The sequence below is a fragment of the Kinneretia sp. DJ1R-11 genome (genome assembly GCF_025717595.1).
Classification (GTDB): domain Bacteria; phylum Pseudomonadota; class Gammaproteobacteria; order Burkholderiales; family Burkholderiaceae_C; genus Paucibacter_A.
The window spans coordinates 1-56,715 of record NZ_JAJIRR010000020.1 but is presented as its reverse complement, the minus strand read 5'-3'; the positions used below and the strand labels follow the sequence as shown (position 1 = coordinate 56,715).

Genomic DNA, 56,715 nt, shown 5'->3' with positions numbered 1-56,715 from the left:
AAGGGCTTGCACGACTGAGTGGCCCCGGTTTCGCGTGCTATATTGCAAGCCATGTTGAAGACGACTGCGTTCGCGCTGCTACTAGCCATCGAGCCTCGGGCCCGCTGATCGCGCACGTCTTCACAGAACAGTTTTCGCACATCACACCGGCCCGCCAAGCTTCTGCTTCGCGGGCCGTTTTGTTTTCGCAGTTCGTTTGTTTCATCAACCCAAGCCACATGGAGACCCTCATGGCTGACCAGCTGATCATCTTCGACACCACCCTGCGCGACGGCGAGCAATCGCCCGGCGCTTCGATGACGAAGGACGAGAAGCTACGCATTGCGCGTCAGCTTGAGCGTCTGCGGGTGGACGTGATCGAGGCCGGGTTTGCGGCTTCGTCCAATGGCGATTTCGAGGCCGTCAAGGCCATTGCAGATGCCGTGCGTGAAAGCACCATCTGCTCCCTGGCTCGCGCCAATGACCGCGACATCGCTCGCGCCGCCGAGGCGCTCAAGGGTGCGGCGCGCTCACGCATTCACACCTTCATCGCTACCAGCGAGCTCCATATGGAGAAGAAGCTGCGAATGACGCGCGAGCAGGTGCTGGAGCAGGCGATTCAGGCGGTGCGTTTCGCTCGCAATGTTACCGATGACGTCGAGTTCTCGCCGGAAGATGGCTACCGTTCCGACCCTGACTTCTTGGCTCGGGTGGTCGAGGCGGTCATCAAGGAAGGCGCGCGCACCATCAACATCCCGGACACCGTGGGCTACGCCATTCCCGAGCTCTACGGCAACTTCATCAAGACTCTGCGCGAGCGCGTGTCCAACTCGGATCAGGCGATCTGGTCCGTGCATTGCCACAACGACTTGGGCATGGCGGTGGCCAACTCCTTGGCTGGCGTGAAGATCGGTGGCGCGCGCCAGATCGAGTGCACCATCAATGGCCTGGGCGAACGGGCCGGCAATTGCTCTCTCGAAGAGGTGGTGATGGCAGTCAAGACCCGCCGTGACTATTTCGGGCTGGACTGCAATATCGACGCCAGCCATATCGTCGCCGCCTCGCGCCTGGTCTCGCAAACCACTGGTTTCGTGGTCCAGCCCAACAAGGCCGTGGTCGGTGCCAATGCCTTCGCCCATGCGTCCGGCATCCATCAGGACGGCGTGCTCAAGGCGCGCGACACCTATGAAATCATGCGCGCCGAAGACGTGGGCTGGAGTGCCAACAAGATCGTGCTGGGCAAGCTCAGCGGCCGCAATGCCTTCAAGCAGCGCCTGCAAGAGTTGGGCATTGCTCTGGAGTCCGAGGCGGAAGTCAATGCCGCCTTCGTGCGCTTCAAGGATCTGGCCGACCGCAAGAATGAAATCTTCGACGAAGACATCATCGCCCTGGTGATGGACGAGTCGGTCACCTCCGAGCACGAGCATTTCCGACTGGTGGCCATGTCCCAGCGCTCGGAGATGGGCGAGAAGCCGCACGCCAGCGTGGTGTTCGCTGCCGGCTCACAAGAGCATCGCGCCGAGAGTGATGGCAATGGGCCGGTCGACGCGGTGTTGCGCGCCATCGAATCCCAGGTTCAAAGTGGCGCCGAGATGGTGCTCTATTCGGTCAATGCGATCACCAGCGGCAGCACAGAATCGCAGGGCGAGGTGACTGTGCGCCTGCAACATGCCGGGCGGGTGGTCAATGGTGTCGGGGCTGATCCCGATATCGTCGTGGCCTCGGCCAAGGCATATTTGAGTGCGCTGAACAAGCTGCAGAGCAAGACCGAGCGGGTGGCCGCGCAGGGTTGAGCGGGCGCACCAGGCCCGTGGCCCCGGGCCTGGTACCTGCATTTCGAGGGCATCCAAGTTCAGCTTGAAGAGTCAGCGCTAAGCGATTGATCTTGCGTGTATTTTTCCTTTCACCTAAACTGCAAGACAGTTGTTGGGGGCCCGGTTTGAACAATAGATTCTCGAAGCAGTTGACGCATTTTTCCGCCAGCCTGGCCTTGGTCGTGGCGGGTTTCCTGGGTAGCGCCCCGCTGACCAGCGCTGCCGCGGCACAAAAAGCACCGGTGGCCAAGAATGCGCGCGCCGCCAAGCCGGCTGCGCGCAGCACCTATCTGAACAAGGCGGCTAAGGCGGCCCAGCTTAAGTCTGGCGGCAAGGCTCAGCCCAAAGCGGCCCTGCGCGTTCGTACGGGCAAGGCCCCGGTGGCTGCTCGCGCTGCCGTCGCTGAAGTGGCGGCCAAACCCACATTCGGCCAGCTCTACGGTCTGCACAGCGTGGAAGATGCGCTGAAGCTCAAATCCAGCGTGGCCCTGGTTCTGGATCAAGACACCAATGAAGTCTTGTTCGCCAAGAACTCCCAGGCCGTGCTGCCGATCGCTTCCATCACCAAGCTGATGACGGCGCTGTTGGTGGTTGAAGCCGGGCAGCCACTGGATGAAAAGTTGACGATCAGTGATGAGGACGTCGACTCTGAAAAGTACACGCGCTCGCGCCTGACGGTCGGCGCTACGCTGACTCGCGGCGAGATGCTGCATCTGGCCCTGATGTCTTCTGAGAACCGCGCGGCCAATGCGCTGGGTCGGTACTACCCCGGCGGTCTGGCGACCTTTGTCACCGCCATGAATGCCAAGGCACAGGCTTTGGGCATGACCGACACTCACTATGTGGAGCCGACTGGCTTGTCCAGCCGCAATCAGTCAAGCGCCAAGGATCTGGCGGCGCTGGTCAAAGTGGCGCACGAGGTGCCTTTGCTGCGTGAGCTGTCCACTTCCAAGGAATATCAAGTGGCCTTGGGTCGCCGTCAGCTGCAATATCACAGCACCAATGCTTTGGTCAGCAACCCTGCCTGGGACATCGGTTTGCAGAAGACCGGTTTTATCAATGAGGCCGGCCGTTGCTTGGTTATGCAGGCGCGCATGGCTGGCCGCAAGCTGATCATGGTCTTCCTCGATTCCACCGGCAAATACACGCGAATTGCCGATGCCGAGCGCGTGCGCAAGTGGATCAATAGCAATCCGAGCGCTGCGGCGGTGAACGTCAAGCCGACGATCTGAGTCAGGCACTTGCGTGGCTGTCTGGTCACCGAAAGAAAAAACGCGCTCAAGGAGCGCGTTTTTTCATGTCTTTTCGATAGTCGCTAGGTGGCTGAATCAGCCGCGAAAACCCAGTGACGCGGAGATCTGCGCTGCCGTTTCCTTGAGGCGTGCCAGCCAGCTTTCTTCCAGGCGGTCGGCTGGGGCTGAGATGGACAGGCCGGCGACCAGCTTGGCCTGGTCGTCATAGATCCCCGCGGCCATGCAGCGCACGCCGAGCTCCAGTTCTTCGTCGTCGCGTGACAGGCCGCGCTGACGGATCAGCGCCAACTCGCGCTCCAGCGCGCCGATTTCCGTGAGGCTGTTGCGCGTGTGGCCGGCCAGGCCCGTGCGGGTAGCATAGGCACGCACGCGCGTGGGGTCGTCGCTGGCCAGAAAGAGCTTGCCCACCGAGGTCAGGTGCAGCGGAGCGCGGCCACCCACCGCTCGCACCACCTGCATGCCCGAGCGTTCGCTGTAAGTGCGTTCTATGTAGACAATTTCGTCGCCCTGGCGCACCGAAAGATTGACTGGTTGGTGGGTGAACTTGTGCAGTTCGCGCATGGGTCCGAGCGCCGCATCGCGCACATCGAGTCGGGCCTTGACCAAGTTGCCCAGTTCCAACATGCGCATGCCGAGGCGGTAGCTGCCGGCCTCGGGGCGGTCGACGAAGCGCCCGATGGCGAGGTCGTTCAGAATCCGGTGCGCGGTGGACGGGTGCAGACCGGTGGTTTCGGCGATCTCTTTCAATGAAACCGGATCTTGGTGGCTGGCCAGAACATCGAGCAGCGCGAAGGTGCGCTCCAGCACCTGGATGGCAGGCGTTTGAGCTTCTTTATTCTTCATGCGGTGATTGTGCGGGGTTTCACTTTGTTTTGCATTGCGAAAAGTAGATTCAGCTCACGAGATGGTTTCGCTTGCGCAACAGCGCCGGCAGTTCGCATCGTGCAATGGCTGGGCGTGGCGCTTGCAAGCCTGTCGCTCGCGCTGGCGGTACAGGCCCAAACGGTGGCGCCCTCTTCGGAGCTGATGAATGCGCCGCCCGCAGCCGGGCCGCAGCAGCCGCCCGCCAGCTCGGCAGGGAGTTCCCCAGCTCATTCAAGCGTCAATTCGGCCACCAGCGCGCCGGCCCGGGTGGCTCCGGTGTCAAGCTGGTTGCGCCTGCCCAAGCTGCAGGGCCGCCTGACCGCGGCCGACCTGGGCCTGCTGATCAACACCAACGATCCGTACTCCGTGGCCGTGGGCCAGTACTACGCTCGCCGACGCGGCATTCCCGATGCTCATATCTTGCGCGTGCAGCTGCCCTTGCGTGCGAGTTTGAGTCTGGCCGAGTTCGAGAGTCTGCAGGCCAGCGTGCGCCAGCGCATGGGTCCACAGGTGCAGGCGCTGGCGATGGCATGGAGCCAACCTTACGCTGTGGAGTGCAACTCCATCACCTCGGCCTTGGCGCTGGGCTTTCAGCCTGAAATCTGCAAGCAGAGCTGCGCCCCGAGCCGGCCTTCGCCGTATTTCAACTACCAGGGCCGCAAGCCTTTCACCGACCTGGGCCTGCGCCCGTCCATGCTCTTGGCCGCACGCTCGGTCGAGAGCGCCCAGGCCTTGATAGAGCGCGGCATCGCCGCCGACCACAGCCTGCCATCCTTCGTGCCAGCGAATGCCTATTTCGTCAGCACCCCCGATGCGGCGCGCAGCGTGCGTTCGGTCTTGTTCCCCCCGGCCAGCACCATCCGGGCCTTGGGACTGGAAGCGCGCCGGGAGTCCAGCGAGGCCTTGCCCGCCCTCCTGCCGCGTGCCTTGTTGATGGCGACCGGTTTGGCGCGCGTGGAAGGCCTGGATCGGATCGACTGGTTGCCCGGTGCTCTGGCCGACCATCTCACCTCCTTCGGCGGCCTGCTGGAGCGCAACAGCCCGCAGGAGCAAATGAGTGCGCTGGATTGGCTGGAGTCCGGCGCTACCGCCAGCTATGGCACGGTCAGCGAGCCTTGCAACCACCTGCAGAAGTTCCCGCATCCGCAGATTCTGTTGCTCAGCTATGCCCAGGGCTTGAGTGCGCTGGAAGCCTATTGGCATAGCGTGGCTTGGCCAGGGCAGGGGGTGTTTGTGGGGGAGCCTCTGGCGGCGCCTTTTGCGCCGCCGTTCTAGCCCTGCAGCGCCCTTTGCGCCACCGTTCTGAAGCTTTGAAGAAGGCAGTCGGCTACAGATTTGCCGCTGCGAACTCACCCGCCAGCACAGCCCCTTCGAGGGTGGCTGGATAGGGCCCCGCGACATAGTCCCCGGCCGCCCACAGGCCAGGGGCAATCGCTGCGGGCGGGCGCTGCAGGCCCGGGCTGCAGGCAAAGGTTGCGCGTTTCTCAGCCAGCACGCGGATCAGCTCGGGGGGCTGGGCCCAGTCCAGCTCTCGCTGGGCTTGTCTCCTTACGGCTTCAGCGGCGGCTTCCAGGCCGCGCTCAACCCAGGGTGCGGCGCCGCTGATCACCCAGGCCGAGCGGCCAGCGGCTTCGGCGCATAGCTGCCCCAAGTCAAACGCAAACTGGGCCGGCGCTTGCGGCCCTTCCTGCAGGGCCAACATGGGGGAAGGCCAGGCGGGGCCGGGGTGCTGGAGGTAGACCGTGATGATGGGCTCATACTTCAGCGCCGCCACCTGCGCGCTCCAGCCCGGTGCGAGCGGGGCGGTCAAACGGGCGGCTTCGGCCGCGCTGCAGGCGAGGATGACGCGGTCGAAGGCCGCACCCTCCACGAGCCAGCCGCCTTTGGCTCCCGGTACCAGGGACTGCACCCGGTGGCCGAGCCGCAGCTCCGCACCGTGGGTCTGCAACCAAGTTTGCGCCGGCTCGGCCAGCAGTTCGCTCAGCGGCCGTCGCGGCAGCAGCAGGTCGGAGCTGCCGGGGCCGCTGAACAGGGCATCGTGCAGCACACGCAGGAACACGCTGGCGCTGGCCTGCGCGGCCGGCGTGTTCAGGGCCGCGACGCAGAGTGGATCGATCAGTTCGTCCTTGATTTGCTGAGGCAGGCCCCGGCACAGCTGGGCCACGCTGAGCTCGGGGGCGCAGCGAAACCCTCGCAGCATCCAGCCTGTCGCGGCGCTCAGCAGACCCAGCCGTGCTCGCCAGGACCAGCGCTGGCAGGCCAGCACACCGCGCACAAAGGCCGGCATGGCCGCGCCGGGCGGCAGGCGCAGGCCTTCATGCTGGGGGTAGCGCAGGCGCAGGGGCAGGCGCAGCAAGGCGGCCTCGGGCGCCACGCCCAGCTGGAGCATCAGAGCCAGGCTGCGCCGGTAGGCGCCGATCAGGATGTGCTGGCCGTTGTCCAGGCGCAGACCGGCGTCGTCTGGCGGCAGGCTGCGGGCTCGGCCACCGAGCTGGCTGGCCATGTCAAAGAGTTGAACCCGGTGGCCCGCTTCGCAGGCGCGCACGCCGGCCGCCAGTCCGGCCCAGCCGCCGCCCACCACGGCCACGCGCAGCCCGAATGGCTGCGCGGGCATCAGCGGCCCAGCCAATTGGTCCGCATGGCCAGCCAAAGCTTGCGCAGCGGCGTCAGCGAGATGCGTTGCTCCAGCACGCGGAAGTTCTCGGCTTCGATCTCGCGCAGCAAGGCGCGGTAGATATTGGCCATCATGAGGCCGGTCTTCTGTGCCTTGCGGTCCACGTCAGGCAGCAGGGCAAAGGCTTCGTCGTACAGGCGGTGCGCGCGCTCGGCCTGGAATTTCATCAAGGCCGTGAAGCGATCGCTGTAGCCCCAGGGGCTTTTGCGCAGCAGGATCTCATGGGCCTTGACGTCAAACTGCTGCAGCTCCGAGATCGGCAGGTAGATGCGGCCACGCCGGGCATCATCGCCGACGTCGCGAATGATGTTGGTCAGCTGCATGGCCTGGCCCAGTTTGTGGGCATAGGCGATGGTCTCGGGCTGGCTGCGGCCGAAGATCCCCGAGGCGACTTCGCCGACGACGCCGGCCACCAAATGGCAGTAGCGCTGTAGGCCGGGGTAGTCGAGATAGCGGGTCTGTTCCAGGTCCATCTGGCAGCCTTCGATGACGGCGTTCAGGTGTTCCAGGCGAATATCGAAGGCCGCGCAATGCGGCATCAAGGCCTTCATCACCGGATGCTGGGGCTGGCCGGCGAAGGCGCTGGCGGTTTCCTTGCGCCACCAAGCCAGCTTGGTCGATGCCACGCCCAGATCCTCGATTTCGTCCACCACATCGTCCACCTCGCGGCAGAAGGCATAGAAGGCGGTGATGGCGGCGCGACGCTCTGGGGGCAGAAACAGGAAGGCGTAATAGAAACTGGAGCCGCTCTTGGCGGCCTTGTCCTGCACGTATTGCTCGGGGTTCACAGGCGGACCTCGCGCTCGGTCTGGGCCGTGGCGGCCAGGTTCAAAGTGCGGCTGCGGCCCATGCGCAGGCAGGCCCAGAGCAGAGCGGGGGCGTCGAGCGGGCCCAATGCGGGGCGTTGAAGAAGGCTGGCGTGATGCATGGCGCGGATTTTCGCAAGAATGCGCAGGCCGCCTTGTACCACCGCGCGCAACTCCCAGCCGGCGCGCCCGGGTATCTGGTGCACCAGGGGCGCGCCCTGCAGCATCAGGGCCTCGGCCCAGTCGCAGAGCTCGGCGATCAACTGCCGGGCGGCGCTGCTGTCGTGGCAGGCCAGGATGTCGGCGCCGCTCAGACCATGGCGACGCAAGTCGCTCGCGGGCACATAAAGCCTGCCTCGTGGGCCGTCGCGGCTGAAGTCCTGCCAGAAGTTGATCAGTTGCAGGCTGCTGCAAATGGCGTCAGAGCGCTGCAGCGCGAGCGGGTCGGCGATGCCGTACAGGTGCAGCAGCAGCCGTCCGATCGGGTTGGCCGAGCGGCTGCAGTAGTCCATCAGTTCGGGGCGGTCGGCATACGAAGTCTTGACCAGATCCTGCTCAAAGGCGGAGATCAAATCATTCAGCAGCGGCGCCGGCAGCCGATATTGAGGCATGACGCGCGCCAGCCCGGCGAACACGGTGCGCTCCCAGCGGCCCGATCCGGCCCGGCCGTCCAGCATGGCGGCAAGGTCGGCGCGGTAGTCCTGCAGGTCCTGCTGGCGCTGCGCGGTCGAGGCATCACCTTCGTCGGCCAAGTCATCGGCGCTGCGGGCGAAGTGGTAGATCGCTGCAATGGCCGGGCGCAAATGCGGCGGGCACAGCCAGGAAGCAACAGGAAAGTTTTCGTAGTGTTCTATGCTCACGGCCAGGATTGTGGGTGCGTTCAGCCTCGTCGGCAGCAAGACGGGCCGGATTGCACCGCTTTCATCGGTTTGACAGTGCAGAGTCGCTTCCCTACATTGCTGACCGTTTGGCCAGTTACGGCGAATCTGCCCGTCCGCTCTGTTCTTTTGCTACGTGCTCACCGCGAGCCGGCCGTGCCGCTGATCTAGCGCGCGACCGATGGTGAAGCCCAATTCGAGGTCATTCATGCCCCATCTCCTTAGCCGCCGTACCAGCCAGGCCTGTGCTGTCGCCTTGCTGGCGCTGCTAGGCGCCTGCAGCAAACAAGAAGCCGCGCCCGAGCCTGAACGTGCGGTTCGCACCCTGATCTTGCAGGCGGGGACCAGCGGGCAAGTTCATGAGTTCGCCGGAGAGATCCGCGCCCGCACCGAAACACGACTGTCCTTCCGCGTCGGCGGCAAATTGCTCGGCCGCAAGGTCAATGTTGGCGATCGCGTCCAGGCGGGCCAGGTGCTGGCTGTGCTGGATCCGCAGGACTTGGTCCTGGGTCAGCAGGCGGCCAAGGCCGGGCTGCAGGCTGCGCGGGCCAATCGCGATCAGCTCGGCGCCGAACTGAAGCGTTTCATTGAGTTGCAACAGCAGGGATTCATCAGCGCCGCCGAACTGGAGCGGCGCGACCTGGCCTTCAAGGCGGCGCAGGCGCAGCTGGAGCAGGCGCGCACCCAGTCCGAGGCGCAGAACAACCAGGTCGGCTACGCCCAACTGACCGCCGATGCCGCCGGTGTGGTAACGGCCGTCTTTGTCGAGCCCGGCATGGTGGTAGGGGCCGGCACGCCGGTCTTGCAGTTGGCCCATGAAGGGCCTCGCGATGTGGTGTTTTCTGTGCCCGAGGACCAGCTGGGCCGTCTGCGCGAGGGCGCAGCCCTGGCCGGCGGCCTGACGGTGCGACTCTGGAGCGACGTCAAGCCCGGCGCGCAAGCGGTCGCCGAGGCGCGGCCCATCAGCCTGCGCGAGGTGGCGGCAGCCACCGATCCAGTGACCCGTACCTTTCTGATCAAGGCCGACGCCGGCAAGCTCGACGCACGCATCGGCCAGACCGCGGCGGTCCTGTTGGCTTCGCCGCGGGTGGCTCAGGCCATCAAGCTGCCACTGTCGGCCGTGCTGCAGACCCAGGGCCAAACTTCGGTCTGGGTGCTCGATGCCGCGTCGATGACAGTCAAGCAGCAGCCCGTCCAGGTGGGCGGAGCGGATGGCAACGAGGTGCTGGTGGCCGCAGGCCTTCAGCCGGGGCAAGAGGTGGTGGTGGCGGGTGTGCATGTGCTCAAGGCAGGCCAGAAAGTCAGGCGTTTCGAGCAGGGGCCAGCGCTTCCTGCAGTTGCGCCTGCACCTGCTGCCGCGGCTTCGCGCTGATCCGGAGCCAGCCGCATGAGCCCTCACGAGCAAGCTCCCGCGACCGCCGGTCGCCATTTCAATATGTCGCGCTGGGCGCTGGAGCACCCGGCGCTGACCCGCTATCTGATGATCGTGCTCATGGTCATGGGCTTTGCCGCCTATTTCCAGCTGGGCCAGGATGAGGACCCGCCGTTCACCTTCCGCGTGATGGTGGTGCAAGCCTTCTGGCCTGGCGCCACGGCCCAGCAGATGGCCGAGCAGGTGACCGACAAGATCGAGAAGACCCTGCAGGAAGTGCCGCTGGGCGACAAGATCCTCAGCAGCACCAAGCCGGGCGAGTCGCTGACGGTCTTCCAGCTTAAGGACGACTCGGCGGCCAAGGATGTGCCCGAGGTCTGGTACCAGGTTCGCAAGCGCCTGGGCGATATGCGCGGCACCTTGCCTCAGGGGGTGTACGGGCCCTTCTTCAATGACGAGTTCGGTGACGTCTACGGCTCGATCTTCGCGCTATCGGCAGACGGTTTCACACCCGAGGAACTGCGCGAGTACGCAGAGCGGGTGCGCTCGCAGCTCTTGCGTGTGCCCGATGTGACCAAGGTTGAGACCTTCGGTGCCCAGCCCGAGAAGGTCTTTATCGAGGTTTCGCAAAAGCGTCTGGCCAACCTCGGCCTGGACTTCGGTCAGGTCATCAATCAGCTCGGCGCGCAGAACGCGGTCGAGGGTGGCGGCGTGCTCAACGCCGGGGCCGGCAATTTGCAGATCCGCATTGGCGGCCAGTTCAATTCGGTGCAGGCGCTCAAGGACTTCGCCATCCGCGCGATCAATCCGGTGACCGGCCAAGCGAGCACGCTGCGCTTGTCGGACATTGCGGAGGTGCGGCGCGGCTATGCCGACCCACCGTCGGTGATGGTGCGCCATCAGGGCAAGGACGTGATTGCCCTGGGCGTGTCCATGGGCAAGGGTGGCGACATCGTCGCCATGGGCAAGGCCTTGCAGAAGACCACGGCAGCCATCCGCAAGACCCTGCCGGCCGGCATCGAGTTGGTGCAAGTGCAAGATCAGCCGCAGGCCGTGACACGCTCGGTCAATGAGTTTGTGCAGGTGCTGCTGGAGGCGGTGGTGATCGTACTGGCGGTCAGCTTCATCGCCCTGGGTCTGCACACGCGGCCGCTGCGCGTGGACATCTGGCCGGGCTTGGTCGTGGCGATCACCATCCCGCTGGTGCTGGCCATCACCTTTGTGACCATGTTCTATTGGAGCGTGGGCCTGCACAAGATTTCGCTGGGCTCGCTGATCATCGCGCTCGGCTTGCTGGTGGACGACGCCATCATTGCCGTCGAGATGATGGTGCGCAAGTTGGAGGAAGGCTGCGACAAGATGCATGCCGCCACCTTCGCCTATGACGCGACGGCCATGCCCATGCTGACCGGCACCTTGATCACCGCCGTCGGCTTCCTGCCCATCGGCCTGGCCAAATCGGTGACCGGGGAATACACCTTCGCCATCTTTGCGGTCACCGCCGCGGCGCTGATGATTTCCTGGTTCGTCTCGGTCTATTTTGTTCCCTATCTCGGCGCACTCTTGCTGCGCACCCATCCAGCCAAGGAAGGCCAGGGGCATGAGATGTTCGACACGCCTTTCTACAGCCGCTTCCGCACGGCAGTGGGCTGGTGTGTGCAACACCGCTGGCTGACGATTGGCGCGACGGTGCTGGTGTTCGCGCTCGGTCTGTTCGGCATGACGCGGGTGCAGCAACAGTTCTTCCCCGATTCCAGCCGGCCGGAGATCTTGGTCGACATGACCCTGCCCGAGGGTTCGACGATCCAGCAGACTCAGGCTGTGGCGCAACGGTTTGAGGCTCGCCTGATGAAGGAGGCGGGCGTGGCTACCGTCAGCACCTGGATCGGTTCCGGCGTGCCGCGTTTCTATTTGCCCATGGATGTGGTGTTCCCCGACCCGGCGGTCAGTCAAGCCATCGTCCTGCCCAAGGGCATGAAAGAGCGCGAGGCCTTGCGCAAGCGCCTGCCGGAGCTGCTCGCCAGCGAGTTCCCCGAAGTGCGGGCCCGCGTGAAGCTCCTGCCCAATGGGCCACCGGTGGCCTATCCGGTGCAGTTCCGCGTTTCGGGCGAAAAGGTCGAGCAGGTGCGTTACTGGGCCGACCAGGCCAAAGATATTGTTCGCGCCAACCCGCATATGCGCGGCGTCAACGACAACTGGCGTGAGTCCATCAAGGTGCTCAAGCTCGATGTGGATCAGGACAAGGCGCGTGCGCTTGGCGTCACCAGCCAGAGCTTGGCGCAGGGCTCACGTACCTTGCTCTCGGGTACCACCATCGGCCAGTACCGCGAAGGGGACAAGCTGGTGGACATCGTGCTGCGACCGCCTCTGGAAGAGCGCAATGCCATCACTGACATCGGCAATGCCTATGTCATGACCGGCACCGGTCGCTCGGTGCCGCTGACGCAGATCGCAAAGGTCGGCTTTGAGTGGGAGCCAGGCGTGCTGGCTCGTCAGGGCCGGGCCTATGCGGTGACGGTGCAGGGCGATGTCACCGAAGGCATGCAGGGTGCCACCGTCAGCGCCCAGATATGGCCGCAGCTGCAGGCTTTGCAAGCCAAGATGCCGCCGGGCTACAACATTTCGGTGGCCGGTGCGGTGGAGGAGAGCAGCAAGGGCCAGGGCTCGATTGCGGCCGGTGTGCCGGTGATGCTGTTCATCACCTTCACCTTGCTGATGCTGCAGTTGCAGAGCTTCTCGCGCTCCATGCTTGTGTTCCTGACCGGTCCGCTGGGCATTGCCGGCGTGGCGGCGGCGCTGCTGCTCCTCGACAAGCCGTTTGGCTTTGTAGCTTTGTTGGGCGTGATCGCGCTGATGGGCATGATCATGCGCAACTCGGTCATCTTGATCGATCAGATCGAGCAGGACCGGGCGCGCGGCGTGCCGGCCTGGAACGCCATCGTCGAGTCAGCGGTGCGACGTTTCCGGCCCATCGTGCTGACGGCCGCGGCGGCTGTGCTGGCCATGGTGCCGTTGTCGCGCAGCGTGTTCTGGGGGCCGATGGCGGTGGCCATCATGGGTGGCTTGATCGTCGCCACGGCCCTGACCCTGCTGGCGCTGCCGGCCATGTACGCGGCCTGGTTCCGCGTGCGCCGGCCCGAGCCAGGCCACTCGCAACTTTGAGCTGAACAGCGTCCTCAACGCTCACTTCCACTGAGTTCGTAAGGAGGCCTCCGACCGGGGGTTTTCCTTGAGCTCAATTTTTGGCTCTCCAATTGGCTACAATCCACGGTTTGCCGAAATGCCACGGGCTTGTGCGGCCGAATTCCGACAGGAATTTTGTCAAGCAGGCTTGAATCCACTTAGCGCGGGTGGCGAAATTGGTAGACGCACCAGGTTTAGGTCCTGACGCCTTCACCGGCGTGCCGGTTCGAGTCCGGCCCCGCGCACCAGATAACTTTGTACTGAGTCAAAAATGGCTGTCACCGTCGAAACCCTCGAAAAGCTCGAACGCCGCATCACGCTCACGCTGGCGGCCGCTGACATCAACAGCGAAGTCGAGAACCGTCTCAAGAAACTGGCCCGCACCGTCAAGGCCGATGGCTTCCGCCCCGGCAAGGTGCCGATGAGCGTGGTCGCTCAGCGTTATGGCTACTCCGTCCAGTACGAAGTCATGAACGACAAGCTGGGCGAGGCCTTCTCGGTTGCCGCCAACGAAGCGCAGCTGCGCGTCGCCGGCGCTCCCAAGATCGCCCAGAAGGAAGAGTCGCCTGAAGGCCAAATGGCTTTCGACGCCACCTTCGAGGTCTACCCGGAAGTCAAGCTGGGTGACCTGTCGGCCGCCGACATCGAGCGCGTCGCCAGCGAAGTGACCGACGAAGCGATCGACAAAACCGTCGACATCCTGCGCAAGCAGCGCCGTACCTTTGCCCAGCGCGCCGCCGCTGAAGCCGCGACCGATGGCGACCGTGTCACCATCGACTTCGAAGGCAAGCTGGATGGCGAGCCTTTCGCCGGCGGCAAGGCCGACGGTTTCCAATTCATCATCGGCGAAGGCCAGATGCTGGAAGCCTTCGAGAAGGCCGTGCGCGGCATGAAGGTGGGCGAGTCCAAGACTTTCCCCCTGGCCTTCCCCGAGGACTATCACGGCAAGGACGTGGCCGGCAAGGAAGCCGACTTCCTGGTGACGGTCAAGAAGATCGAAACCCAGCACCTGCCGGAAGTGAACGAAGCCTTTGCCAAGTCCCTGGGCATCGGTGAAGCTTCGGTGGACGGCCTGCGCGCTGACATCAAGAAGAACCTCGAGCGCGAAGTGAAGTTCCGCGTGCTGGCTCGCAACAAGGGCGCCGTCATGGACGCTCTGGTGGCCAGCGCCGAACTCGACGTGCCCAATGCCCTGGTTTCCGGCGAAGCCGAGCGCCTGGTGGCCGCGGCCCGCGAAGACCTTAAGAAGCGTGGCGTGAAGGATGCCGACAAGGCCCCGATCCCCGAAGAAAGCTTCAAGCCCCAAGCCGAGCGCCGCGTGCGCCTGGGTTTGGTGGTGGCCGAGCTGGTGCGCGCCAACAATCTGCAAGCCAAACCCGAGCAGCTGCAAGCGCACATCGAAGAGTTGGCTCAGAGCTACGAAAAGCCCGCTGAAGTGGTGCGCTGGTACCTGAGCGACCGCAACCGTCTGGCCGAAGTGGAAGCGGTGGTCGTTGAGAACAACGTCACCGACTTCGTGTTGGCCAAGGCCAAGGTCAGCGAGAAGGCCTTGCCTTTCGACGAGCTGATGGCCACGGCTGCTAACTGATCCCGTTCGCAGCACCTGCCGGAAAGGCGCCGTACCGCAAGGCCGGCGCCTTTTTTCATTTTTTCAGGGCTTTGCCTTGCGACCACATAATCAGGCCCCATACCTAGTTGGTAGTTCGCAAGAAGTTCGATCGAGACATTTTTCAGAGGAAGAACACCCATGAGCGCGCTGGAAATCAACAACCTGGGCATGGTGCCCATCGTCATCGAACAATCGGGCCGCGGTGAGCGTGCCTACGACATCTACAGCCGCCTGCTGCGCGAGCGCATCATCTTCCTGGTCGGCCCGGTGAATGATGCGGTGGCCAATCTGGTGGTGGCGCAGATGCTGTTCCTGGAGAGCGAGAACCCGGACAAGGACATCTTCCTCTACATCAACTCGCCTGGCGGCAGCGTCTCGGCCGGCATGTCCATCTTCGACACCATGCAGTTCATCAAGCCGCAGGTGTCGACCCTGTGCATGGGCATGGCAGCGAGCATGGGTGCCTTCCTGCTGGCCGCAGGCGCCAAGGGCAAGCGCATGGCCTTGCCGAACGCCAAGGTCATGATCCATCAGCCGCTGGGTGGCACGCAAGGCCAGGCCACCGACATCGAGATCCACGCCCGCGAGATCCTCAAGACCCGCGAGCAACTCAATCGCATCCTGGCCGAACGTTCGGGCCAGAGCCTGGAAAAGATTCAGAACGACACCGAGCGTGACTACTACATGTCCGCGGCCGAAGCGCAGGCCTACGGCCTGATCGACCAGGTGGTGGAAAAACGCGCCTGAGCATCCGCTCGCTTGCGGCCTGAACCCGGGCCCAATTGACGGCACTAGGGGGCCCTTATCCAGAAAAGGGCCCCTTGTCCGTTTGAACTATCATCACTGCAGGCATTCACGCCTGAAAGACAAGCAGATCCATGGCCGAGAAAAAAGGCAATTCCAGCGAAAAAGTCCTGTACTGCTCCTTCTGCGGCAAGAGCCAGCATGAGGTGAAGAAGCTGATCGCTGGCCCATCGGTGTTCATTTGCGACGAGTGCATCGAGCTCTGCAATGACATCGTCCGCGACGAAGTGCCGGCCGACACGCCGCAGGCGCGCGCCAGCAAATCCGATCTGCCGGTGCCCAGCGAGATCAAGGCCAGCCTCGATCAGTATGTGATTGGCCAGGACGTTGCCAAGCGCACCTTGTCCGTCGCGGTTTACAACCACTACAAGCGCCTGCGCCATATGGCCGGGACCAAGGACACAGTCGAGCTGTCCAAGAGCAACATCCTCTTGATCGGCCCCACCGGCTCGGGCAAGACCTTGTTGGCTCAGACCTTGGCCCGCTTGCTGAATGTGCCCTTCGTCATCGCCGACGCGACCACGCTGACCGAAGCGGGCTATGTGGGTGAGGACGTCGAGAACATCATCCAGAAGCTGCTGCAGAACTGCAATTACGACGTCGAGCGCGCCCAGCGCGGCATCGTCTACATCGACGAAATCGACAAGATCAGCCGCAAGGCCGACAACCCGTCGATCACACGCGATGTGTCGGGTGAAGGCGTTCAGCAAGCCTTGCTGAAGCTGGTCGAAGGCACCATGGCTTCCGTGCCTCCGCAAGGCGGCCGCAAGCACCCGAATCAAGACTTCTTGCAGATCGACACGACCAACATCTTGTTCATCTGCGGTGGCGCTTTTGATGGCCTGGAAAAGGTCATTCAGAACCGATCGGAAAAGTCCGGTATCGGCTTTGGCGCTTCGGTGCAGAGCAAGACCGACCGCCGTGCGGCCGAACTGTTCCGCGAAGTCGAGCCAGAGGATCTGATCAAGTTCGGCATCATTCCTGAACTGGTCGGTCGCCTGCCGGTGGTCGCCACCCTGGGCGAGCTGACCGAGGACGCGCTGGTGCAAATCCTGACCGAGCCCAAGAACGCCTTGCTCAAGCAGTACCAGCAGCTGTTCGCCATGGACGGCGTCGAGCTGGAAGTGCGCCCTTCGGCCTTGACTGCAATTGCACGCAAGGCACTGGCCCGCAAGATCGGAGCGCGTGGTCTGCGCTCCATCATGGAGCTGTCGCTGATCGACACGATGTTCGAGCTGCCCGCCCTGGACGGTGTGGCCAAAGTGGTGCTGGACGAGCACAACATTGACGAAGGGGCCAAGCCCTTGCTGGTGTATCGCGAGCAGGCCAAGGCCAGCGCCTGAAGTTGAATCGACACGAGAGAACTGGCCGCGTTGAAGGGCCAGTTCCATTCCCCAGGCATCTTGCAATACTGATCTTGGACCGCATCTGGGTCTGAGAAAGAGAGGTTTTCATGTCCGGTCATCCTGTTTTGCCTGCGGAACCGATCACCCTGCCACTGTTGCCTTTGCGCGATGTGGTCGTGTTCCCGCATATGGTGATCCCGCTCTTCGTGGGTCGCCCCAAGTCCATCAAGGCCCTGGAAGCCGCGATGGAAGCCGGCCGTCAGATCATGTTGGTGGCCCAGAAGGCTGCCGGCAAGGATGAGCCCAAGTCGGACGATATGTTCGAAGTGGGTTGTGTCTCCAGCATCCTGCAAATGCTCAAGCTGCCCGATGGCACCGTCAAGGTGCTGGTCGAAGGCCTGCAGCGCGCCACCACCCAGTCCATCACCGACGGGGAAGAGCACTTTGTCGCCGAGGTCCTGCCTATTCCGCCCGAGACCGACCTCAAGCCCGAGGTTGAAGCTCTGCGCCGGGCGGTGACTCAGCAGTTTGACCAGTACGTCAAGCTGAATAAGAAGATTCCGCCGGAGATCCTGACCTCGATCGCTGGCATCGATGATGCCGGCCGTCTGGCCGATACCATCGCCGCCCATCTGCCGCTCAAGCTGGACGCCAAGCAGTCGGTGCTGGACCTGGCCGAGGTGGGCAAGCGTCTGGAAACTTTGCTCGATCTGCTTGAGCATGAAGTCGACATCCTGCAGGTGGAAAAGCGCATCCGCGGTCGCGTCAAGCGCCAGATGGAGAAGAGCCAGCGCGAGTACTACCTGAACGAGCAGGTCAAGGCCATCCAGAAGGAACTCGGCGACGGCGAAGAGGGCGCTGACCTGGAGGAGCTGGACAAAAAGATCCAGGCTGCTCGCATGCCCAAGGAAGCGCGCAAGAAGGCCGACGGCGAGCTGAAGAAGCTCAAGCTGATGTCGCCCATGTCGGCCGAGGCCACTGTGGTGCGCAACTACATCGAGACCCTGGTCAATCTGCCTTGGAGCAAGAAGACCAAGATCAAGTTCGATTTGTCCAATGCCGTCGATGTGTTGAACGAAGACCATTACGGTCTGGACAAGGTCAAGGATCGCATCGTCGAGTACCTCGCCGTGCAGCAGCGCGTGGACAAGGTCAAGGCGCCGATTCTGTGCCTGGTCGGCCCTCCGGGTGTGGGCAAGACTTCGCTGGGTCAGTCGGTGGCTCGCGCCACTGGCCGCAAATTCGTCCGCATGGCCTTGGGTGGCGTGCGCGACGAAGCCGAGATTCGTGGTCACCGTCGCACCTACATCGGGTCTATGCCGGGCAAGGTGCTGCAGAGCCTGTCCAAGGTTGGCACGCGCAATCCGCTCTTCTTGCTCGACGAGATCGACAAGTTGGGCATGGATTTCCGTGGCGACCCGTCCTCGGCCCTTCTTGAAGTGCTGGATCCGGAGCAGAACCACACCTTCGGCGATCACTATGTCGAGGTCGATTTCGATCTGTCCGATGTGATGTTCATCGCCACTTCCAACTCGATGAACATCCCGCCGGCGCTGCTGGACCGGATGGAAGTGATCCGCCTCTCGGGTTACACCGAAGACGAGAAGGTCAACATCGCCCAGCGCTACCTGCTGCCCAAGCAGTGCAAGAACAATGGCGTCAAGGAAGAGGAGATGGAAGTCACCGAATCCGCCATTCGCGGCATCATCCGCTACTACACCCGGGAAGCCGGTGTGCGTTCGCTGGAGCGCGAAGTGTCAAAGATCTGCCGCAAGGTGGTGAAGGGCATTGCGCTCAAAACCTTTGAAGGCAAGGCCGTCGTCACCGAGGACAACCTCAATGACTTTCTGGGTGTGCGCAAGTACGACTTCGGTCGCGCCGAGAAGAAGAACCAGGTCGGCCAAGTGGTTGGTCTGGCCTGGACTGAGGTGGGCGGCGATCTGCTGACGATCGAAGCCACGGCCATGCCGGGCAAGGGCAACATCATCCGTACCGGTTCGTTGGGCGATGTGATGAAGGAATCCGTCGAGGCGGCTCGTACGGTGGTGCGTTCACGCGCGCGCTTGTTGGGCATCAAGGACGAGCTTTTCGAGAAGCGTGATGTGCACGTGCACGTGCCTGATGGCGCGACGCCCAAGGACGGCCCGAGCGCAGGTGCGGCCATGACTACGGCCTTCGTCTCGGCCTTGACCGGCATTCCGGTACGTGCCGACGTGGCAATGACCGGTGAAATCACCTTGCGCGGAGAAGTCACGGCCATCGGCGGTTTGAAGGAAAAGCTGCTGGCGGCCCACCGTGGCGGCATCAAGACCGTGATGATCCCGGAAGAGAACGTCAAGGACTTGCAGGACATTCCTGAGAACGTCAAAAACCAGCTCGAGATCGTGCCAGTGCGCTGGATCGACCGGGTGCTGGAGGTGGCGCTGGAGTCCATGCCGGTGCCTCTGCCGGATGAAGAACCCGCCGCAGCGGCCAAGGCCGAAGCGTTAGTGGCAGCGCCGGCCGCGACACACTGAGGGAAATGCAAGCTCCGTCGGAACGATCACTTCCGTGCAGGGGCTTGCAGCCGACTCGAAAAGTGGTTTAGAATCTGAGCTTCGACGCAACGGTGATTCGGCTGGAGACAGTTGAAATTTCCAGTGTCGAGGCGAGATGCGGGTGTAGCTCAGTTGGTAGAGCGCAACCTTGCCAAGGTTGAGGTCACGAGTTCGAGCCTCGTTACCCGCTCCAGAAATACAAGAATCCAATCATGCTTGCATGAGGCGATTCGCAAAAAGGGAGGCCCCGGCTTCCCTTTTTTAATCAGTCGGAATTTCGGTTTCAATTGATGAAGTAAACGAGTTTGGCGCGATAGCAAAGCGGTTATGCCCCGGATTGCAAATCCGGTTAGTCCAGTTCGACTCTGGATCGCGCCTCCAAAATTTGATGTGCACATGCGGGTGTAGCTCAGTTGGTAGAGCGCAACCTTGCCAAGGTTGAGGTCACGAGTTCGAGCCTCGTTACCCGCTCCAGACAGGCGATTGGCCGAATTTTCAAGCTTGAAAAATTCGAAGCGCCGTTGGAATCGGAAAGAGGGAAGCCTGATGGTTTCCCTTTTCTGTTTTGGCCGGAGCGCCAGAATTCTTGTGGGCATTGCGAGGGCGGAGGCAAACCGCACGCCCGACCTGAGTCGATCGCAAGTAAAGTGGTGCCGAGTTCCGTCGTCGAAAGTTTGAAAATTCTTCAGTGGAACTTGCCGAGAGTTGAATATTCGGTATAGAATGCAAGACTTCGTTGATTACGGTGCTTAAAAAGTTCCGGCGTCATCGAAATGGAAACAAGATGGACGCAGTTTCATCGGTTCCGAAAACGGCGCGCTTGCGTGTTGTTTGAAGAAAGCGATGCGGGTGTAGCTCAGTTGGTAGAGCGCAACCTTGCCAAGGTTGAGGTCACGAGTTCGAGCCTCGTTACCCGCTCCAGATTTGTTTTCAACCCTACCAACGGGTTTGCGGCTTGTTTGGCGCAGATCCGAAAAATGCGGGTGTAGCTCAGTTGGTAGAGCGCAACCTTGCCAAGGTTGAGGTCACGAGTTCGAGCCTCGTTACCCGCTCCAGATTTGCAAAAGGGAAGCCACCAGGCTTCCCTTTTTGCATTCCGCAGGCATCGTGCATTCGCGTGAGCAGACGCAGCGATAATGCTCGGCCTGACCGCCGCCCGGGTGGTGAAATTGGTAGACGCAGCGGACTTAAAATCCGCCGACCTCACGGTCGTACGGGTTCAAGTCCCGTCCTGGGCACCATTGCAAATCATAAGCAAATCAAGGACTTACGGGATGTAAGTCACGACTTTGCTGCCGGCTAGAATTGACGCAGCGGACTGGATTGACACAAAATTCTTGAATCGAGTGTCAACGGGAGTCGTTGTGTCGTCAGTCACGCAACTAAAAACTGGAAAATTCCTGGCAAGAGTGCGCGTACGCGGCGCAGTCGTGCCAAGCCGAACGTTCGAAACTGAGTTCGCAGCGAAGACCTGGGCCGACGGCGCTGAGGATCAAGTTAGGCAGGCACTGCGAGATGCAGAGATAGCCGGCGCGGGCGCAAAAATCAGGACATTCGAGGAGGTGGCGCTGGAGTACCTAAAATCCGCCGAATTCAGATCCCTCCGCCCAGACACCCAGCGCACAGAAGGGCAGCGCATCAGGACGTACTGCATCCCCAGATTCAAAGAAAGGGCGATTTCGGCAATCAACAGCGCAGACCTCAGGGACTATCGAGACGAGCTCAAGGCCTCGATCACGCAGCGCGGAAAAAAGACGAGCGACACACATGTCAGGCTCGTCATCCGCGCAGCAGGCAGCGTTTTCAACTACGCAGTAGACAGAAAATATCTGATTGACACGCCTGTTCAAAGACTGAAACTCAAATCTAAGTCGAGCAAGAACATTCGGGTCTCAGAAAACGTCAAGGACTTGATGTTGTCCGAATTGCAGAATTTGAGAAAAACGGGCATCAGGGCCTATACGTTTTTTCTGGTGATGGCGTCGACCGGCGCCCGACCCTCAGAGATCGCGAGACTGAGATGGCGCGATGTTCAGATGAAAAAACGACTGATCAACATCGTCGACACTAAAAACGCGGCTAGTGATGAGCAAATAAATCTCACGAAATCGTTGACAGAATCCACAGCGCGGGCGCTGTGGGACTATTACGAACTAGAACACAAGGCTGGTCGGGGCGGCCTGGACTTAGTGTTCCCGTCAATCAAACGAGAGACAGGAGCTGAACAGCCTTACGTGTACAGATCACCTCTCGATGCGATTCGAAAGAAAAATGCATTGTTCAAGGGGTTTACGCCAAATGCCTTCCGGCACGAGTTCGTTAGTCGGTTGTTCGAGTTCAACGAACTGAACAACAAATTGACGATCCCAGAGATCATGCAGATAACCGGACACAAATCGCCGCAGTCGCTCATGGGATATACGCACCTGGCCGAGGTCAGTCATCTTCCGCTACTAGAGCGGATGGAGAAATTTCACCGAGATGTTGCGTTGGAGCAAGCGCTAATGGATGCGGGTTCGCCAATACCGTCTCCCGAGGACACCTGATTGCTGAACATAGCAAGCAACTGGGGCCCCGCTCGATAGTACGGTCAATGGTTGACGGTTTTTTCAATGATAGAGCTACTAAATGACGCAGATGAGTATCCCAGCGAACTTTCCCACGAGACGTGACATAAGTGCTGTGGCTGGAGTGCAGCCGAAAGTCGCAATACGTCATGTTGACGGGCGTTACGTCGGCGAGTTCACCGATGCCGAAACGCGAGAGCGATACGAGATCTGCGTCGATCTAGTCGAACAGCTGTACTCGTACTGCGCTAGAAAACTTCGTGAACAGCCGACCTGGACGGCGAGCGAACTGCTCAGTCGGGTGGCGCATAGCATTCCGTCGAAAGGGTGGGACATCACTGCACCCGAGACCGACTGGGTCATGAGCGAGCTGTCAGCCCGCTTTGGCAATGTGTAAATAGGGCCCCTGGAGAACGTTCAGCCTGCGCTTGTCTCATCTGTGGCGACGCAGGGCAACTCGGACAGGATGTGATTGCCGTGCTCGATCAGGGTCTTGTGGTCTCTGGCTATTTCTCGCTCGCACTTGAAAGCTGCCTAACGGACCGAGCAAGTTGGTGAGCCGCGCAACCACCGCCCAACAAGCTTGCTCGTCGACCGAGCGGCTCGAAATAGACACGAGCTGGCACGTGAACCCAAAATGGCTGAACATTGGGCATCCAAAGGAGACTGCAATGACAACCCAGCACTCACCGTCAGACGGCAGCTTTAAAAATCTGATCGATGAACAACTGAAGCTGTCCCCGGTCAAACTAGGCTCTTCGCTTCACCTGGGCCGCGCCGCAAAAGCGGCTTCGAAAGATGTCGCTGCAGCACAGAACTTCGCTGCCATGACTGATTCGTTCACCGATCCTGTATTGGCAAAGCTGGAACAGCTCGTCCCAGAGCGATTTGATTTCGGGCCATTTCGAGCTCGAAGAGACGTTTAAGGCACAAAACGCGCCGGGCTGCTCGATGTCCCGCGCCATTGCGCGAAGGTCGAGCTCCTTGTCGTTCAGAGCATTGCAGGATGCACCTGCAGGCTCACCCCGTGCAGTCGTCGGCCGGGTACTCCCTGAGCTTTCGGCTTGAGTCACTCAACGAATTGAGGCAATAACGCTTCTTCTTGAGCCTCAAGACGGAGCGCGTTTGGCAGCGCGACTACGCCAACCACGCTGAGTCCCTGACGGACATCGCCGACTACATCGTTGGCTTCTACAACAGCGTGCGACTGCATTCCAAACTGGGCAACTTGCCACCCAATGCCTTCGGGCAGCAATCGGCAATCAAACAACTTATCGCTGTGTCCGAAAAAACTTGTCCAGCGCAAAACACTGTCCGCGTCCCCTGAAACAGGTGGCCGCGGTGGGCTGAAATTCGCACTGCGACTCGGGCATCGGTGCCCGAGTCGTTGGGAATCATAGTTTTGGCTCTCCAGTTTGCGTCGAGACGATAGAGCCTGCGCCATGCGCTAGCATCCCGGCTGAAATTTGGACCGAAAAGACTCTTTGTGACTAGACAACTCAACGACAAAGTTGCGGTCCGCTGCAAACCGAAATCGTGGTACCTAAAGACTCCGTAAAGAGGCTTTGTCGGCCTACAGTAAATTCTTCGTAGTATTTATTCTTATGAAGATCGCCGATGCCATTATCCATGCCGTATCCAAGCCATGTTGATGTTGAAAGAGCGAGTTTATTGCGTTGAAAGAGCGAGATTTTATGCGTAAATAGCGAAAGCGGTCATTTGGCTTTGTGATGCATAAACTGACTAGAGGGCGCTTCTATACAGTACCCAATCTTTTCGAATGCACCTAACCAATCTGCTTCGAAGGACGTGTGCAGCCCCTTTCAACTAAAAACATGAGTCAAGCAAGCTTACGCAGAGACAAACAACTACTCGAAGACCTACGATCAATTAAAGCGGGCGCTATAGCGTCTGGTATCACTGAGCTGATAAGAAGCACAGAAACGATCAATCAACTTGAGTATAAACTGCAACGCAAGAACTCATGGCACTCAGATTTACTAGATCGGGTCACTCCGAGAGTTCCTGAGCGTGAATTTCCGCATTTGGTTGATGGGACTCTATTCTTACCGCGGGCCGCTGAAGGCAACGTGCCGATGCTACGGGCGTCACTTCAAAGAATGTTTCCAGCGTATTACCCCGAACGACCGTGGCTACAGCGGTTTGTCGCTGATGTGGATATTGGCGGTGAAAGCTATGAACTGCGAGTTTCAGGTAACGGTCTAAGCGTTGAAGAAGCAGACGTGCTGATGGCAGCTTTGTCCCTGGCTGATGGCCGCAGCGAGACAGTTATAAGCGTATCGACATGGCAAATCTTGCGCATGCTTGGCCGCTCCTTTAACAGCCAGAGTGCGCAGTCGCTACAGGACCAGTTTAAACGACTGACAGCCCATCACTTCATCTGTCTAAACGCCCGAGATTTAAAGAATAGTGGGAGATGGAGCATTCTCCGGGACTGCAGAACGGGAGGCAATTCAAAGCCGTATGAAATGCATTTTGTAGTCGACAACCGGTTCGCTCAGATGTTTGTGAACGGCTTTAAAGCATGGGGGCCTGTCGACATGATTATGAGAGCCAAGATCGACGGGAGAGCAAAGCTGGCAAGGTGGCTATTTCTATATTTATGCGGCTATCCCCAGCATCATTCTCGTGATGTAGCGCAACTTCTGGAATTTTCAAATGCATCGAAGACCAGTTTTTCGGGTTATCGTCGCGAACTAATAAATGCATGTTCGAAGTTAGAGAACATTGGATTCTTGAAACAAGGATCTTCGCGCTTTGAAAAGCAGGGGCGGAGCTCATTTATTCTCCACACTCAAAAAATACTGTACTCGCCTAGATTTTTACAAAAACACAATGGCGACGTCAAAATTCTCTCCGCCGATGCAGACTGGCCGAGTGTTTCGTTAGAGTGAAAAGTGATGCAACTAGGGCGAAGCTGTAGGGGCGTCGACTAGATTTCAACCGTTGAAAATTGGTGAAGGCATTTGACGAAAGCTAACTGCAGCGGGCACTTTCAACTGTTGAAAGTGCGTTGGCTGGAAGTGCATCTAAATAGGCTGCGGAAGCAGTCGAAGGGCGTCCAGCCCGGAGAGGCCAGGCTTCGCCTGGCCCCGTCGACCGGGAGGGGGCGCCGTGAGGGTGGCGAGACGACAGTCGAGACCCTCTGATCCGCGAACGCGGGTCAGAGCAAGAGCTGGCCGCCCTAGCGGACAGAGCGCAGCCGAAATGGGGGAGCGCCTGAGCTCCCCGCCGCCTTGGCCGCAGGGCCGAGGCTAACCGCCGTTTTTAGTGCCTGCCGCAGAGCGGCGGGACACGTCACCGAAGAGAGGCCCGAATGGGGCTCTGGAGGTGAAAAAGGGCGGTTAGCCTCGGCACGAAGTGCCGCGGCGGCGCGGGGATAGGGGGTGAGGCCGTGCAGGCCGAATTTTGCGGCCGCCCCTAGGCGGTTTAAGCAAAAGTACCCCCGGAGATGTAGCACAGCAGCTCGAATTCGGTGTTGTATCCGGTGTTGTGGGCTATCAACACCGGATAACAAATCAAGAGGGCTGATATCGAGCTATCTCAAATGGAGATAGCCCTCGAAGGCTGGCGAAAACTGGCTCTCTATCAGTCATTGAATATGTGTATCGCGCGACTTCTTTACTCGAACAAATCCATAATGGAAGACGAATATCGAGCTCGGGCGGCGCATTTGTCAGTTTTGAATAAAATCGACGTAAAAAAATTCGGATTGGCGCGGATTTTTTATAGCCATTTTCAACTTCGACGGGATAGTAAACGGGCCTGCAGCCCTGTCGAGTAAATTTGAAAACGCAGTCAGGAATTTTGCCGAGCTCTACCCGAAGAAACTGTATGACGGCTTGAATGTCAGCTGGCAAATAGCGATGCTGTAGCTGAAATTCGTTGTAAAACTCGCTGCCACTGCATGACCGCGCGAGTAGATACGCGCCGAAGCAGGTCCCCAGTGAACGATGCAGTGCAAGAACACCCGCAGTCGCGCTGTCATATCCGTCTGTTGCTTGGTCAGCACCAAGAGACCGTGCGACATCACGTCCAGCTCTTGTCAGAACGAACGTGAATCCGCTCAGAGGATTTGGACGACGAATTATAAGTTTGTCTCGTTCTAGAGTAACTAGAACACGTCGAGTTTGCTCAGCTGCAGTAGCGACGGATGAGGGCACGGGGAATAGGAATCCCGCTATTTCTATCAGGCGCTGAGGACCGTAGTTGCCGAGAAGCCTTAGGGCCGACTGACGTCGCTCAATGTGAACGAGGTTAGATTGAGACATGAAGCAAAAAAGAAGGAGTTGCTGATAAAAACGTATAGCAACTCAACACAAATGCCCAATGAACCAAAAGGGTCAGGGTGATCGAGCGGATAAACCCAGGTTGAGACTGACGAAGTCTGGCAAAAAGTCTGGCGAAGACTGGTAATCCTACTTAATTGTAGTAATTTGTAGATTCTTGCGGAAGCTGGCAATTTCTGGAAATTGCTATCTATACATATAGTGAGAGCAGGAGAGCATCACATCTACCAACCAACACCAAGGTATTAAAAATGACAAAAAATCTTAACTTGCCAAAGCGCTGCACTCGTGAAAGCGTCAACAACGCACTACGCGCACAATCTATCAATCTGCATATTTTCGAAGACAACTGCAATGATTGGCGATTCGCTGTTGGCTCAGAAAATCTTGAAGGTTCAGGTTACTCAGTAACGTTAGTCTCTAGCTATGACAGTCCGCGAACTGCGCGAGGCGCAGCGTTGTACATAGCTGCGAATCTTTCTTCTTTAGCGAGAAAAGCTGCAGCTTACGAGATCGCTATCTTCGAAAAATAAAAATAAAAGTAAAAACAGAAACCGACGAAGCCCGCTGATGCGGGCATTTTTACGCTTGGAACTTAAATTGTAAAAATTTATAAATTCATGCAAAAGCATGTGATTTCTGGAAATTGCTACCTATACATGACATGAGGGCGAAAAACTAAGCCGTCATAAACACCAACCAACCAACCAATGAAGGAATTTTAGAATGCAAAACAAGATAGACATCGTAGAGCACATTGCAGACGAGCTGGAAGCAGATTTTATCTGCGACTATTCCGGACGAGGAATGTACGGTGAAAAATGTGTCGCGATATCAATAGACAGCGACGAAATATACGAGGCGGTACAGCTAGCAACGCTGTGGGGAATAAAAGAAATTGGAAAAATTGATTCTATGGGACGAGGCGTTGTAATTTATTGGCCTGATCTGGAAGCCGAAAAAATGGTAGCTTTAAAATGAGTACCTATGCACAACGAATCGAGGTTGAGTTATTCGGGCGTCCGCTTGAGCAGATCGCAGATTACTGCCAAGAATACTGCTCTTCGGAATTGCAGAAAATCAGCTTAGAAAACGAAGAGTGGGAGTACTTTATTTTTACTGACAAATCTGCAGTTGCAATTAACTGGTCACGATATGAAATGCAGATCAAATCTCGCGCAGAGGTGGCAGACGACATGCGAAATAGCCAGTTAAATATGCAAAATATCAATGAGCAAAGGCTGATTCCTGTGGATCTTATGCCCGCTGCTGATCTTCGAGAAAGACTGTTGAAAAAAATCAGCTCGATTGACGCCGTGCTAAATGAATCCTGGAAATGGACTGGCCGAACACGAGAAATAGTTATGCGAGTAGACCGCGGTGATATAAATCTTGCGCGGGTAACGTATCCGTCAAACAGCGGACGTAGACCAACAGGGATTGTGGGCATGAAAACAGGCGGTAGAAAATACAACGCGTGTTTGCAGTTACTGGCGCAGCTACAGTCAAATACAGTACTCTACAATTGACTGCAAAGCACTATGAAAAGAATAGAGCCCGTCTTGCGCGGGTTTTTTTACGCCTAAATTTTAAATTGTAACAGTTTGTAAATTCTGGTGAACACTGGCAATTTCTGGAAGTTGTTATCTATACGTATCGTGGAAGCGAAAAAATGCTTTCATGAAAATTTAACTAACAAAGGAAATTAAAATGGCTGCACAAACTTACATCACAAATGAACACGGCTTAAACATTAAGATAAACCAACTCGGGTTGAAGTCACTACACGTGCAACGTATCGCAAGCGAAATAGCAGAGCTACTGCAAGGAACAAAGTTCGACGTGAGAAGCAGGCTAAGTACGGAATTCATGGAAAATCATGCATACGCGGCTATAGACCTAGATACTGACATTACAGATGCAGCGGAACTAGCCAGATTTCTTGGTTCTGTAGCTGAAATTAAAGGCGTGGAAGAACTTTCTGTTTATATCGCAGACGCATATGACACACACACAAGAGTTATATGGATGGGTGAAACTTTTGAAGTTTCGACTGAGCTGTCAAATGAAATAAAAATAGAACGCTCCAGAAACTCGGAAGCAAAATTCAACGACCTGCAAAGTAAAACAAGACAGCTTAGGCTAGAAGTAGATAAAGCGATGGAAGAATCAAGGAAAGTGCTCAAGTAACTCGATATGACTGACTAGCCAAAGGAAGTAAAATTAATACCAATTTACGTCACCGTCGTGAGAAGCTAGAACTGAAACTAATCGGTAAGTTGCGCACATTAGCGTCAAATTGGTGAGCGACTCAGGTGCTTTCCTCGGCGTGCTTGAGCCGTTGTTGGGGTAGTGGGGCGGTCTATTTAGACGAGCTTGACCTGATCAAGATGATGAGTGTGGTATCGTCTTTCTGATCTTATTCAACATCTTCTAGCGGGCAATCAGCATGGGAAAGGACAGCTTGGCCGTACCAATGGATGTGCCGCAGGCACAGCGCGAACGCCTTGCGTTTCTTGAATTGCGCGCTTTCTTTGCGGGTGAGCTGCGGCGAGGGGACATCGAAGCTCGTTTTGGCGTGAAGCCCGCGGCTGCTTCACGGGACTTGAGCTCTTATCGCGATATCGCCCCGGCCAATCTTGATTACGACGTGGCTGGGCGGTGTTATCGGCCGTCCGATTCCTTTAGTCCGGTATTCCCTTTTTCGACAGAACGAGTCCTGGCCTGGCTGTTGCAAGGCTTTGGTGATGGCCTCGATCTAAAGCTGCGCCAAACAGCGCCGTGTGAAGGGCCGGGTCAACTGATAAAGCCGAACTTGGATGTGCTTGCCACCATCACCCGAGCCTTGGTTGCTAAGAAGGCAGTACGAGTCAACTATTTATCCCTGTCTTCCGGCGAAACATGTCGCGATCTGGTGCCGGTTGCGTTGGCAGACAACGGGCTTCGCTGGCACATCCGAGCGTTCGACCGTGACAAGGCTCGATTTGGCGATTTCGTACTCACGCGGCTGACAAAGGCTCAGCTGATCGAAAGCGAAGTGCAGCAGCATGAGCAGTTGAGCGCCGACGAACAATGGGCTCGGATCGTGGACCTAGAGTTGGTCCCGCACCCGAACATCTCATGGCCCAGTGCCGTCGAGGCAGACTACGGCATGGTTGAGGGTGTTTTGCGTATCAAGGCAAGGGCCGCCCTTGTCGGCTATGTTTTGCGGCGCTGGTCTGTTGAGTTTGGTAAAGCGGATGTACTCGCCCGTGCCAAGGGCACTTCGGTGGACCATGTTCGCGAAGCAGGCGTCGTCGAAGCTGGATCGGGGAAAGTGAGGCTGTTGAAGCCCGCGGAGTATGACTCCGTATGGTCGCCTGAGAACGACAACAACACGCCCGTTTGGGAAGCGCTGCATCAGTTGATTCGCGCGCTGCGAAGCAGCGGCGAGTCCGTCGCGGGCGCGTTGCTCGCGGGCATGCCACAAAGGGCTGAGCCAATTCGCAACTTGGGATATCGGCTTTACACCCTTTGCGAGCGCAAGGGCTGGGCCGAGGACGCGCGAGCTTACAACGAGCTGATTACCTCTTGGACAGGCATCGAAGCTGCGTCGCATGAGAAGGGCCACTACGGCTCGCAAATGTCTATCGAGGAATAAGGGAGAAAAACAATGAGTCTGAAACCTTGGCGCGAAATCGCCGTCCCCCACGAAGATGTCTTGAAGGGCACCTTCCAACAAGCCGAGTTCGCCGCCGATATTTCCAAGGTGCATCAAGGCATCGCGACCGACGAGTATCAGGACGCGGCCTTGTTCTTTCAGCGGACCTTCATCACCGAAGGCATGCGCCTCTTGCTCGACTCCGTCGTCAAGCGGCTGGCGGGCAAGGGCGGCGACCCGGTCGTGCAGTTGCAGACCGCTTTCGGTGGCGGCAAGACCCACACGCTGTTGGCCGTCTACCACCTCGCCAAGGGGGCGACACCCGCAAGCAATATGCAGGGCATTCCTCCGATCTTGGATGCAGCGGGCATCACCGAACTGCCTAGGGCGCGCGTGGCAGTGCTCGATGGTGTGGACTTGCTGGACCTCGCGAGCAAGCCGCGTGTGTATGGCAAGACCACCGTCAAAACGATTTGGGGCGAGATGGCTTGGCAGTTGGGGGGAGAGGCCGCCTTCGCGAAGCTTTCGGAAGCTGACCGCGACGGGACGGCTCCGGGAAAAAGCGTGCTGGCCGACATCATTGGCGGCAGCGCGCCTTGCATCATCCTGATGGACGAGTTGGTCCGTTATGTGTCGCAGTTCGAGGAGGGCAAGACACTCTCGGGCGGCACCTATGACACGCAGCTCTCGTTCATCCAGTCGCTCACTGAAGCCTTGAAGGGCGTGCCCAACGCGATCCTGTTGGCCTCGCTGCCGTTCTCTGACAGGGAGGCAGGCAGCCAGCAGGGCGTGAAAGCTTTGCGGGCCTTGGAGCACTACTTCGGCCGCGTGCAGGCCCTTTGGAAGCCTGTGGCAACGGAAGAGGCCTTTGAGATTGTCCGTAGGCGCTTGTTTGCCAATGTGTCAGACAGGCTTGCCGCCGAGGAGGTGTGCCGGGCCTACGCTGACTACTACACAGCCAACGCGGGCGACTTTCCGCCCGAGGTCCAAGAGGCCGGCTACTTGGAGCGGCTTAAACACGCTTAACGTCACTTCTTGCGTGGAAGTCCATCGTCGATGACGTGAAGGAAGGGCGAATCAATCTCGACGGGCATCAGACGAAGCAAGCATCGAAGAGCCTTGAAATTGCCAATGAGGCTTTGGGGCGGATGGTGCGCGAGACCTTCAAGTGGTTGCTGGCGCCCTTGCAGGAGGCTAAACCCGGCAAGGGCATTGGCGAGCTTCAGTGGGACCATTTCCAGATCAATCCGACTGCTGTGAACCGCACCGAGGAGATTGAGAGGGTACTCAAGGAACATGAGCTCCTGATCACCGAGTGGGCACCGATCCATTTGACCAAGATGCTGCAAACGTGGTTCTGGAAGGACGACGCGACGGCGGTCGGTGCCTTGGAAACGTGGCAGAAAACCTGCTGCTACCTCTATCTGCCGAGGCTGCGCGAAGCCGATAATTTGAGAGCCACCATTGCCGCAGGCGCGGCCTCCCGCGACTTCTTTGGCATTGCTTACGGGCGCGAGGAAGGCCGATTCCAAGGTTTCAATTTTGCGCAGAGCACGACCCCGATTCTTGATGATGCATTGCTGCTGATCGAGCCCAGAGCTGCGGCAGCGTTTGCAGCCAAGCTTGCGGAGGAGGCTGCGGAGCGAGCGGCAGCGACCAAGGAGAAGGAGGCGGGAAGCACAGGCGCCGGAGGCGAGTCCAAGGGCGAAACCACAGGCGGAACTTCTACGACCTCGACCGGCACGGGTGGGGGATCAGGAGGCTCGGGCGGTGGCGGTGCGACTGGTTCCGAATCGGGTACAGGTACGGGTTCGGGTGGCGGCGCAGCATCGGCCAAAAAGACGATGTTCTTTGGCTCCGTGGAGCTCGATCCTGTCAGAGCCAAGTTGCAGTTTTCGGATGTTGCCGAGGAGGTGCTCATGCTGTTCACCCAGAAGCCTGGTGTGAAAGTGCGAATCTCCGTCGAGATCGAGGCCGAGTCACCAAATGGCTTCGACGATGGTGTCCAGCGGGCCGCGCGTGAGAACTGCGATCAGTTGAAGTTCAAGAACCGGGCGTTCGAGGACTGAGCGGGCTAGGGCGTTAGGTCACCGCTTTGGGGCAAAACGCAATTGTTTGGGTTAGTGATTACCCCGTACCTAAACTAGTTTTGCTTACGTGGCCTGCAGCAAATGACGCGATGGCTGAAAGTTGGCGCAGAAAAAAAAGGCGCACTGGGTGCGCCCTTTAAATAGTTAACGAAGCGTGGCTTCTAAATCGGTGTCACTCAGTTGATCGAGTCCCACGCGCAGAAGCAAACGATAAATGTTCGAAAGCAACCTAGGCGGCGCACCGTTTGCAGTGCGGGAGCACCCTTTGAAAGCTTCGTACATGCATAGTTCTGCTGCCCGCAAACTTGGATCAATAGCATCGCCCGAGAACGGTCGAGGCATAGACCAAGTTGGATCGTTCCGCATATCAAGTGCGCGAATTCGCTCCGCGACAAGATACTGCTCATCTGGCGCTAGCCAATCGATTGGCCGAATGGTCCCTGAAAGCATCATCACGATGACAGGCGGTAGTTGCAGCAATTGGGCTGCAGACTGCACAAAGTCCATGCCGACATTCTCAACTCGCTTGATTCCGCTGCTGAGCTGATGAAGGTATCCGGGCGTAACGCCAAGCTCCGCAGCGATTTGTTCAATCGTCCGACCCTCGCGCCGAGCGGCGTCTCGGATCAATCTGATCAAAAGCGGCGCGCTCTGTGTAGAAGTGGGCTCTGTACTGCTGTTGCAAATGTGCGAATCTTTCATTGCTAGCATTCTTTGTCCTATTAAAAACCGGAAACCGGCTTTTTGTATAGACAATAAATTTGGCTGACGTTGAAAAAATCGGAGAATTTTTGGTGTTGGCGTTTGTTGTAGCTGTTACCCAAGCCCTTGTATCGAGGTCAACTCCCAATGCAACAGGTGCGAATGACGGCATTCCGGGCAGCGTCGGCGTAGTCCCTGGACTCAAGTTCAACGACGGCATGCTTTACGTCGGTGCCACTCGTGTTTCTCTTCTGACATCTTTATGTGGTTTACTTGAGCGCAATCAATCACGGAGAAAAAATTGGCTTCCAGAAACGGTAACTACACGGCCTTCTATGTTGCAGAGCCGTTCAATCCCAGTTCGTTGGGTGCGCATGCGACGAGAGACTTTTGCTACTACAACACCTTGCGTATGTGGAAAGGGGCAGATACTTCGTTTCCATTCGCTGACTCGCACGCCACTACATACAGTGTTCGCGATGGCAGTGATTGGGAGACAACGTTAAAGCCTAGGCTTCGGGAGCGGCTTCGCAATTCGAAGAACATCGTGCTCGTTCTTAGCTCGACAACTGCAAACTCAAGAGCCGTAAGGGAGGAGATCGACTATGGCATCAACGACCAAGGGTTGCCCGTGATAGTGATCTACCCAGAATATGACTCCAAAGAAAGTCTTCTTGCCAATGGATCATTAAAGCAGCCAGTTAAGAGTCTATGGGACAGGCTTCCAATATTTCGTGACTCTATGAGCAAGGTTCCTACGCTGCATGTCCCAATGGTAAAGGTGGCAATCAGAGATGCACTCAGTAATACCGGCTTCATGATTGCCACAAAGTGCAATCCTGACTATTACTGGTATAAGACATAATGGCAATTAAATCTGTAGGAGGAAATGGATGTCAAAAGTTGGTTTTCTAGATAAGCGTATTGGAAAGCTATTTCTCCAGATGACATCTGTCATCAGCGGAGCTGTCTCCCTTACTGTAATTTTCTTTGATATCCCTCCCACGTATAAGCCTTGGGCTGCGCTTACGCTTCTGGGTGTGCTCGCGTTTTGCTATATCGGAATATGGGTCTGGTCGAATCGGCTAAATAGCATCAGTATCAATGTGGAAGGCAGTGATGTTCTAGTAACGGTTGGGGATATTTTTCAACAGGAGGGATTGAAAGTCATAGCGTTCAATGAATACTTTGATACCCGGGTTGATAATAAAATTATCAGCGACCGATCCATCAACGGTATCTTCATAACAAAGCATCTTGACGTGCCTGTTGAGGATTTGGATAAGCACATAGATAGCTACGGCTTCAATGTTGATGAGCCCATTGAAGAGAATTTATCCAGACAGCAGGGCAAGAAGAAGAAATATCGGCTCGGCACCATCTGCGTCTACAAAGATTTTTTGCTGACGGCGTTCTCGAAGTTCGACGACCAAAACCGGGCATTTCTTACGATGCCCGAGTATTTGGAATTTATGATAAATTTTTGGGATCGAGTGAACAGCGTCTACGCGTTAAAGAGTGTTTCGACAGCAGTGTTTGGTTCTGGGATCACCCGAATAAAGGGTCACAGAAACATATCTGACGAGGACCTGCTTAAGATAATGCTCTGGACCTTCAGAATTAGCGAAATGCGATTTAAGCATCCGGCAAAACTGACCATAGTTATTCATAAAGATAAGATTGATCAGATAAATTTACTGGATATTAAGGCTGTAAAGAATGGCGTTTAGTTTCATTCCTGTCAGGATGTCTGAGGTTTAAAAAATAGCCATGAGTCAAAAATTCAATTGGAGTGACCCACGAAAAGATCGGAGCCCAGGATTTCCGAATCCTGACTCCCGAAGTTATTCAAAACTCGCGGGGGCTTCTAAAGTGCCAACCTCCATACGCGGATTTAAGAAACGAATTTTGCGAATTGATGAAGCCACTGGTGCGCCGGTAGTTGACTTGATTCCCGACCGAGCGCTAGGTGCGCTAGGTGTTACATGGATGGCCCAGCGCCTTAAGGCGCACTATGCCAATGACCCGCCACCAGAGGCAGATGCGAGTTTTTTAGCTGAAGCGGAGGGGGATCCTGTTCGATTCATCGGGAATGAGAGACTTTTGACTTGGTTTGGTGCCGCACTTTGCCGAAACCCTACGATGGCAGGGGAGCAGCGAAAGAGGTTCCAGATTCAGGTTGACCAGTTGCAAAACTCAAACACAGGAAGTTAGCAAAATGATGCTAAGAACCCAGCAGATGCTGCGCCTTGTAACTGTCGGCCCCAAGTAGCTTTCGTAGTCGGCAGCAGAATTTTGGTAACGGTCTGAGGGCGCCGCTGCCCGGATTCCCGGTCTGCGTCACTTCCACCATGCGCTAAGACGGGATTTGCTTCGTAAGCTAGGCTAGGTGGATTTTGGGGTGCTGCCGCCTAGAGAGTTGGGGCTGCTGGCCGACACAGCCGCCTCCCAGTCGTCCCATGTTGACTCCGTCACCTCCAAGCCCCGAATGGCTGGTGCTCGCCGCAGAAGCAGCGAAGTGGTGGCATTCATAAAGCGTGCAAGGACAGCATGTGCACTGCTAGCAATGGTCAACTGTTGATCTGAAGGTGTGTGCATGATTGACTCCTTTGATGCAAGAAGTTTCGGCGTCAGTCGCGCTGCTATCTATCCACCAAAGGAGGTCCTACTTTTTGGGGGAGATGTGCACTGTGATCCGCTGAACTGAACCAAGGATGCTCGTCTCCACGAAAAACTAAGCATCTATCTACGCCGCCTGGCCAGAGTTCTGATTCCGACTCGGCGTGCAGGTGCATGAACGGCGGCCCTCCGGAATTTTTTGGTAACCAGAGCGCGTTTAACGGTTAAACGCGGCCGGCCTACCCAGTTCCGAGCAAATCTCCTTTCTGAGTGCGTCCAACAGCAGGCCCCTCATGGGGCAGGACGGGCAGCCTCAGGCATATGTGTTGCGAGGGAGCAACGGGCAGGCTATTTGAGAGAATTTCCTGAACTGACGGAGGTGAGGGACGGAGTGGCTGTGTCAATTTTGACAAAACACTGTCAATTTTATCGGGTTCAAACGGATCAAAATGAATCTTAAGTGATTGATTTGTAATGAATCTCGTAGTCATTTTTGTCAACGGTGGCGGACTTAAAATCCGCCGACCTCACGGTCGTACGGGTTCAAGTCCCGTCCTGGGCACCAGCAGCGCAAATGCGTATCAGGTGAAGGCCGCCAACAAACGCTCCAGCGCCACCGTGAATGGCGTTTGCATCAGCGGCAGGGTGGCGACCATGCCGATCAGGCCGATGCTCACCGTCAGCGGGAAGCCGACCGAGAACACGCCGATTTGCGGCGCGACGCGCGAGATCACACCCAGCACCAGGTTCACGAACATCAACATCGTGATCAAGGGCAGGGCAATCCAAAGGCCGATGCGGAAGATCTCCGCGCCCCAGACCTGGGGTGTTGCCACGCGCAGGAAGTGGAAGGGCTCGTCGCCAACGGGGAAAGCGTGGAAACTCTGGATCAAGGCATTGATCAGCAGCAAATGGCCGTTGATCGCAATGAACAGAAAGGCCACCATGCTGCCAAAGAAACGGGCGCTGGCGGTGCCCTGGCTGCCGGTCGCGGGATCAAAGAAGCCGGCGTAGTTGAGGCCCATTTGCAAGCCGATCAACTCGCCGGCGAATTCCAGCGACGCAAACACCAGACGTACGGCAAAGCCCATGGACAGCCCGATCAGCATTTGCTGCGCCAACAGAAGCAGCAGCATAGGCAGGGAGTCCAGGGGGGCCAATGGCATCGGCGGCAAGGAGGGCTGGGCGGCCAGTGATATGAACAAGGCCAAGCCTACCTTGACTCGAGCCGGGACATTGCGCTGGCTGAAGATGGGCATGCCGGCGAACAGGGCCAGCGTCCGTATGAAAGGCCAAAGCAGCGGATTCAACCATTCCAGCAGCTGTGCCTCCGTGACGGAGAACATCAGCTGACCACTTGCGGGATGGTCTTCAGCGTTCGCTGGATGTATTCGACCAGGGTGGTCACCATCCAGGGGCCGGTGATGGACAGCACCACTACGGCCGCTACCACTTTGGGCACAAAGCTCAGGGTCGACTCATTGATTTGCGTCGCGGCTTGAAACACGCTGACCAGCACGCCCACGGCCAGCACGGTCAGCAGAACCGGTGCCGCCACCAGCATGAGGATGTAGAGGCCTTGCTGGCCGAAGGTGAAGACTTGTTGTGCGTCCATGAGGGGTTCCGATACCTTCAGGTGACAAAGGAGGCCGCCAGCGAGCCCAGCAACAGGTTCCAACCGTCCGCCAGCACAAATAGCATGAGCTTGAAGGGCAGAGCGACCAGCACCGGGGACAGCATCATCATGCCCAGACTCATCAGCACGCTGCTGACGATCATGTCGATGACCAGAAAGGGGATGAAAATCAGAAAGGCAATCTGAAACGCACTCTTCAGTTCACTGGTGACGAAGGCGGGTACCAGCACTTTGAAAGGAACGTCCTCGGCTTTGACGCTTTCATCGAGCTTGGCCAGGCGCGCGAACAGCGAGACATCGGCCTGGCGCGTTTGCTTCAGCATGAAGCTGCGCATGGGCGGTTCGGCCTTCTTCAGCGCTTCTTCAAAAGGCATCTGACCGGCGCTGTAGGGCTGCCAGGCCTCGGCATAGACCTTGTCCAAGGTCGGACTCATCACAAAGAAGGTCAGGAACAAAGACAGTCCGACGATCACCTGATTGGGTGGCGCCGCCTGGGTGCCCAGAGCCTGGCGCATCAAGGACAGGACGATGACGATGCGGGTGAAGCCGGTCATCATCAGCAGCACTGCTGGCAGGAAACCCAGCGCCGTGAAGAAAAGCAAGGTCTGGATTGGGACCGAGAAACTACCCCCACTGGCACCTTGGCCCAGCAGCAGCGGGATGGTGGCCGGCGGGGTGCTCGGCTGTGCCCAGGCGGAGCCAAGCCAGAGCAAGCTGCCAGCCAGCCAAGCGGCACGTGCGAGCCTGGCTTCAGTTTGCATTGCGGCCTCCCTCGCTGCTCGCTGGGCTTGCCTGCTGTCCGCGCAGGCGTGCGCCCAGTTGCTGTGCAAAACTGCCGTTAGCAAGCGAATGCAGACCGGTCGCGCTGGGGGCTTCAGCCTGTGGCGGCATCACATGCAGGGTGCTGATCTGTTGCCCGGTCACGCCGAGTACCAGCCAACGCCGGTCTTCACCTTGACCGACTTCTACGGTCAGCAGACGCTGATTCGGTGCGATGGGCAGGTGTGCGACCAGGCGCATCACGCCCTGGGTCTGGCTGCCGGCGCCGCCCAGTGGCGTGCGCTTGAGCAGCCATAGGGCCAGGGGGATCAGGCACAGAATGGCCAGAAACCAGAGCAAGGGCAGCAGAGGCGAAGAGTTCATGGCCCTGATTGTGGGCCAAGGCAGGGCGCGGATGCGCCCCGAAGTGCCGGGTCTTGCCCCGGGAACTCAGGCTTTCGAGAGGCGCCGCATGCGCTCGGATGGTGTGACGATGTCGGTCAGGCGGATGCCGAACTTGTCGTTCACCACCACCACCTCTCCTTGTGCGATCAAGTAACCGTTCACCAGCACGTCCATAGGCTCACCGGCCAGAGCATCGAGCTCCACCACCGAGCCTTGCGCCAGTTGCAGGATGTTTTTGATTGGAATGCGGGTGCGGCCCAGTTCCACGGTCAGCTGGACGGGAATGTCCAGGATCATGTTGATGTCGCCGCTGGGCAGATTGCTCGGCGTGGGCGAGAAATTGGCGAAGCTGGCCGGCGCGACCTGCTCGCTGGGCGCTGACACTTCTTCGGCGACTTCAGCCGGTTTGGACTCCGCCAGGGCGGCCGCCCATTCAGCGGCCATGGCGTCTTGTTCGTCGGTCGATGGGGTATCAGGTGACATTGCGTGCTCCCAGCCAACCCTGGTCAGGGCTGGTCAGCATTTCTTCCACTTTGATCGCGTACTTGCCGTTCGAGGTGCCGTAGTGGCAGTCGTAGATGGGCACGCCGTCGATCTTGGCCTTGATCATGGTTTCCAGGTCCAGCTCGATAAAGTCGCCGGGCTTGAAGGCCAGCAGTTGTTCCACGGTCGCCGGCGCCGTACCCAGCTCGGCCACCAGCTCCACCTGTGCGGCCTGGATTTGGTGCTTGAGCAGATTGACCCAGCGACGGTCGGGCTCGGTTGAATCGCCCACCGTGGTCGAGTACAGCACGTCGCGAATCGGCTCCAGCGTCGCGTAGGGGATGCAGAAGTAGACCGTACCGCTGGTCTCGCCGATTTCTAGTGTGAACGAGGTGGAGACCACGATCTCGCTCGGCGTGGCGATGTTGGCGAACTGGGGCTGCATCTCCGAGCGTTGGTACTCCAGCTCCAGCGGATAGATGCCTTTCCAGGCCTTGTGGTACTCGGCCGTGATGACCTCGACCAGACGCAGGATCACACGTTGCTCGGTGGCCGAGAAATCCCGGCCTTCGATGCGTGCGTGGAACTTGCCGATGCCGCCGAACAAGGAGTCGATGACGGCGAACACCAAGGTCGGATCACAGACGATCAGCCCGGAGCCACGCAGCGGCTTGACCGAGACGATGTTGAAGTTGGTGGGCACCACGATCTCGCGCAGGAAGGCGCTGTACTTCTGCACTTTGATGCCGCCGATGGCCACTTCCGGGCTCTTGCGGATGAAGTTGAACAGGCCGACGCGGATGTTGCGCGCGAAGCGTTCGTTGATGATTTCCATCGTGGGCATTCGCCCACGGACGATCCGTTCCTGGCTGGCCAGGTTGTAGTCGCGTATGCCGCCTACCTGCTCCTCTTCGGCGTCGAGCTTTTGGCTCTCGCCGGTGATGCCCTGCAACAGGGCATCAACTTCGTCTTGAGAGAGGATTTGTTGATTCATGGCGAATCACCGATGTGCTTCAACAGCGGGCTCACTGGACGATGAAGGTGGAGAACAAGACCTGGGTGATGGGGCTGACCACGGCCGGCTTTTTCTTCTTCTTTTTCTTCTTGGGCGCGGGGTCTTCCTCGTGTTCGTCCTCGTCGTCAAGTTCGATCCCCATGGGCCGCACCGATTCGCGCAGCACTTCCTTGGCCAGCTTTTCCTTGCCCTCGCGGGTTAGCAATTCCACCGAGGTCTTGTGTGACAGCACCATCAACACATTGCTTCGGATGGCTGGCAAGTAGGCCTTGATCTGGTCAGCGGTGTGAGCGTCCAACACCTCCAAGGTGATGCCAACTTGTGCAAAGCGGTCCACATCCTTGTCCGAGAGATTGACCGTGAACGGGTCGAGCGGCACAAACACCGGCGGCGTGCCGGGCTTAGGCGGAGCATGGGCCGGTGCTTCCTGGTGGGCGGCTGCGGCGTCGCCGCCTTCCTCGTCATCGGCTGGAGGCTTCTTTTTCATCAAGAGCAGGGCTGCGCCACCGCCGCCCAGAACCAGCACGAGCACGGCCGCGATGATGATGATCAACTTCTTGTTGCCACCCCCCTTGGGGGCCTCGGCGGGTGCAGCGGCTGGTGTAGCCATAGGGACTCCTGTGTTCTTCAGCGTCCCATTGCTCACGTGATCGCGGGCATTGCGAAAACGTTCGCCATTGGGTACGAATTGAAGCTGATTATTGACGCCACGCCTGCAGCCTCAAGGGAAGAAAAGGCGGACCGGCGCTCGTCATTTCGGTGCTGGGTTATGGTCACGTTTCATGCGTACAAATCAAGCACGCCCTGGCTGCGACGTGCTGAAGTTGTGACCCCGGCCAGGCTGGCGGATGCGTCATTCAGCGTGATGGACCGCGCCGACTTGGCGCGGCTGGCCTCGTCCTTACCGCCGGCCTGCTCTTGGCCCGATCGGCCGCGCGCTTGTTCAAACACGCCGCCGCCGCTCAGTGTCAGCCCAGCGTCGCGCAGCGCTGCAGCCAAGTCAGGCAGCCCTTGTTCCAGGACCTGGCGTGTCTCGGCATGTTCGGCATGGAAGGAAATTTGGGCCTGTTGGCCTTCGAGCACGATCTGAATGGCCACCGGTCCCATTTCGGCCGGGTTCAGGTGCAGCTGAGCCTCTTGTACGCCGTCGGCGGCCAGCACACTGAGTCGGGCACCCAACTCAGGCGCGAAACTGGCTTCGTGCAGGCCTTGCGTCATACTGAAAGTCGTCGGTTCGCCGGCATTTCTGCTGGTCGATTCAAAACGGTCGAGACCATGGCTTGTGTCCGCTGCGCTTGTCGTACCCGCGGGCACTGAAGCCGTCAGCGCACCGCGAAGCTCTTGCGCAAAGCTGCTCACTGCTTCGCTGCCGCTCAGCTGACCTGGCGCTGCTGTGCTGAAGGCGGGCGACTCGGCGACTGCCGATGAGGGTTCGGCGCGGCCGCGTTCCGAGCCCGCGCTGCGATCGAGACGTCCCAGCTCAAGCGAACGTGAAGCCTTTGGCCCGCTTGCAGATTCACCAATCGGTGACGCACGCGAGGCGGGAGTCAGAGGCTCGCCTGGCCCGGTCGCCGGGGTCAGCGTGGTCGCGGCCTGGCGATTCAGTTGCAGTGGCCCTGGGGGCTGGGCTGACGGGTCTGCATCTCCTTCAGGCGCATCACCGGCCTCGGTTTCAGTTCTGACGACCGCGCCAGTCTGCAGGGCCGCCAACGCCACCGAGGCATCGGCTGAGTCTTGCGAGCGCGCGCGGCGCTCGGGCTTGCCACCAGCAAGAGGATGGTCGCTAGGCTCCATGTGCCCGCCGGTTTCTTGGGCTCTAGGGCGCAGCTGAGCGAAGTCTAGAACCTGCGAGGTATTCAGCTGCGTGTCTTCTGTCGGGCAGACCGGCTGGTCTTCCTCGGCCACCTGACCTTCAACGGCCGCCCCTGTGGCACCAGGCGCATGGGATGGATTCTGCAGGCTCGCCGCGGCTGGCTTGCCGCCCTCGGCTTTCGCATTTTGCGCCTGATCGTTGGCTCTGGCCTGGATTCGGCGGGTCTGCAGCCGGGCATCCTGGGTCATCTTGTCTTCTTGCTTCGTCGCAGGGCTCGGAGCGGCAGCGTCCTTGCGTGCAGAAACCGAGCCGGGCTGTGATGAGCCCGAGTTCGATGGGGCGGCATGGGGCGTTGGAGCCGCTGTTGGCTCGCTCTGCTTGTATTCGCTGAGCATGCGTTTGAAATGCAGCGCGGTGTCATCGGCGCCGAGCAAAGCGGGCTGAGCCTGGCGCGCGGTGGCCGAAGCGGCGCGCAGGACTTCAGCGCTGCCGCTGCCGGAGTTGCCGCCGCGCAAGAGCTGATTTTGCAGTGGGGTGTTCATGTGGGTCTTCCAGCAGGCCTCAGGCACTCAGGCGCATGAAGGGATTGCCGCCTGCATAGGCGCTGCGCGAGGCTTGTTCATCGGTGGCCTTTTGGTCCTGGCGCTGGGCGGAGCGGCTGATCTCCAGGCGGCGGCGCTCCAGCAGCTTGCGCACCGAAGCGACGCGCATCTCCAAGCCTTGCAGGCGCTCGCGAGCCGTGACCACGCGCTGGTCGGCGAACTGGGCCAGATTGCTCTGGCTGGTGATGGCTTCGTTGAGGCGGCCGCCGAAACTCTGGTAGCAGGCGACGATGTCCATGGTGCCCTGGCGGGCGAACTGCTGGCTCCAGCGCAGCTGGTAGTCGCTGCGGTACTGGGCCAGATCGCCATGCTGCGCGCGCGCTTTGTCGGCGCGGGCCTGGGCTTCCTGGAACTGACGCAAGCCTTCGTCACGCTCGGCTTCGGCGCGTTCGAGCAGGATGCTCAACACTTGGAGATTGCTTGAACTGCTCATGAAGCGATCCTCGGTAAGTCAAAGTGGTCCGGCGCGGACCCCTGGTGTATCGGCAGAATTCAGGCGTCCTTGATGACGGCTGACAGCTGGCGAACGCTGTCGGCCAGCAAGGCCGGGCTGTGCATGTCCTGCTGTAGCAGGCGGCTGATGTCGGGGTGAAGGCGCACGGCCAGGTCCAGTTCATGGTCATGCCCGGGGGCATATGCACCCAACTGGATCAGGTCGCGGGCCTTGTTGTATTTGGCGAGCAGCTGGCGGCAGCGGCGTGCGGCGTCGATATGGCTTTGGGGAGCCACATTGGTCATCACCCGAGAGATCGAGCGCTCGATGTCGATGGCCGGGTAATGGCCGGCCTCGGCCAGTTCGCGGCTCAGCACGATGTGGCCGTCCAGAATCCCTCGTGCTGCGTCGGCGATCGGATCTTGCTGGTCGTCGCCTTCGCTGAGCACGGTGTAGAAGGCCGTGATCGAGCCTTCGCCCGGCAGCCCGTTGCCGCTGCGCTCGACCAGCTGCGGCAGCTTGGCGAAGCAGCTCGGCGGGTAGCCCTTGGTGGCCGGCGGCTCGCCGATGGCCAAGGCGATCTCCCGCTGGGCCATGGCGTAGCGGGTCAGCGAGTCCATCAGCAGCAGCACATGCAGGCCTTGGTCGCGGAAGTTCTCGGCAATCGCCGTGGCGTAGTGGGCGCCTTGCATGCGCACCAGGGGCGGGGCGTCGGCCGGCGCGGCCACGACGACCGAGCGCTGCAGGCCGTCCTCGCCGAGGATGTCCTCGATGAATTCCTTCACTTCCCGGCCGCGCTCGCCAATCAGGCCGACGACGATGACATCGGCCTGGGTGTAGCGGGCCATCATGCCCAGCAGCACCGATTTGCCGACGCCGGTACCGGCGAACAGGCCCAGTCGCTGGCCGCGGCCCACGGTCAGCATGGTGTTGATGGCGCGCACGCCGGTGTCCAGGGCGCTGCGCACCGGGTCGCGGTCCATGGCGTTGATGGGGCGGCGCACCATGGGCTCGGCATGGGTCATCTGCAGGGGGCCGCGGCGGTCCAGCGGGTGGCCGTGTGAATCGACCACGCGACCCAGCAGGCCTTGGCCCATGGGCAGGTGCAGGCCGCGGTCTTCATTGCGGCGCCAGGGGTGCAGAGGTTGGCCCAGCTTCGGACCCATCAAGGGCAGGGCGCGCGGCACGACCATGGCACCGCTGGACAAACCCTGGATCTCGTCGGTTGGCATCAGGTAGGCGCGGTCGCCCGAGAAGCCCACCACCTCGGCATTGACCGGGCGCTGGCCGCGCTGCGGATTCATTGACGAGCTGGGCATGTGGATTTCGCAGACCGAGCCGACCGGCACCTTGACCCCGGTCGCTTCCAGCACCAGGCCGGCCACACGCACCAGCTTGCCCTGAGACTCCAGCGGCAGACTGTTGCCGGCGAATTCCTGCAGATTGCTCAGGTACTGCTGCCAGCGGCCTTGGCGGCTGCCGGCTGCGGCGTTCAGTTCGTCTTGCTCGGTGTCGAAGTCGGCCATCACAAGGCCTCCTGCGAGTTGCTGCTGCTGCTGCTGCTGCCCGCGTCGCCGTCGCTGCGGCCGGTGCGGCGGTCTTCCCACAGCGAGGCCTGCCCCATGGCGGCGGCCGCTTGTTGCCAGCGAGAGGCCAGGCTGGCGTCGACGCTGCTGATGTCGGAATCCACCCGGCAGCCGCCACGCGGCACGTCCGGGTCGGGCAGGAGCTGGGCCTCGCGGGCGCGCAGCTCCTCGCCAGCGCCTTCTTGCACCAGCGGGTAGTCGCTCGGGTTGACGCGCACCCGCACATGGCGGGCCGACAGCTGCAGGGCCTCGACCGCGTCATGCGCGACCTTGGCGATGTGTTCGGGGCGCTGGGTGATCTCGCTGCGCACCACCTGGCGGGCCAGCTCGACGGCGCAGCGGGCCAGGGTGGCCGCCATCTCGTCTTCGAGGGCGCGGAAGTCGGCGTCGAAGTTCTGCACCAGCTGGCCCAGCTGAGCGCTCATCTGCTGGGCGAAGCTTTTCTTGAAGGCATCGAGCGCGGCCATGCCGTCGCGGTAACCGTCCTGGTAGCCGGATTGGCGGGCAGCATGCAGCTGTTCCTGCAAGTCAGGCTGGGGCGGCGGTGCTGGCTCGGGCGCTGCCTGCTGGCTGGGTGCCGGAGCGGGCGCGCTGATGGGCGCACGCTGTGCGTTCATGGCGCCTTGGAAGGCATCGGGGTTCCAGGCAGCGAAGCTCTGCACTTCCTCGCGCGGGATGAAACGGCTGTAGCTGCTGGTGCGCGCCGGCTGCGAGGGGTCGCGCGGCGGCGGTGGAACTTGACGGGGTGGGCGAGGGGTCATGACTCAATCGCCTCAAACGAATTGGTCGTCGCCGCCACCGGCCAGCACGATGGTGCCTTCGTCCACCAGACGGCGCACGATCTTGAGCATTTCCTTCTGCTCGCCTTCGACCTCGGACAAGCGCACTGGGCCGCGCGAGTCCAGGTCTTCGCGCAGAGTCTCTGCCGCACGGCTCGACATATTGCGCAGGATCTTCTCGCGCAGTTCTGCGCTGGCGCCCTTGAGGGCCACGACCAGGGATTCGCTCTGCACTTCCTTGAGCACGGCCTGGATGCCCTTGTCGTCGATCTTGTCCAGATCGTCGAAGGTGAACATGTTGTCCATGATCTTCTGGGCCAGATCGGCGTCGGCTTCGCGGATGTAGTCCAGTACCGAGGCTTCCACGCTGGAGCCCAACATATTGATGATTTCGGCCGCGGTCTTGACGCCGCCCAGCGAGGACTTGCGCATGCGTTCGCCGCCGGCCAGCACCTGGCTCATGACCTCGTTCAGGTCCTTCAGCGCCATCGGCTGAATGCCGTCCAGCGTGGCGATGCGCACCAACACCTCGTTGCGCTGGCGTTCGGTGAAGACACGCAGCACCGAGCTGGTCTGATCAAAGTCCAGGTGGGCCAGGATGGCGGCAATGATCTGTGGGTGTTCGTTGCGCAGCAGTTCGGCCACCGAGGCGGCGTCCATCCATTTCAGGCTTTCGATCGAAGACACATCGCTGCCTTGCAGGATGCGGTCCAGCAGCAGATTGGCCTTGTCCTCGCCCAGGGCCTTGCGCAGCACCTGGCGCACATACTCGTCGGTGTCCGACACCAGCGTGCTCTGGGTCTCGGCCACCTTGTCGAAGCGGGTCAGCACCTGCTCGACCTTCTCTCGGCCCACGACCTTGAGCTTGGCAATGGTCTCGCCCAGCTTCTGCACCTCTTTCGGGGCCAGATGCTTGAAGACTTCGGACGCTTCCTCCTCGCCGAGGGACATCAGCAAGATGGCAGCGTCCTCTACTCCTTTGTCATCCATGGTCGGGCTCGGTGGTCATTCGTTGAGGAGGGCGGCTAAGCGGGCGAGGCAAATCACTCGACCTCGCCATTGATCCAATTGCGCATGATGTTGGCCACGGCAATCGGGTTCTCTCGGGCCAGCAGGCGGGCACGTTCCAGCTTCTCGTTGGCCACGGGACCGCTCAAGGCCGGCAGTGCGCCATCGGCGCCCAGGGCGGGCAGTTCGTTGTCGTCGTCCACCACGGCGTCGAGCTGTGAGGCGGTGTCGCTGGCCTCGGGCGGGGGCGGGTTGGCCGCCTTGATGGCCGGGCGCACCATGCCGAAAACCGCGATCAAAGCCACCAGCACCAGGGCCAGGGGCACGGCTGCGGTGCGCAGCAGATCCAGCACAAAGGGCTGCTTCCACAGGGGCAGGTCCAGCTCTTCATGCTTTTCTTGCAAGAAGGGCGCGCTGATGATCTTGAGCGAATCACCGCGGTCCTGGTTGAAGCCCATGGTCTCCTTGACCAGCGCCGTGAGCTTGTCCAGCTCTTCCTGGGGCACCGGAATGTTGGCGACCTTGGATTTGGGATCGGTGTTGGGGCGGTGGTTGATGACCACGGCGGCGTTCAAACGGCGCACATTGCCCGTGGCGTTGCGCACCACGCGCACTGTTTTGTCCAGCTCGTAGTTGGTGACCGAGTCGCGCTTGGTGCTGTTGTTGCCGGCGCCGCCTGTAGCCTGCAGAGGTGCGGCCTCGCCTTCGATGGGCGCCGTGGCCGGGGCTTGTGGCTGATTGGCAGCGGCACCCGGCACACCGGTTGGGGGCTGGGCCGCACCATTGGTCGATTCGTTGGTTTGGGCGCTGCGAATGGCGGCCGTGGTGCCCTGGCCGCGGTTGGGCTTGTACTCTTCAGCGGTGCTTTCAACCTGGTTGAAGTCGAGATCGGCAGTGACGGTCGCACGCAGATTGCCGCGGCCCACCACCGGTTCCAGCAGTTCGTAGATGCGCTTGTTGAAGTTGGATTCGATCTGCTGCTTGTATTGCAGCTGCTGGCTGTCCAGGCCATTGCTGACTTCAGGGCTGGTCGACAGCAAGGCACCGGTCTGGTCCAGCACGCTGACCGCCTTGGCCGACAGACCCGGCACGCTGGCCGAAACCAAATGCACGATGCCGGCGATCTGGGCGCGGTCAAGCGAGCGGCCACCGCGCAAGGTCAGCATGACCGAGGCGCTGGGCTTTTGCTGTTCGCGGAAGAAGCCGTTCTGCTCGGGCATGGCGAGATGGACTCGCGCATCGGCCACGTCGGCCAGGGCGGTGATGGTGCGAGTCAGCTCGCCTTCCAGACCGCGCTGAAAATTCAGGCGCTCATTGAATTGGGTTTGGCCGATCGAGCTCTTGTCCATCAGCTCGAAGCCGACGCTGCTGCCCTTGGGCAGGCCGGCCGAGGCCAGCTTCATGCGCACGTCATAGACCTGCGCGGCTGGCACCAAAATGATGCCGCCGGGCTCGTGGCGGTAAGGCACATTGAGCGTGGCCAGCTGGGCGATGACGGCGCCGCCGTCCTTGTCGGACAGGCCGGTGAAGACCGGCCGGTAGTCGCCTTGGTTGGACCACAGGGTGATGGCCAGCACGGCGGCCGCCAGCATGGCCAGACCGCCGCCCATCATCAGCTTGTTACGCACCGGCAGGGCTGCCAGGCGGGCGCCGAAGCTGGCAGGCTCGGGCGTCACCATGGGCAGGGTGTTGGCGGCGGGGCTGAGGGCGTTATCCATGGGGCGGGGCGGGCTGGTGGGCTGCGGTTCTGTAGATGAATGCTGGGAAGAAGGCGGTTGTGCTTCGCTGCCGTGAGGTTTTTCACGGCGTCCTACAGGCCTTGCCGATGGAGTGAATTATTCGGATTTGCCCCCTAAAGAAAGCCGGGAACAGGCCGAAGAACCGAGCGCAGTTCCCTCCTTCAGCGCCTCGGTCTTTGCCTACAGTTCGGTCTATCGCTCCGGCTGAGGCACCGCCTTTGGTCGCGAGCGTGGATGGAGTCCCCCATGGAACTGAAGCTCAGACCGTTTGATTTCGCCCAGGCCACCGCGCGCGCTGGTCTGAACATCAATGGCGAGCCGCTGTCCAAGGCCAAGGCGACCGGCGGCGCCAGTTTTGGCGATGCCATGGCGCAGGCGATGAAGGGAGTCAGCCAGTCGCAGAACGAAGCCTCGCGCTTGCAGCGTGAGGTTCAGCTGGACAACCCCACGGTCAGCCTGGAAGAGACCATGGTGGCCATGCAGAAGGCCCAGATCGGTTTTCAAGCCACCTTGCAGGTGCGCAACCGTCTGGTCTCTGCCTACTCTGAAATCATGAATATGCAGGTCTGAGCGAACTGCTCGACTTGCCGGTGCGGGGCGACGCTGCGAAGTGCTCGCCTCGTCGTCTTCAGCGAAGCGCCTGGAAACTCAGCAAGGCGTGGCCGAGCTCGTCGCCGGCCCGCAGATCTGGGCCCGCCCCATGGCATTGAGGTCGACTTGCAGCTTCTGATCCCGCCCGCTGCGGAAGGCGGTGCTGCCATGCTTTTGCGCCTGTCCCAGGGTGGGTTCGAATTCGGCGTCCGCGGCGCTGTCCATGGTCACATCAGGAAATTCGCTGCCCTTGTATCGCGTCAAGCTACAGGCCTTGGGCCGCCCGGTCGCCGGGTCCACGGCCTTGGCGCTGCCGGCCACGGTCGGGCCGCAGTCGCAGGGCATGCCCTGGCTGACGCCCCAGCACCAGTTCGGCCCGCGATGGAAGCTGACGAACATCGGCGTGCGTTGGCTGACACTCATTTCGCGCGCATTGCGCAGGTCCACCAACAGGCTGTTGGCCGCTTCGCGCAGCTGCTGGCGCTGTAGATGGCCGCGGTAATTGGGCACGGCCACCGTCATGATGACGGCCAGCACGGCCATGACCACGGCCGCTTCCAGCAAGGTGAAGCCCGCTTGCTGGCGCTGGTGTTGCAATTTGCCGTTCATGCGGCGGCCGGCTTGCGCAGCAAGCGGGCGGTTTTTTGCACTTGTTCGATGTAGTACTGCAAATCGCGTGTGGCCATGGGGTCGAGCTTTTCGAACAGCAAGCCCAGTTGCTGGCTGCCGTCGTCCTGTGGGCGGGCGTGCTGCAGGCGCAAATCGGCCGTCAGCCGGGTGTGGCGGTCCAACTCCACCAGAACGCCGCTCAGCAAGGAGCCGGCCGCCGGGGCGTCTTGCCCGGCCGGCAGCTGCAGGGCCAGACCGCCCAGGCTGAGGTCGAGCACGCGCAGGCTCAGCAACTCGCCGGAGCCGGTCGGCAAGCTGAAACGGGCTTGCGGCGTTCGCCCGTTGGGGCGAACTCGGAAGGCCTGGCGCCGCTGGAAGCGGTAGAGCACCAAAGGAAAGCTGGCCTGCATCACGGCCTGGCCGCTGTTCTCTGTTGGTGCGTCGGGCTGCACCAGCAGCAAGCCCTCGACCTCGAACTGCAGGCGGATCTGGTCCAGATAGGCGACCGCGGTGAGCTCTTCGGCGCCCAGCAGCGCGGGCAAGGGGCTGCCGGCTGCGGGTAAATCCAGGAGCAGTCGGCCCGAGGCCGCGTCCACACTGCACAGGCTGCTCTGCACGCTCAGACCCGCGGCATTGCTGAGGATCAGGTGGCTGCGCTCGCTCTGCAGGCGGCGCAGCAGGGTCAGGATTTCTCCCGGCGCCTGAATACGAAAATCGCCCGAGTCGGCTGGAGTGGCCGGGTCGGGCGTGGTGGAGGGCGTTGAATGGCTCATGCGAGATTCGTGCTGCCCGGGGCACTCAATTCGGCCCCAAGCTGTGGTTAGACCGGCGGACTCAGTGCAAGGTCTTGCTCTTGCCGGTCAGGACTTGGTCCAGATCGTCCAACCAGGGCTCGGCCAGGTGGCGGATCTCTGCGTCGTTGAGCAGGATGCGCTGCATGATGCGCGTCTTCAGTCGGCTTTCCTCGGGCGCCAGCTTTTCGTTGCCGGCCGCATGTTTGAGCTGGGAAATCAACAGGACGCAAGCGCCCTCGAGCTTGACGACTTCGTCCCAGTTGCCGGTGCGGGCGGCCGAGAGCATGTCGGCGCTGGCTTGCTCGATGGCTTCGTAGTAGCTCAGAAGTTGGGTGTTCATCACAAGTTCCGGAAGATGCAGGGGGATGGGGGCAGGGCGTACGGCTGTGTCGGTCAAGCAGCCCGCTGGACTTCAGGCGACTGCGCGATTGCGTTCCAGGCATCGCGCACCGGCGTTAGCAGGCGTTGGCATTCTTCGATGCGGGCGCTGTCGCCATGCAGATTGGCCTGGGTCAGGCGCATGCACAGATAGGCGTAGAGGTCACCGAGGTCTTGGGCCAGCGGTCCGGCCTCCAGGTTCAGGGTGGACTTCAGTCCCTCGTCCAGGATGCGAACTGCACGGCACAGTGAGTTGTTCTTTTGCGCTGTGTTGTTGCTGGCGATGGCCACCAGGGCTTGATTCATGGCGTCGAAGATGCCGTCGAACAGCATGCTCACCAAGCGATGGGGGCTGGCACTCTGGACGTCGGTTTCCAGGCCCACCTTGCGGTACATCGAGGCGCGCTGGGTCCTGGATGCAAACGGGGAAGAGGCGTTACCGTACATGGGGAGCTTTCTCAGGGGGTCTTGTTGACTTGTTTTCGACCCCGGGCCGGCGAACTTGAGTGTCCTGCGCGGCTCTGCGCCTCTGCAGACGCGGCCTTGCCAAAAGCGCGAAATATGACGCAGCTGCGGCCCGAGTGCTTGCTGGCGCAGTGGCCTGCAAAGGAAAACGGCGGCGGCCTCTGGTGAAGCCGCCGCCGTGACAGCGGGGTGGTTTGAGCAGCAGGCCGCGCGCTCAGGCCTGGATCTACTTGTTCAGCATGGCCATCTGCTGGCTCACATAGCTGGACAGATTGTTCAGCTTGCCCATCTGCACATCGAGCGCGGTGTAGCGAGCGCGCAAGCGGGTTTCGGTCAGTGTGGCCTTGTCCTCCAGCTTGGAGCTCTGCAGTCCATTGCCGGTGATGCGGTCCTGCAAGCCTTTTTGCCGGGTGCTCAGGCTGCTGTCGATGCCCAGGGCCAGGTCGGCGAATTTACGCATGCGCTGGGCCAGGCCGTTGTTCTCGGCATTGCTGCTGTCAACACCCATGAACAGCTGTTTGATGCTGTCCAGGTCGGCCATGGAGGTTTCCAGCTTGGCCGTGTTGACCTTGATCGTGCCGTCGGCACTGGGGTCCAGGCCCAGGTCGGACAGGCGACTGAATTTGCCACCCAGAGTGGTGGATCCGCCGCTGACGCCGCGCAGCCCAGACTGCACGCTGAGCACCGAGCCCTCGCCCTGCAGGGCCCCAGCGGTTTTGTTGGCCTGGTCGTACTTGGTCTGGTCGCGCAGCAAGCTGGCCACCGAGTTGTAGGCAGTGCTGAAGTCATTGATGGCCTTCTTGATGGCCTCTTTGTCCGACGCGATATTCAGCGTGACTTCGCTCGTGGTGGTCTTGAGCAGGTTGATGGTCAAGCCGTCAATGGACTCCTTGAGCGTGTTGGTCTCGGACTCGATATCCAGACCATTGAGCTTGGCCAGAGCATTGCCGGCTGCCTGGTTCTGTGTGGTTTTGGACAGCTCAGGGCTGCGCGGGTCGAAGGACAGCGCATCCAGGCCCTGGCCGTCGAGCAGTCCGTCACCGTCGACCACGGCGACGCGGAAGCCGTTGCTGACCCCGGTTTCGGTGGAGCGCATCACCAGGCGCGAGCCACCTTGGTCGGTGACGATGGAAGCCTGTACGCCGGCTTTGGCGGCATTGATCTTGTCGCGAATCTGGGCAAGCGAATTGCTGCCGTCGCTGATGTCGATGCTGATGGCGCTGGCACCGGCCTTGGGGTCGAAGCCGGTTTGGTCGGCATTCCAAGTGCCGAGCTCGATGGTCAAGGTGCCCTGACCGATCGGCCCGGTGCTCGGTTGGTAGCTGGTGGACACGGACTGGGCAGTGGCCAAGCGGCTGACCGACACTGAAACTTTGCCGGCCGCAGCGCCGCTGCCCGGTGTCACTGTGATGCTGTTGCTGTCGCTGGACGTGCCCAGGCCGGCCCCCCAGGTTTCAGGGTTGGTCAGCTTGGCGGCCGCGTCGCGCAGAGCCGACAAGCTGCTTTGCACCTTGCCATAGGCCGAGAGCTGGGTCTTCAGCCCATCGGTGGCGGTCTTGAGCGTGCTGATCGGTTGGCGTTCCACTGCAACCAGCTTGGTGATCAAGGACTCGATGTCGAGGCCGCTGCCAATGCCGGCGGAGGTGATGGCTGCCATGATGGGGCTCCCTGTGGCTTGCGATGGTTCCGCGACCGTGTCTTGTTCTCAAAGCGGCGAAGGTTCGCGGGGGCTAGACAAAAAGGCCGATACGCAAAGGCGGTATCGGCCGGTTGTTCCTGGACTTGAGTGCTGAATTGACGCCCGCGGAGCTGGCCTCAGGGCCGGCCGCGGATGGATCAACCGCCGCGCAGCAAGCTCAGCACCTGCTGCGGCAACTGGTTGGCCTGGGCCACCATCGCATTGCCGGCCTGTTGCAGGATCTGAGTGCGGCTGAGGTTGGAGGTTTCTGCCGCATAGTCAGCATCCATGATGCGGCTGCGCGCTGCGCTCTGGTTCTCCACCGAGACCTGCAGATTGGAGATCACCGCTTCGAAACGATTCTGCGAGGCACCCAAGGTCGCGCGCTGGCTGCTGACCGTGTTCAGCGCGGTGTCGATGTCATCGATGATGATCTTGAGGTCGGCGGTGGTCGAGGCATTGCCGATGACGGCGGCGGTCACTGCCGTGATGGTCGGGTCCGCGGTCATGTCGGAGGTGGTCACCGTGATGGTGTCTTCCGCGCCGGTGTTGGGGCCAACCTGGAATTCCTGCGGCGTGACCGCGTCGGCGCCGAGAATCTTTTTGCCGTTGAAGGTGGTGCCGGCCAGCACGCGCCCAATTTCCAAGGCCAATTCACCGAATTCCTTGCCGATGGAATCGAGGTCGGTGGTGGTGTTGGTGGCGTTGCGGGACTGAACGGACAGTTCTCGCATGCGTTGCAAGGTGTCGCCCACTTTGGACAAGGCGCCTTCAGCCGTCTGCGCCAGCGAGATGCCGTCATTGGCATTGCGGATGGCGACGTTCATGCCTCGGACCTGGGCATGCATGCGCTCGGCGATGGCCAGGCCCGCGGCGTCGTCCTTGGCGGAGTTGACTCGCATACCCGAGGATAGTCGCTGCATGGACACGGCCAATGAGCCCTGCGACATATTCAGATTGCGCTGCGCATTCAGCGAGGCAATGTTTGTGTTGATGGTTTGCGGCATTTGAGAACTCCTACAGAATCCGGCAACTCCCGGCCAGGCCGGCGTGTCATTCGGGTTGGCTTCAAGCCTGAACTTGATGCTGTCCCGGCAACTCGCCCGGTCTGATCAAGCTGGCCGTCATGGCGTTGGGGTCAGCTTGGGTCCGGACGTCGGGTGATGCAAAAAATGTCTCATCCCGATGTGCAAATTCTTGAGCAGTCTCTGGCCTCCTGAAAGCAGGAATAGGGGGCAAAACCACGCCCATAAAAAAGCTCCGCGCCCGGGGCTAGCCCGGGGCGGAGCGAAGTTCAGATGGAGTTTGTAGGGCCTGGGGCTTCAGCCACCGCGCAGCAGAGACAGCACTTGCTGGGGCATCTGATTGGCCTGCGAAACCATGGCCGTGCCCGCTTGCTGCAGGATCTGGGCTCGGCTCAGATTGGCGGTTTCCGAGGCGTAGTCCGCATCCATGATGCGGCTGCGTGACGCGCTCTGGTTTTCCACCGACACCATCAGATTGGATATCACGGCCTCGAAGCGGTTCTGGGCTGCACCCAGGGTGGCGCGCGTCGAGCTGACCGTGTTGATGGCCGTGTCGATTTGGTCGATCGTGGTCTTCAGGTCGGCCACCGTCTTGGTGTTGTCAATCGCGTCGTTGGTCACCGCCGTGATGTCGGCATCAGCGGTGAGATCGGTGGTGGTCACCGTGACGATGTCATTGGCCGTGGTGTTGGCGCCGATCTGGAAATCCTTGGCGCCCGCGCCACCACCCAAGATGGCCGTGCCGTTGAAGGTGGTGCCGGCCAGCACGCGTTGGATTTCAGCGCCGAGTTCCTTGAACTCCTTGCCGATCGAGTCCAGGTCGGTGGTGGTGTTGGTGGCATTGCGAGCCTGCACGCCCAGTTCACGCATGCGTTGCAGCGAATCGCCCACTTTCGACAAAGCGCCTTCAGCGGTCTGGGCCAAGGAAATGCCGTCGTTGGCATTGCGCACGGCGACATTCATGCCGCGCACTTGAGCTTGCATGCGTTCGGCAATGGCCAGACCTGCTGCATCGTCTTTGGACGAGTTGACGCGCATGCCGGACGACAGGCGCTGCATAGAGGTGGCCAGCGAGAGCTGTGTGTTTGAGGCGTTACGTTGCGCGTTCAGGGAGGCAACGTTGGTGTTGATGATGGAGGGCATTTTCAATCCTTTCGGTGTTCAAGACATTCCGGAAACCCGGTCTATACGGTCGATAACTAGGCCGCCAGAAAGAGGCCGCCTTGCCAGCAGTCAGGTCGCTTGCGCCGCCTGGTCTGCACCGTCCGCGTCCTGCCATCAAACCCCGGCTGATAGACCTGGGGCGTGCGGCCGGCTGACCGGACCACGGTGTCCCTTGTTTCCTCGGGCCCGTTGGTTTTGTTATCGATCGCTGCCTCGCATCACTTGAAGATTTTTTCTTGCCTTCTTTTTAAAAAGAGCCCTTAAAAATGACGCTGCCCGGTCGAGGGGCAGCGTCAAGGGGCTTGTGCTGGAGGGGTGAGATTTTCCGTTCCTGCGACGACGGGTGTACTCAGGGCCAGCGAGGCTGGCCCGGGGTCATCGAAGAAGCGACAGGACTTGCTGCGGCATCTGATTGGCTTGCGCAATCATGGCGGTACCGGCTTGTTGCAGGATCTGCGATCGGCTCAGATTGGCGGTTTCCGTCGCGTAGTCGGCATCCAAGATGCGGCTGCGCGATGCGCTTTGGTTTTCCACCGACACCATCAGGTTGGAGATCACCGCTTCGAAACGATTCTGGGCGGCACCCAAGGTGGCGCGCTCAGAGCTGACGGTGTTGATGGCCGTATCGATCTGGTCGATGGTGGTCTTCAGGTCCGCAGCCGTCTTGGTGTTGTCGATCGCATCGCCGGTGACCGCGGTGATGTCACCATTGCCGGTCATGTCGGTGGTGGTCACCGTAACGACGTCATTGGCCGTGGTGTTGGCACCAATCTGGAAGTCCTTGGCGCCGGCGCCGGCGCCCAGGATGGCCGTGCCGTTGAAGGTCGTGCCGCCCAGCACCCGCTGGATTTCAGAGCCCAGTTCCTTGAACTCCTTGCCGATCGAGTCCAAGTCTTGGGTGGTGTTGGTGGCATTGCGGGCCTGCACGCCCAGTTCACGCATGCGTTGCAGCGAGTCCGCCACCTTGCCGAGTGCGCCTTCAGCCGTTTGCGCCAGCGAGATGCCGTCGTTGGCATTGCGAACGGCCACGTTCATGCCACGCACTTGAGAGCTCATGCGCTCAGCGATGGCCAGGCCGGCGGCGTCGTCCTTGGCGGAGTTCACACGCATGCCTGAGGACAGGCGTTGCATGGAAATGGACAGCGAGGATTGTGAAGTGGCAACGTTGCGTTGCGCGTTCAGAGAAGCAATATTGCTATTGATGATTGCGGGCATGATGCGCTCCTGTTTCAGCTACGAAGATTCCCGGCTCAGCGCCGACGTGTTGGCAAATGCCTTGCGACATTTGTGACGCGGATGAAAGCCTTGACGCTTTTCCATCCACACCGCCCGGCGCCAGTCAGCCTGTGAAGCCCTGCATTCCCTTGCGAGATTGCTCAACCAGCGGCCTTGTTACCGGACCACGCGCCTGTTTCCAGACCCGTTGAGAGTGGTATCGGACAACGCCCGAGCGAACTTGAGCGCTGTTTGTCAATAGGCTTGATCGCCGGATAAGCGGTGGGTGCCTTGGCTTGTTTGATGGATCCCCTTCCTGCCCGTGCTGGGCGGGTGGGGCAGGGTGGCAAATTCCGGGCTGCCCTGCGGTCCATCGTGTACCTGTGGCCCCAGCGCTTGCGATCATGAATCGAGTGGCTGAGTGCGGAGCTGTCTGTGGTGGCGCGAATCCTTGGTAGAGATCGTCGTAGAGAAGCTGTGTGCTGAAACAAGAGCGGGTCGGCCTGGTGCCGGTCGGGAGGAGCATCCCTGGTGCCTCGCTCTGACTTGTTTTCGGCGCCTCGCGCTCGGCACAGCCTTTGAGAAAAGGCGGCAAGCCTGTGCTTTTCTCGCGAACGGCAGCCGGTGCTGTGCCTAAAGTCCTCAGCATTGCGGTCGAAATGCGCGCCCCGCGCAGTTTCAAGCCAGCACCCGCTGAGGCCGCAGCACGCACAGCCCGCCCTCTGGCCGCAAGCCGGATCTGGGCCGGGTGGCTGACCCGACGTTTTTGGCAGCGAGAACGATGGCGCACGGGAAGCGGGCGCTGGCACTGTTTGGCATCAACCCCTTGGAGATTGAAATGCACGCAATGACGCAAGGAACAAAGAAGGCCGTGACACAAGGCCAGCAAGAGGCGCAGCCGCTCGCGCGGCCTGCCGAGCTAAGCCCAGAGGCGGCCCTGCTGCTGGCTCAGGCGCGCAATGCAGCGTTTGCCGAAGCGGCGCAAGGACGACTCGGGCGTGGCATGTCCATGCTCAAGGACGCTTTGCAGAACGAACCGCTCTCTCATGATCTGATGAGCGACTTGGCGGCCTTGCTGCTCAGTGCTGGCGAGTTGGCCCAAGCAGCGCTGCATGCCAAGCAGGCGCTGGAACTGCATCCCCATCACGGCCCCAGCCTGTACACGCTGGCCTTTGCCTGCTCAGGCCTGGGCAAATCGGCCCAAGCACAAAAGACACTGCGCCATCTGCTCCAGGGGGAGCCCCGCGCCATCGACAGCCTGCTCGACGAGGCCCCCGACCTTTTGCCCGTGGCACGCACCGAGCTGGCGCGCCTGGACGCCTTGTTGGGCGGCGCCTGAGCCGGCGCTGGCCTGTCAGGCCCGGCAGGCGTGACATCGTTCGCGCACTGCCCGGCCCGGCCTGAGGGGACAACGCTTTCCCCGGGCCAGCGCCCCGCCAAGGGGACAGCTTTGTAAGAGTTTGCCTGACAAGGTTCTGGGAAGAACCGGGA

The 56,715-nt window shown here is 60.0% G+C and carries 50 protein-coding genes and 8 tRNA genes (1 of these 58 only partly in view); 32 read left to right on the top strand and 26 right to left on the bottom strand.

All coding sequences use genetic code 11. From position 1 onward, the window contains the following. From pssA to pbpG, 3 genes are all read left to right on the top strand, one after another. Nucleotides 1-18, top strand: the 3' end of a protein-coding gene (gene pssA / locus LNV23_RS22915) for a CDP-diacylglycerol--serine O-phosphatidyltransferase (RefSeq protein ID WP_263520964.1). It extends 810 nt beyond the left edge of the window; the window shows 18 of its 828 coding nt (coding positions 811-828); the start codon falls outside the window, past its left edge; the stop codon is at nucleotides 16-18. 212 nt (nucleotides 19-230) lie between these two features. After that, nucleotides 231-1,772: a 2-isopropylmalate synthase gene (locus LNV23_RS22910; RefSeq protein WP_263565091.1), complete on the top strand. Its 1,542-nt coding sequence runs from the start codon at nucleotides 231-233 to the stop codon at nucleotides 1,770-1,772. Between the two features lie 170 nt (nucleotides 1,773-1,942). Next, the gene (pbpG, locus tag LNV23_RS22905; protein ID WP_263565090.1) at nucleotides 1,943-3,025 is read left to right on the top strand and encodes a D-alanyl-D-alanine endopeptidase; all 1,083 of its coding nucleotides are present in this window, start codon (nucleotides 1,943-1,945) and stop codon (nucleotides 3,023-3,025) included. Between the two features lie 96 nt (nucleotides 3,026-3,121). Here the strand turns inward: pbpG and LNV23_RS22900 are convergent, their stop codons facing one another. Continuing rightward, entirely contained in the window at nucleotides 3,122-3,889 is a 768-nt protein-coding gene (locus tag LNV23_RS22900) for an IclR family transcriptional regulator (protein WP_263565089.1), read from the bottom strand. Nucleotides 3,890-4,051: 162 nt separating this feature from the next. On the opposite strand from LNV23_RS22900, the gene LNV23_RS22895 reads away from it, so the two are divergent. Beyond that, nucleotides 4,052-5,185, top strand: coding sequence for a TIGR03790 family protein (locus LNV23_RS22895; RefSeq protein ID WP_263565088.1), 1,134 nt, complete (start codon nucleotides 4,052-4,054; stop codon nucleotides 5,183-5,185). A 52-nt stretch (nucleotides 5,186-5,237) separates the two neighbouring features. On the opposite strand, the gene hpnE is transcribed toward LNV23_RS22895, so the two are convergent. The 3 genes from hpnE to hpnC are packed head-to-tail and all read right to left on the bottom strand — an operon-like array spanning nucleotide 5,238 to nucleotide 8,250. After that, a complete protein-coding gene (gene hpnE, locus LNV23_RS22890) occupies nucleotides 5,238-6,524 on the bottom strand; it encodes a hydroxysqualene dehydroxylase HpnE (protein WP_263565087.1) in 1,287 nt (428 codons plus the stop codon). Beyond that, nucleotides 6,524-7,372, bottom strand: a complete 849-nt coding sequence (gene hpnD, locus LNV23_RS22885; RefSeq protein WP_263565086.1) for a presqualene diphosphate synthase HpnD — start codon at nucleotides 7,370-7,372, stop codon at nucleotides 6,524-6,526. The genes hpnE and hpnD overlap by 1 nt, the downstream gene beginning before the upstream one ends. Continuing rightward, nucleotides 7,369-8,250, bottom strand: coding sequence for a squalene synthase HpnC (hpnC, locus tag LNV23_RS22880; RefSeq protein ID WP_263565085.1), 882 nt, complete (start codon nucleotides 8,248-8,250; stop codon nucleotides 7,369-7,371). The genes hpnD and hpnC overlap by 4 nt, the downstream gene beginning before the upstream one ends. Nucleotides 8,251-8,476: 226 nt before the next feature. On the opposite strand from hpnC, the gene LNV23_RS22875 reads away from it, so the two are divergent. The 23 genes from LNV23_RS22875 (at nucleotide 8,477) to LNV23_RS22765 (ending at nucleotide 31,705) form a co-directional block, all read left to right on the top strand. Beyond that, complete coding sequence (locus LNV23_RS22875) at nucleotides 8,477-9,640, top strand: efflux RND transporter periplasmic adaptor subunit (RefSeq protein ID WP_263565084.1); 1,164 nt, start codon at nucleotides 8,477-8,479, stop codon at nucleotides 9,638-9,640. A 15-nt stretch (nucleotides 9,641-9,655) separates the two neighbouring features. Beyond that, complete coding sequence (locus LNV23_RS22870) at nucleotides 9,656-12,802, top strand: efflux RND transporter permease subunit (RefSeq protein WP_263565083.1); 3,147 nt, start codon at nucleotides 9,656-9,658, stop codon at nucleotides 12,800-12,802. A gap of 182 nt (nucleotides 12,803-12,984) precedes the next feature. Then, nucleotides 12,985-13,071 (top strand) — tRNA-Leu (locus LNV23_RS22865). 23 nt (nucleotides 13,072-13,094) lie between these two features. Next, on the top strand, nucleotides 13,095-14,411 hold the full coding sequence (gene tig, locus LNV23_RS22860; RefSeq protein WP_263565082.1) for a trigger factor: 1,317 nt from the start codon (nucleotides 13,095-13,097) through the stop codon (nucleotides 14,409-14,411). 159 nt (nucleotides 14,412-14,570) lie between these two features. Beyond that, a complete protein-coding gene (gene clpP, locus LNV23_RS22855) occupies nucleotides 14,571-15,179 on the top strand; it encodes an ATP-dependent Clp endopeptidase proteolytic subunit ClpP (RefSeq protein ID WP_318013899.1) in 609 nt (202 codons plus the stop codon). Between the two features lie 131 nt (nucleotides 15,180-15,310). Beyond that, nucleotides 15,311-16,579, top strand: a complete 1,269-nt coding sequence (gene clpX / locus LNV23_RS22850; RefSeq protein WP_263520960.1) for an ATP-dependent Clp protease ATP-binding subunit ClpX — start codon at nucleotides 15,311-15,313, stop codon at nucleotides 16,577-16,579. Nucleotides 16,580-16,689: 110 nt separating this feature from the next. Beyond that, on the top strand, nucleotides 16,690-19,098 hold the full coding sequence (gene lon, locus LNV23_RS22845; protein ID WP_263565081.1) for an endopeptidase La: 2,409 nt from the start codon (nucleotides 16,690-16,692) through the stop codon (nucleotides 19,096-19,098). Between the two features lie 138 nt (nucleotides 19,099-19,236). After that, nucleotides 19,237-19,312, top strand: a tRNA-Gly gene (locus LNV23_RS22840). A gap of 114 nt (nucleotides 19,313-19,426) precedes the next feature. Next, nucleotides 19,427-19,500, top strand: a tRNA-Cys gene (locus LNV23_RS22835). A 17-nt stretch (nucleotides 19,501-19,517) separates the two neighbouring features. Next, nucleotides 19,518-19,593, top strand: a tRNA-Gly gene (locus LNV23_RS22830). A gap of 371 nt (nucleotides 19,594-19,964) precedes the next feature. Beyond that, nucleotides 19,965-20,040, top strand: a tRNA-Gly gene (locus LNV23_RS22825). Between the two features lie 58 nt (nucleotides 20,041-20,098). Then, nucleotides 20,099-20,174, top strand: a tRNA-Gly gene (locus LNV23_RS22820). A gap of 99 nt (nucleotides 20,175-20,273) precedes the next feature. After that, nucleotides 20,274-20,360 (top strand) — tRNA-Leu (locus LNV23_RS22815). A gap of 123 nt (nucleotides 20,361-20,483) precedes the next feature. Next, a complete protein-coding gene (locus tag LNV23_RS22810; protein ID WP_263565080.1) occupies nucleotides 20,484-21,665 on the top strand; it encodes a tyrosine-type recombinase/integrase in 1,182 nt (393 codons plus the stop codon). Nucleotides 21,666-22,357: 692 nt separating this feature from the next. Further along, complete coding sequence (locus LNV23_RS22805; RefSeq protein WP_263565079.1) at nucleotides 22,358-22,612, top strand: hypothetical protein; 255 nt, start codon at nucleotides 22,358-22,360, stop codon at nucleotides 22,610-22,612. Between the two features lie 176 nt (nucleotides 22,613-22,788). Then, a complete protein-coding gene (locus LNV23_RS22800; protein WP_411910623.1) occupies nucleotides 22,789-23,013 on the top strand; it encodes an IS3 family transposase in 225 nt (74 codons plus the stop codon). Nucleotides 23,014-23,521: 508 nt separating this feature from the next. Beyond that, entirely contained in the window at nucleotides 23,522-24,601 is a 1,080-nt protein-coding gene (locus tag LNV23_RS22795) for a hypothetical protein (protein WP_263565078.1), read from the top strand. Between the two features lie 2,121 nt (nucleotides 24,602-26,722). After that, a complete protein-coding gene (locus LNV23_RS22790; RefSeq protein WP_263565077.1) occupies nucleotides 26,723-26,977 on the top strand; it encodes a hypothetical protein in 255 nt (84 codons plus the stop codon). After that, a complete protein-coding gene (locus LNV23_RS22785; RefSeq protein WP_263565076.1) occupies nucleotides 26,974-27,525 on the top strand; it encodes a hypothetical protein in 552 nt (183 codons plus the stop codon). Before LNV23_RS22790 ends, LNV23_RS22785 begins: the two co-directional genes overlap by 4 nt. A 181-nt stretch (nucleotides 27,526-27,706) precedes the next feature. Beyond that, nucleotides 27,707-28,186 carry a hypothetical protein gene (locus tag LNV23_RS22780; RefSeq protein WP_263565075.1) on the top strand — a complete coding sequence of 160 codons (480 nt, stop codon included), beginning with the start codon at nucleotides 27,707-27,709 and terminating at the stop codon, nucleotides 28,184-28,186. Between the two features lie 259 nt (nucleotides 28,187-28,445). Then, on the top strand, nucleotides 28,446-29,636 hold the full coding sequence (locus LNV23_RS22775; RefSeq protein WP_263565074.1) for a DUF8807 domain-containing protein: 1,191 nt from the start codon (nucleotides 28,446-28,448) through the stop codon (nucleotides 29,634-29,636). A gap of 12 nt (nucleotides 29,637-29,648) precedes the next feature. Beyond that, nucleotides 29,649-30,662 (top strand): DUF499 family protein, encoded by a 1,014-nt coding sequence (locus tag LNV23_RS22770; protein WP_263565073.1) that lies wholly within the window; start codon nucleotides 29,649-29,651, stop codon nucleotides 30,660-30,662. Nucleotides 30,663-30,697: 35 nt separating this feature from the next. Then, nucleotides 30,698-31,705 (top strand): hypothetical protein, encoded by a 1,008-nt coding sequence (locus LNV23_RS22765; RefSeq protein ID WP_263565072.1) that lies wholly within the window; start codon nucleotides 30,698-30,700, stop codon nucleotides 31,703-31,705. A 165-nt stretch (nucleotides 31,706-31,870) separates the two neighbouring features. Here LNV23_RS22765 and LNV23_RS22760 read toward each other — a convergent pair whose 3' ends face one another. After that, complete coding sequence (locus LNV23_RS22760; protein ID WP_263565071.1) at nucleotides 31,871-32,437, bottom strand: hypothetical protein; 567 nt, start codon at nucleotides 32,435-32,437, stop codon at nucleotides 31,871-31,873. Between the two features lie 403 nt (nucleotides 32,438-32,840). Between LNV23_RS22760 and LNV23_RS22755 the strand changes: the two genes are divergently transcribed. From LNV23_RS22755 to LNV23_RS22745, 3 genes are all read left to right on the top strand, one after another. Continuing rightward, on the top strand, nucleotides 32,841-33,293 hold the full coding sequence (locus LNV23_RS22755) for a TIR domain-containing protein (RefSeq protein WP_263565103.1): 453 nt from the start codon (nucleotides 32,841-32,843) through the stop codon (nucleotides 33,291-33,293). 28 nt (nucleotides 33,294-33,321) lie between these two features. Beyond that, nucleotides 33,322-34,158 carry a macro domain-containing protein gene (locus tag LNV23_RS22750; protein WP_263565070.1) on the top strand — a complete coding sequence of 279 codons (837 nt, stop codon included), beginning with the start codon at nucleotides 33,322-33,324 and terminating at the stop codon, nucleotides 34,156-34,158. A 1,372-nt stretch (nucleotides 34,159-35,530) separates the two neighbouring features. Continuing rightward, nucleotides 35,531-35,612: transfer RNA gene (locus LNV23_RS22745), tRNA-Leu, on the top strand. A gap of 16 nt (nucleotides 35,613-35,628) precedes the next feature. Here LNV23_RS22745 and fliR read toward each other — a convergent pair. From fliR to fliF, 13 genes are all read right to left on the bottom strand, one after another. Further along, nucleotides 35,629-36,393 carry a flagellar biosynthetic protein FliR gene (gene fliR / locus LNV23_RS22740; RefSeq protein WP_263565069.1) on the bottom strand — a complete coding sequence of 255 codons (765 nt, stop codon included), beginning with the start codon at nucleotides 36,391-36,393 and terminating at the stop codon, nucleotides 35,629-35,631. Further along, nucleotides 36,393-36,662, bottom strand: coding sequence for a flagellar biosynthesis protein FliQ (fliQ, locus tag LNV23_RS22735; RefSeq protein ID WP_263565068.1), 270 nt, complete (start codon nucleotides 36,660-36,662; stop codon nucleotides 36,393-36,395). Before fliQ ends, fliR begins: the two co-directional genes overlap by 1 nt. 17 nt (nucleotides 36,663-36,679) lie before the next feature. Further along, the gene (fliP, locus tag LNV23_RS22730; RefSeq protein ID WP_263565067.1) at nucleotides 36,680-37,444 is read right to left on the bottom strand and encodes a flagellar type III secretion system pore protein FliP; all 765 of its coding nucleotides are present in this window, start codon (nucleotides 37,442-37,444) and stop codon (nucleotides 36,680-36,682) included. Next, on the bottom strand, nucleotides 37,434-37,826 hold the full coding sequence (locus LNV23_RS22725) for a FliO/MopB family protein (protein WP_263565066.1): 393 nt from the start codon (nucleotides 37,824-37,826) through the stop codon (nucleotides 37,434-37,436). The genes fliP and LNV23_RS22725 overlap by 11 nt, the downstream gene beginning before the upstream one ends. A gap of 66 nt (nucleotides 37,827-37,892) precedes the next feature. Next, nucleotides 37,893-38,330 carry a flagellar motor switch protein FliN gene (gene fliN / locus LNV23_RS22720; RefSeq protein WP_263520511.1) on the bottom strand — a complete coding sequence of 146 codons (438 nt, stop codon included), beginning with the start codon at nucleotides 38,328-38,330 and terminating at the stop codon, nucleotides 37,893-37,895. Then, nucleotides 38,320-39,324: a flagellar motor switch protein FliM gene (gene fliM, locus LNV23_RS22715; protein ID WP_263520512.1), complete on the bottom strand. Its 1,005-nt coding sequence runs from the start codon at nucleotides 39,322-39,324 to the stop codon at nucleotides 38,320-38,322. The genes fliN and fliM overlap by 11 nt, the downstream gene beginning before the upstream one ends. A 31-nt stretch (nucleotides 39,325-39,355) precedes the next feature. Next, nucleotides 39,356-39,955, bottom strand: a complete 600-nt coding sequence (locus LNV23_RS22710) for a flagellar basal body-associated FliL family protein (RefSeq protein WP_263565065.1) — start codon at nucleotides 39,953-39,955, stop codon at nucleotides 39,356-39,358. Between the two features lie 170 nt (nucleotides 39,956-40,125). Beyond that, nucleotides 40,126-41,700, bottom strand: a complete 1,575-nt coding sequence (locus LNV23_RS22705; protein ID WP_263565064.1) for a flagellar hook-length control protein FliK — start codon at nucleotides 41,698-41,700, stop codon at nucleotides 40,126-40,128. Between the two features lie 19 nt (nucleotides 41,701-41,719). Continuing rightward, the gene (locus LNV23_RS22700) at nucleotides 41,720-42,193 is read right to left on the bottom strand and encodes a flagellar export protein FliJ (RefSeq protein WP_263520515.1); all 474 of its coding nucleotides are present in this window, start codon (nucleotides 42,191-42,193) and stop codon (nucleotides 41,720-41,722) included. A gap of 59 nt (nucleotides 42,194-42,252) precedes the next feature. Further along, nucleotides 42,253-43,719 carry a flagellar protein export ATPase FliI gene (fliI, locus tag LNV23_RS22695; protein ID WP_263565063.1) on the bottom strand — a complete coding sequence of 489 codons (1,467 nt, stop codon included), beginning with the start codon at nucleotides 43,717-43,719 and terminating at the stop codon, nucleotides 42,253-42,255. After that, complete coding sequence (locus LNV23_RS22690) at nucleotides 43,719-44,540, bottom strand: FliH/SctL family protein (RefSeq protein ID WP_263565062.1); 822 nt, start codon at nucleotides 44,538-44,540, stop codon at nucleotides 43,719-43,721. Before LNV23_RS22690 ends, fliI begins: the two co-directional genes overlap by 1 nt. A 12-nt stretch (nucleotides 44,541-44,552) precedes the next feature. After that, entirely contained in the window at nucleotides 44,553-45,548 is a 996-nt protein-coding gene (gene fliG / locus LNV23_RS22685; RefSeq protein ID WP_263565061.1) for a flagellar motor switch protein FliG, read from the bottom strand. 53 nt (nucleotides 45,549-45,601) lie between these two features. Beyond that, a complete protein-coding gene (gene fliF, locus LNV23_RS22680) occupies nucleotides 45,602-47,284 on the bottom strand; it encodes a flagellar basal-body MS-ring/collar protein FliF (RefSeq protein ID WP_263565060.1) in 1,683 nt (560 codons plus the stop codon). Nucleotides 47,285-47,551: 267 nt separating this feature from the next. Between fliF and fliE the strand changes: the two genes are divergently transcribed. Continuing rightward, nucleotides 47,552-47,875 carry a flagellar hook-basal body complex protein FliE gene (gene fliE / locus LNV23_RS22675; protein ID WP_263565059.1) on the top strand — a complete coding sequence of 108 codons (324 nt, stop codon included), beginning with the start codon at nucleotides 47,552-47,554 and terminating at the stop codon, nucleotides 47,873-47,875. Between the two features lie 78 nt (nucleotides 47,876-47,953). Here fliE and LNV23_RS22670 read toward each other — a convergent pair whose 3' ends face one another. The 8 genes from LNV23_RS22670 to LNV23_RS22635 form a co-directional block, all read right to left on the bottom strand. Continuing rightward, on the bottom strand, nucleotides 47,954-48,505 hold the full coding sequence (locus LNV23_RS22670; protein ID WP_263565058.1) for a pilus assembly FimT family protein: 552 nt from the start codon (nucleotides 48,503-48,505) through the stop codon (nucleotides 47,954-47,956). After that, nucleotides 48,502-49,278 (bottom strand): flagellar brake protein, encoded by a 777-nt coding sequence (locus LNV23_RS22665; RefSeq protein ID WP_263565057.1) that lies wholly within the window; start codon nucleotides 49,276-49,278, stop codon nucleotides 48,502-48,504. Before LNV23_RS22665 ends, LNV23_RS22670 begins: the two co-directional genes overlap by 4 nt. Before the next feature lie 61 nt (nucleotides 49,279-49,339). Beyond that, entirely contained in the window at nucleotides 49,340-49,639 is a 300-nt protein-coding gene (locus tag LNV23_RS22660) for a flagellar protein FliT (protein ID WP_263520523.1), read from the bottom strand. 53 nt (nucleotides 49,640-49,692) lie between these two features. Next, nucleotides 49,693-50,124, bottom strand: coding sequence for a flagellar export chaperone FliS (gene fliS / locus LNV23_RS22655; protein ID WP_263565056.1), 432 nt, complete (start codon nucleotides 50,122-50,124; stop codon nucleotides 49,693-49,695). 244 nt (nucleotides 50,125-50,368) lie between these two features. After that, nucleotides 50,369-51,799 carry a flagellar filament capping protein FliD gene (fliD, locus tag LNV23_RS22650; protein ID WP_263565055.1) on the bottom strand — a complete coding sequence of 477 codons (1,431 nt, stop codon included), beginning with the start codon at nucleotides 51,797-51,799 and terminating at the stop codon, nucleotides 50,369-50,371. 179 nt (nucleotides 51,800-51,978) lie between these two features. Next, nucleotides 51,979-52,827 (bottom strand): flagellin N-terminal helical domain-containing protein, encoded by an 849-nt coding sequence (locus tag LNV23_RS22645; RefSeq protein ID WP_263565054.1) that lies wholly within the window; start codon nucleotides 52,825-52,827, stop codon nucleotides 51,979-51,981. Between the two features lie 315 nt (nucleotides 52,828-53,142). After that, on the bottom strand, nucleotides 53,143-53,988 hold the full coding sequence (locus LNV23_RS22640) for a flagellin N-terminal helical domain-containing protein (RefSeq protein WP_263520527.1): 846 nt from the start codon (nucleotides 53,986-53,988) through the stop codon (nucleotides 53,143-53,145). A 396-nt stretch (nucleotides 53,989-54,384) separates the two neighbouring features. Then, entirely contained in the window at nucleotides 54,385-55,224 is an 840-nt protein-coding gene (locus tag LNV23_RS22635) for a flagellin N-terminal helical domain-containing protein (RefSeq protein WP_263520528.1), read from the bottom strand. Between the two features lie 847 nt (nucleotides 55,225-56,071). On the opposite strand from LNV23_RS22635, the gene LNV23_RS22630 reads away from it, so the two are divergent. Continuing rightward, complete coding sequence (locus tag LNV23_RS22630) at nucleotides 56,072-56,563, top strand: tetratricopeptide repeat protein (RefSeq protein ID WP_263520529.1); 492 nt, start codon at nucleotides 56,072-56,074, stop codon at nucleotides 56,561-56,563. Nucleotides 56,564-56,715 lie beyond the last annotated feature (152 nt).

Bases quoted from the DNA above. Each gene is read 5' to 3' on its own strand.
- fliI (WP_263565063.1), bottom strand. From the start codon at position 43,719: ATGGCCGACTTCGACACCGAGCAAGACGAACTGAACGCCGCAGCCGGC.
- LNV23_RS22645 (WP_263565054.1), bottom strand. From the start codon at position 52,827: ATGCCGCAAACCATCAACACAAACATTGCCTCGCTGAATGCGCAGCGC.
- LNV23_RS22875 (WP_263565084.1), top strand. From the start codon at position 8,477: ATGCCCCATCTCCTTAGCCGCCGTACCAGCCAGGCCTGTGCTGTCGCC.
- LNV23_RS22660 (WP_263520523.1), bottom strand. From the start codon at position 49,639: ATGAACACCCAACTTCTGAGCTACTACGAAGCCATCGAGCAAGCCAGC.
- fliG (WP_263565061.1), bottom strand. From the start codon at position 45,548: ATGGATGACAAAGGAGTAGAGGACGCTGCCATCTTGCTGATGTCCCTC.
- LNV23_RS22700 (WP_263520515.1), bottom strand. From the start codon at position 42,193: ATGAGCAGTTCAAGCAATCTCCAAGTGTTGAGCATCCTGCTCGAACGC.
- LNV23_RS22900 (WP_263565089.1), bottom strand. From the start codon at position 3,889: ATGAAGAATAAAGAAGCTCAAACGCCTGCCATCCAGGTGCTGGAGCGC.
- LNV23_RS22725 (WP_263565066.1), bottom strand. From the start codon at position 37,826: ATGAACTCTTCGCCTCTGCTGCCCTTGCTCTGGTTTCTGGCCATTCTG.
- fliR (WP_263565069.1), bottom strand. From the start codon at position 36,393: ATGTTCTCCGTCACGGAGGCACAGCTGCTGGAATGGTTGAATCCGCTG.
- LNV23_RS22690 (WP_263565062.1), bottom strand. From the start codon at position 44,540: ATGACCCCTCGCCCACCCCGTCAAGTTCCACCGCCGCCGCGCGACCCC.
- LNV23_RS22770 (WP_263565073.1), top strand. From the start codon at position 29,649: ATGAGTCTGAAACCTTGGCGCGAAATCGCCGTCCCCCACGAAGATGTC.
- LNV23_RS22755 (WP_263565103.1), top strand. From the start codon at position 32,841: ATGTGGAAAGGGGCAGATACTTCGTTTCCATTCGCTGACTCGCACGCC.
- LNV23_RS22780 (WP_263565075.1), top strand. From the start codon at position 27,707: ATGGCTGCACAAACTTACATCACAAATGAACACGGCTTAAACATTAAG.
- LNV23_RS22805 (WP_263565079.1), top strand. From the start codon at position 22,358: ATGACAACCCAGCACTCACCGTCAGACGGCAGCTTTAAAAATCTGATC.
- fliF (WP_263565060.1), bottom strand. From the start codon at position 47,284: ATGGATAACGCCCTCAGCCCCGCCGCCAACACCCTGCCCATGGTGACG.
- fliN (WP_263520511.1), bottom strand. From the start codon at position 38,330: ATGTCACCTGATACCCCATCGACCGACGAACAAGACGCCATGGCCGCT.
- LNV23_RS22870 (WP_263565083.1), top strand. From the start codon at position 9,656: ATGAGCCCTCACGAGCAAGCTCCCGCGACCGCCGGTCGCCATTTCAAT.
- LNV23_RS22630 (WP_263520529.1), top strand. From the start codon at position 56,072: ATGACGCAAGGAACAAAGAAGGCCGTGACACAAGGCCAGCAAGAGGCG.
- tig (WP_263565082.1), top strand. From the start codon at position 13,095: ATGGCTGTCACCGTCGAAACCCTCGAAAAGCTCGAACGCCGCATCACG.
- fliD (WP_263565055.1), bottom strand. From the start codon at position 51,799: ATGGCAGCCATCACCTCCGCCGGCATTGGCAGCGGCCTCGACATCGAG.
- lon (WP_263565081.1), top strand. From the start codon at position 16,690: ATGTCCGGTCATCCTGTTTTGCCTGCGGAACCGATCACCCTGCCACTG.
- fliM (WP_263520512.1), bottom strand. From the start codon at position 39,324: ATGAATCAACAAATCCTCTCTCAAGACGAAGTTGATGCCCTGTTGCAG.
- hpnE (WP_263565087.1), bottom strand. From the start codon at position 6,524: ATGCCCGCGCAGCCATTCGGGCTGCGCGTGGCCGTGGTGGGCGGCGGC.
- LNV23_RS22795 (WP_263565078.1), top strand. From the start codon at position 23,522: ATGAGTCAAGCAAGCTTACGCAGAGACAAACAACTACTCGAAGACCTA.
- fliP (WP_263565067.1), bottom strand. From the start codon at position 37,444: ATGCAAACTGAAGCCAGGCTCGCACGTGCCGCTTGGCTGGCTGGCAGC.
- LNV23_RS22705 (WP_263565064.1), bottom strand. From the start codon at position 41,700: ATGAACACCCCACTGCAAAATCAGCTCTTGCGCGGCGGCAACTCCGGC.
- LNV23_RS22710 (WP_263565065.1), bottom strand. From the start codon at position 39,955: ATGGCTACACCAGCCGCTGCACCCGCCGAGGCCCCCAAGGGGGGTGGC.
- fliS (WP_263565056.1), bottom strand. From the start codon at position 50,124: ATGTACGGTAACGCCTCTTCCCCGTTTGCATCCAGGACCCAGCGCGCC.
- LNV23_RS22670 (WP_263565058.1), bottom strand. From the start codon at position 48,505: ATGAACGGCAAATTGCAACACCAGCGCCAGCAAGCGGGCTTCACCTTG.
- LNV23_RS22750 (WP_263565070.1), top strand. From the start codon at position 33,322: ATGTCAAAAGTTGGTTTTCTAGATAAGCGTATTGGAAAGCTATTTCTC.
- LNV23_RS22790 (WP_263565077.1), top strand. From the start codon at position 26,723: ATGCAAAACAAGATAGACATCGTAGAGCACATTGCAGACGAGCTGGAA.
- clpP (WP_318013899.1), top strand. From the start codon at position 14,571: ATGAGCGCGCTGGAAATCAACAACCTGGGCATGGTGCCCATCGTCATC.
- LNV23_RS22910 (WP_263565091.1), top strand. From the start codon at position 231: ATGGCTGACCAGCTGATCATCTTCGACACCACCCTGCGCGACGGCGAG.
- LNV23_RS22785 (WP_263565076.1), top strand. From the start codon at position 26,974: ATGAGTACCTATGCACAACGAATCGAGGTTGAGTTATTCGGGCGTCCG.
- fliE (WP_263565059.1), top strand. From the start codon at position 47,552: ATGGAACTGAAGCTCAGACCGTTTGATTTCGCCCAGGCCACCGCGCGC.
- clpX (WP_263520960.1), top strand. From the start codon at position 15,311: ATGGCCGAGAAAAAAGGCAATTCCAGCGAAAAAGTCCTGTACTGCTCC.
- fliQ (WP_263565068.1), bottom strand. From the start codon at position 36,662: ATGGACGCACAACAAGTCTTCACCTTCGGCCAGCAAGGCCTCTACATC.
- LNV23_RS22635 (WP_263520528.1), bottom strand. From the start codon at position 55,224: ATGCCCGCAATCATCAATAGCAATATTGCTTCTCTGAACGCGCAACGC.
- LNV23_RS22760 (WP_263565071.1), bottom strand. From the start codon at position 32,437: ATGCTAGCAATGAAAGATTCGCACATTTGCAACAGCAGTACAGAGCCC.
- LNV23_RS22640 (WP_263520527.1), bottom strand. From the start codon at position 53,988: ATGCCCTCCATCATCAACACCAACGTTGCCTCCCTGAACGCGCAACGT.
- LNV23_RS22665 (WP_263565057.1), bottom strand. From the start codon at position 49,278: ATGAGCCATTCAACGCCCTCCACCACGCCCGACCCGGCCACTCCAGCC.
- LNV23_RS22775 (WP_263565074.1), top strand. From the start codon at position 28,446: ATGGGAAAGGACAGCTTGGCCGTACCAATGGATGTGCCGCAGGCACAG.